The organism is Kitasatospora cinereorecta, assembly GCF_024172095.1.
GTDB classification, from domain to species: domain Bacteria; phylum Actinomycetota; class Actinomycetes; order Streptomycetales; family Streptomycetaceae; genus Kitasatospora; species Kitasatospora cinereorecta.
On sequence record NZ_JAMZDX010000001.1, the window covers coordinates 90001 to 146338 of the forward strand.

Annotated in this window: 53 protein-coding genes and 2 rRNA genes (1 of these 55 cut by a window edge); 40 read left to right on the forward strand and 15 right to left on the reverse strand. The window is 70.8% G+C overall.

Annotated features, from left to right (window positions below):
• Positions 1-113: 113 nt before the first annotated feature.
• The 10 genes from FHR36_RS00470 (at position 114) to pstB (ending at position 13085) form a co-directional block, all read left to right on the forward strand.
• A 23S ribosomal RNA gene (locus FHR36_RS00470) occupies positions 114-3221 on the forward strand.
• 71 nt (positions 3222-3292) lie between these two features.
• Positions 3293-3409: ribosomal RNA gene (gene rrf, locus FHR36_RS00475) — 5S ribosomal RNA — on the forward strand.
• A 115-nt stretch (positions 3410-3524) separates the two neighbouring features.
• A complete protein-coding gene (gene mshD, locus FHR36_RS00480; RefSeq protein WP_253792719.1) occupies positions 3525-4457 on the forward strand; it encodes a mycothiol synthase in 933 nt (310 codons plus the stop codon).
• 271 nt (positions 4458-4728) lie between these two features.
• Positions 4729-7140, forward strand: a complete 2412-nt coding sequence (locus FHR36_RS00485; RefSeq protein WP_253792720.1) for an RNA degradosome polyphosphate kinase — start codon at positions 4729-4731, stop codon at positions 7138-7140.
• Between the two features lie 151 nt (positions 7141-7291).
• Entirely contained in the window at positions 7292-8308 is a 1017-nt protein-coding gene (locus tag FHR36_RS00490; RefSeq protein WP_253792721.1) for a CHAD domain-containing protein, read from the forward strand.
• A gap of 2 nt (positions 8309-8310) precedes the next feature.
• Entirely contained in the window at positions 8311-8754 is a 444-nt protein-coding gene (locus FHR36_RS00495; RefSeq protein ID WP_407660770.1) for an NUDIX hydrolase, read from the forward strand.
• Positions 8755-8937: 183 nt separating this feature from the next.
• A complete protein-coding gene (pstS, locus tag FHR36_RS00500; RefSeq protein ID WP_253792722.1) occupies positions 8938-10068 on the forward strand; it encodes a phosphate ABC transporter substrate-binding protein PstS in 1131 nt (376 codons plus the stop codon).
• Between the two features lie 148 nt (positions 10069-10216).
• Positions 10217-11200, forward strand: coding sequence for a phosphate ABC transporter permease subunit PstC (gene pstC, locus FHR36_RS00505; protein WP_253792723.1), 984 nt, complete (start codon positions 10217-10219; stop codon positions 11198-11200).
• Positions 11197-12267, forward strand: a complete 1071-nt coding sequence (pstA, locus tag FHR36_RS00510; RefSeq protein WP_253792724.1) for a phosphate ABC transporter permease PstA — start codon at positions 11197-11199, stop codon at positions 12265-12267. The genes pstC and pstA overlap by 4 nt, the downstream gene beginning before the upstream one ends.
• A gap of 41 nt (positions 12268-12308) precedes the next feature.
• Entirely contained in the window at positions 12309-13085 is a 777-nt protein-coding gene (gene pstB / locus FHR36_RS00515; RefSeq protein ID WP_253792725.1) for a phosphate ABC transporter ATP-binding protein PstB, read from the forward strand.
• A 134-nt stretch (positions 13086-13219) separates the two neighbouring features.
• Here pstB and FHR36_RS00520 read toward each other — a convergent pair whose 3' ends face one another.
• Positions 13220-14218 (reverse strand): inorganic phosphate transporter, encoded by a 999-nt coding sequence (locus tag FHR36_RS00520; protein ID WP_253792726.1) that lies wholly within the window; start codon positions 14216-14218, stop codon positions 13220-13222.
• Between the two features lie 5 nt (positions 14219-14223).
• Positions 14224-14844 carry a DUF47 domain-containing protein gene (locus tag FHR36_RS00525; RefSeq protein ID WP_253792727.1) on the reverse strand — a complete coding sequence of 207 codons (621 nt, stop codon included), beginning with the start codon at positions 14842-14844 and terminating at the stop codon, positions 14224-14226.
• 232 nt (positions 14845-15076) lie between these two features.
• On the opposite strand from FHR36_RS00525, the gene FHR36_RS00530 reads away from it, so the two are divergent.
• Positions 15077-15412, forward strand: coding sequence for a metal-sensitive transcriptional regulator (locus FHR36_RS00530; protein ID WP_253792728.1), 336 nt, complete (start codon positions 15077-15079; stop codon positions 15410-15412).
• A gap of 64 nt (positions 15413-15476) precedes the next feature.
• Here FHR36_RS00530 and FHR36_RS00535 read toward each other — a convergent pair whose 3' ends face one another.
• Entirely contained in the window at positions 15477-15665 is a 189-nt protein-coding gene (locus tag FHR36_RS00535) for a hypothetical protein (RefSeq protein WP_253792729.1), read from the reverse strand.
• Positions 15666-15813: 148 nt separating this feature from the next.
• Positions 15814-16659, reverse strand: a complete 846-nt coding sequence (locus FHR36_RS00540; protein WP_253792730.1) for an SCO4651 family lipoprotein — start codon at positions 16657-16659, stop codon at positions 15814-15816.
• A gap of 168 nt (positions 16660-16827) precedes the next feature.
• Between FHR36_RS00540 and FHR36_RS00545 the strand changes: the two genes are divergently transcribed.
• Positions 16828-17016 carry a hypothetical protein gene (locus FHR36_RS00545; RefSeq protein WP_253794820.1) on the forward strand — a complete coding sequence of 63 codons (189 nt, stop codon included), beginning with the start codon at positions 16828-16830 and terminating at the stop codon, positions 17014-17016.
• A 90-nt stretch (positions 17017-17106) separates the two neighbouring features.
• Here the strand turns inward: FHR36_RS00545 and FHR36_RS00550 are convergent, their stop codons facing one another.
• Both FHR36_RS00550 and FHR36_RS00555 read right to left on the reverse strand, forming a co-directional pair.
• The gene (locus tag FHR36_RS00550; protein ID WP_253792731.1) at positions 17107-17826 is read right to left on the reverse strand and encodes a phosphatase PAP2 family protein; all 720 of its coding nucleotides are present in this window, start codon (positions 17824-17826) and stop codon (positions 17107-17109) included.
• 144 nt (positions 17827-17970) lie between these two features.
• The gene (locus FHR36_RS00555; protein ID WP_253792732.1) at positions 17971-19080 is read right to left on the reverse strand and encodes a C40 family peptidase; all 1110 of its coding nucleotides are present in this window, start codon (positions 19078-19080) and stop codon (positions 17971-17973) included.
• A 247-nt stretch (positions 19081-19327) separates the two neighbouring features.
• Here FHR36_RS00555 and FHR36_RS00560 point away from each other — a divergent pair, with 247 nt between their 5' ends.
• From FHR36_RS00560 to FHR36_RS00585, 6 genes are all read left to right on the forward strand, one after another.
• Positions 19328-19678: a DUF8827 family protein gene (locus FHR36_RS00560; protein ID WP_253792733.1), complete on the forward strand. Its 351-nt coding sequence runs from the start codon at positions 19328-19330 to the stop codon at positions 19676-19678.
• Positions 19679-19766: 88 nt separating this feature from the next.
• Positions 19767-20591, forward strand: a complete 825-nt coding sequence (locus FHR36_RS00565) for a hypothetical protein (RefSeq protein WP_253792734.1) — start codon at positions 19767-19769, stop codon at positions 20589-20591.
• On the forward strand, positions 20581-21879 hold the full coding sequence (locus tag FHR36_RS00570; RefSeq protein WP_253792735.1) for a hypothetical protein: 1299 nt from the start codon (positions 20581-20583) through the stop codon (positions 21877-21879). Before FHR36_RS00565 ends, FHR36_RS00570 begins: the two co-directional genes overlap by 11 nt.
• 7 nt (positions 21880-21886) lie before the next feature.
• Positions 21887-23461 (forward strand): SCO6880 family protein, encoded by a 1575-nt coding sequence (locus tag FHR36_RS00575; protein WP_253792736.1) that lies wholly within the window; start codon positions 21887-21889, stop codon positions 23459-23461.
• Positions 23462-23477: 16 nt separating this feature from the next.
• The gene (locus FHR36_RS00580) at positions 23478-24824 is read left to right on the forward strand and encodes an ATP-binding protein (RefSeq protein WP_253792737.1); all 1347 of its coding nucleotides are present in this window, start codon (positions 23478-23480) and stop codon (positions 24822-24824) included.
• Between the two features lie 149 nt (positions 24825-24973).
• Complete coding sequence (locus FHR36_RS00585; RefSeq protein ID WP_407660771.1) at positions 24974-26776, forward strand: bifunctional metallophosphatase/5'-nucleotidase; 1803 nt, start codon at positions 24974-24976, stop codon at positions 26774-26776.
• Positions 26777-26831: 55 nt separating this feature from the next.
• Here FHR36_RS00585 and FHR36_RS00590 read toward each other — a convergent pair whose 3' ends face one another.
• The 5 genes from FHR36_RS00590 to FHR36_RS00610 form a co-directional block, all read right to left on the reverse strand.
• Positions 26832-28286 (reverse strand): sensor histidine kinase, encoded by a 1455-nt coding sequence (locus tag FHR36_RS00590; RefSeq protein ID WP_253792738.1) that lies wholly within the window; start codon positions 28284-28286, stop codon positions 26832-26834.
• The gene (locus FHR36_RS00595) at positions 28283-29056 is read right to left on the reverse strand and encodes a response regulator transcription factor (protein ID WP_253792739.1); all 774 of its coding nucleotides are present in this window, start codon (positions 29054-29056) and stop codon (positions 28283-28285) included. The genes FHR36_RS00590 and FHR36_RS00595 overlap by 4 nt, the downstream gene beginning before the upstream one ends.
• Positions 29057-29129: 73 nt before the next feature.
• Positions 29130-30272 carry a S1C family serine protease gene (locus FHR36_RS00600; protein ID WP_301329668.1) on the reverse strand — a complete coding sequence of 381 codons (1143 nt, stop codon included), beginning with the start codon at positions 30270-30272 and terminating at the stop codon, positions 29130-29132.
• 89 nt (positions 30273-30361) lie between these two features.
• A complete protein-coding gene (locus FHR36_RS00605; protein WP_253792740.1) occupies positions 30362-31402 on the reverse strand; it encodes a LacI family DNA-binding transcriptional regulator in 1041 nt (346 codons plus the stop codon).
• 122 nt (positions 31403-31524) lie between these two features.
• On the reverse strand, positions 31525-32259 hold the full coding sequence (locus FHR36_RS00610) for a response regulator transcription factor (protein ID WP_253792741.1): 735 nt from the start codon (positions 32257-32259) through the stop codon (positions 31525-31527).
• A 592-nt stretch (positions 32260-32851) separates the two neighbouring features.
• Here FHR36_RS00610 and FHR36_RS00615 point away from each other — a divergent pair.
• The 5 genes from FHR36_RS00615 to FHR36_RS00635 all read left to right on the forward strand — a co-directional run bounded on the left by FHR36_RS00615 (position 32852) and on the right by FHR36_RS00635 (position 35958).
• On the forward strand, positions 32852-33157 hold the full coding sequence (locus FHR36_RS00615) for a MoaD/ThiS family protein (RefSeq protein ID WP_253792742.1): 306 nt from the start codon (positions 32852-32854) through the stop codon (positions 33155-33157).
• A 111-nt stretch (positions 33158-33268) separates the two neighbouring features.
• On the forward strand, positions 33269-33937 hold the full coding sequence (locus FHR36_RS00620) for an LmeA family phospholipid-binding protein (protein ID WP_253792743.1): 669 nt from the start codon (positions 33269-33271) through the stop codon (positions 33935-33937).
• Between the two features lie 478 nt (positions 33938-34415).
• Positions 34416-35252 (forward strand): sulfurtransferase, encoded by an 837-nt coding sequence (locus FHR36_RS00625; protein ID WP_253792744.1) that lies wholly within the window; start codon positions 34416-34418, stop codon positions 35250-35252.
• A 36-nt stretch (positions 35253-35288) separates the two neighbouring features.
• A complete protein-coding gene (locus tag FHR36_RS00630) occupies positions 35289-35579 on the forward strand; it encodes a DUF1416 domain-containing protein (protein WP_253792745.1) in 291 nt (96 codons plus the stop codon).
• A 64-nt stretch (positions 35580-35643) separates the two neighbouring features.
• Positions 35644-35958: a DUF3099 domain-containing protein gene (locus tag FHR36_RS00635; RefSeq protein WP_253792746.1), complete on the forward strand. Its 315-nt coding sequence runs from the start codon at positions 35644-35646 to the stop codon at positions 35956-35958.
• Positions 35959-35984: 26 nt separating this feature from the next.
• Here FHR36_RS00635 and FHR36_RS00640 read toward each other — a convergent pair whose 3' ends face one another.
• Positions 35985-36347 carry a DsrE family protein gene (locus tag FHR36_RS00640; protein ID WP_253792747.1) on the reverse strand — a complete coding sequence of 121 codons (363 nt, stop codon included), beginning with the start codon at positions 36345-36347 and terminating at the stop codon, positions 35985-35987.
• A gap of 242 nt (positions 36348-36589) precedes the next feature.
• Between FHR36_RS00640 and FHR36_RS00645 the strand changes: the two genes are divergently transcribed.
• From FHR36_RS00645 to ygfZ, 3 genes are read left to right on the forward strand one after another with little or no spacing between them, the layout of a single operon-like run.
• A complete protein-coding gene (locus FHR36_RS00645; RefSeq protein ID WP_253792748.1) occupies positions 36590-37174 on the forward strand; it encodes a heme-binding beta-barrel domain-containing protein in 585 nt (194 codons plus the stop codon).
• 54 nt (positions 37175-37228) lie between these two features.
• The gene (locus tag FHR36_RS00650) at positions 37229-37675 is read left to right on the forward strand and encodes a Fur family transcriptional regulator (protein ID WP_253792749.1); all 447 of its coding nucleotides are present in this window, start codon (positions 37229-37231) and stop codon (positions 37673-37675) included.
• Positions 37676-37685: 10 nt separating this feature from the next.
• Complete coding sequence (ygfZ, locus tag FHR36_RS00655; RefSeq protein ID WP_253792750.1) at positions 37686-38642, forward strand: CAF17-like 4Fe-4S cluster assembly/insertion protein YgfZ; 957 nt, start codon at positions 37686-37688, stop codon at positions 38640-38642.
• Between the two features lie 28 nt (positions 38643-38670).
• Here ygfZ and dtd read toward each other — a convergent pair whose 3' ends face one another.
• A complete protein-coding gene (dtd, locus tag FHR36_RS00660; protein WP_253792751.1) occupies positions 38671-39102 on the reverse strand; it encodes a D-aminoacyl-tRNA deacylase in 432 nt (143 codons plus the stop codon).
• 301 nt (positions 39103-39403) lie between these two features.
• On the opposite strand from dtd, the gene FHR36_RS00665 reads away from it, so the two are divergent.
• From FHR36_RS00665 to FHR36_RS00680, 4 genes are all read left to right on the forward strand, one after another.
• Complete coding sequence (locus FHR36_RS00665; protein ID WP_253792752.1) at positions 39404-39934, forward strand: RsiG family protein; 531 nt, start codon at positions 39404-39406, stop codon at positions 39932-39934.
• 58 nt (positions 39935-39992) lie between these two features.
• Entirely contained in the window at positions 39993-40946 is a 954-nt protein-coding gene (locus FHR36_RS00670; RefSeq protein ID WP_253792753.1) for an asparaginase, read from the forward strand.
• A 100-nt stretch (positions 40947-41046) separates the two neighbouring features.
• On the forward strand, positions 41047-41262 hold the full coding sequence (locus tag FHR36_RS00675; protein WP_253792754.1) for a dodecin: 216 nt from the start codon (positions 41047-41049) through the stop codon (positions 41260-41262).
• A gap of 136 nt (positions 41263-41398) precedes the next feature.
• A complete protein-coding gene (locus FHR36_RS00680; protein ID WP_253792755.1) occupies positions 41399-42538 on the forward strand; it encodes an LPXTG cell wall anchor domain-containing protein in 1140 nt (379 codons plus the stop codon).
• A gap of 121 nt (positions 42539-42659) precedes the next feature.
• Here FHR36_RS00680 and FHR36_RS00685 read toward each other — a convergent pair whose 3' ends face one another.
• Positions 42660-43151, reverse strand: a complete 492-nt coding sequence (locus FHR36_RS00685; protein ID WP_253792756.1) for an inorganic diphosphatase — start codon at positions 43149-43151, stop codon at positions 42660-42662.
• 135 nt (positions 43152-43286) lie between these two features.
• Here FHR36_RS00685 and dacB point away from each other — a divergent pair, with 135 nt between their 5' ends.
• The 6 genes from dacB to folE all read left to right on the forward strand — a co-directional run bounded on the left by dacB (position 43287) and on the right by folE (position 50936).
• Positions 43287-44810 carry a D-alanyl-D-alanine carboxypeptidase/D-alanyl-D-alanine endopeptidase gene (gene dacB / locus FHR36_RS00690; protein WP_253792758.1) on the forward strand — a complete coding sequence of 508 codons (1524 nt, stop codon included), beginning with the start codon at positions 43287-43289 and terminating at the stop codon, positions 44808-44810.
• A 47-nt stretch (positions 44811-44857) separates the two neighbouring features.
• On the forward strand, positions 44858-46018 hold the full coding sequence (locus tag FHR36_RS00695; RefSeq protein ID WP_253792760.1) for a zinc-dependent metalloprotease: 1161 nt from the start codon (positions 44858-44860) through the stop codon (positions 46016-46018).
• A 200-nt stretch (positions 46019-46218) separates the two neighbouring features.
• Positions 46219-47337, forward strand: a complete 1119-nt coding sequence (tilS, locus tag FHR36_RS00700) for a tRNA lysidine(34) synthetase TilS (RefSeq protein WP_253792762.1) — start codon at positions 46219-46221, stop codon at positions 47335-47337.
• Positions 47338-47415: 78 nt separating this feature from the next.
• Entirely contained in the window at positions 47416-47955 is a 540-nt protein-coding gene (gene hpt, locus FHR36_RS00705; protein ID WP_253792764.1) for a hypoxanthine phosphoribosyltransferase, read from the forward strand.
• A gap of 229 nt (positions 47956-48184) precedes the next feature.
• Complete coding sequence (gene ftsH, locus FHR36_RS00710; RefSeq protein ID WP_253792766.1) at positions 48185-50224, forward strand: ATP-dependent zinc metalloprotease FtsH; 2040 nt, start codon at positions 48185-48187, stop codon at positions 50222-50224.
• 106 nt (positions 50225-50330) lie between these two features.
• Positions 50331-50936, forward strand: a complete 606-nt coding sequence (folE, locus tag FHR36_RS00715) for a GTP cyclohydrolase I FolE (protein ID WP_253792768.1) — start codon at positions 50331-50333, stop codon at positions 50934-50936.
• A gap of 12 nt (positions 50937-50948) precedes the next feature.
• On the opposite strand, the gene FHR36_RS00720 is transcribed toward folE, so the two are convergent.
• Positions 50949-52136 (reverse strand): alpha/beta hydrolase, encoded by a 1188-nt coding sequence (locus FHR36_RS00720; RefSeq protein WP_253792770.1) that lies wholly within the window; start codon positions 52134-52136, stop codon positions 50949-50951.
• Positions 52137-52516: 380 nt separating this feature from the next.
• On the opposite strand from FHR36_RS00720, the gene FHR36_RS00725 reads away from it, so the two are divergent.
• From FHR36_RS00725 to folB, 4 genes are all read left to right on the forward strand, one after another.
• Positions 52517-54358, forward strand: coding sequence for a phosphatidylglycerol lysyltransferase domain-containing protein (locus FHR36_RS00725; RefSeq protein WP_253792772.1), 1842 nt, complete (start codon positions 52517-52519; stop codon positions 54356-54358).
• A gap of 107 nt (positions 54359-54465) precedes the next feature.
• Positions 54466-55323 (forward strand): dihydropteroate synthase, encoded by an 858-nt coding sequence (gene folP, locus FHR36_RS00730; RefSeq protein ID WP_253792774.1) that lies wholly within the window; start codon positions 54466-54468, stop codon positions 55321-55323.
• Between the two features lie 3 nt (positions 55324-55326).
• Positions 55327-55821, forward strand: a complete 495-nt coding sequence (locus FHR36_RS00735; protein WP_253792776.1) for a nuclear transport factor 2 family protein — start codon at positions 55327-55329, stop codon at positions 55819-55821.
• A 165-nt stretch (positions 55822-55986) separates the two neighbouring features.
• On the forward strand, positions 55987-56338 hold the 5' portion of the coding sequence (gene folB, locus FHR36_RS00740) for a dihydroneopterin aldolase (RefSeq protein ID WP_253794633.1). The gene runs 8 nt beyond the window's last position; only the first 352 of its 360 coding nucleotides appear in the window; its start codon is at positions 55987-55989; its stop codon lies off the right edge, out of view.

Below are 56338 nucleotides of genomic sequence, written 5' to 3' on the forward strand. Positions count from 1 at the left end.
CGTTGTTGGGTCCTGAGGGAACGGAAGTTGCCTCATGGAGTGCCGGTCCCATGCCTGTTCGGGTGGGTGTCTGGTCGTTGTTTGAGAACTGCACAGTGGACGCGAGCATCTGTGGCCAAGTTTTTAAGGGCGCACGGTGGATGCCTTGGCACCAGGAACCGATGAAGGACGTGGGAGGCCGCGATAGGCCCCGGGGAGCTGTCAACCGAGCTTTGATCCGGGGGTGTCCGAATGGGGAAACCCGGCAGTCGTCATGGGCTGTCACCCATACCTGAACACATAGGGTATGTGGAGGGAACGCGGGGAAGTGAAACATCTCAGTACCCGCAGGAAGAGAAAACAACCGTGATTCCGGGAGTAGTGGCGAGCGAAACCGGATGAGGCTAAACCCGAGTGGTGTGAGACCCGGCAGGGGTTGCCACTTGGGGGTCGTGGGAGTGAGCTTGATCGGTCTGCCGGCCGGTCGGCGAGTCAGAAACCGTATGGATAGTCGAAGGACATGCGAAAGGTCCGGCGTAGAGGGTAAGACCCCCGTAGACGAAATCTGTACGGCTTGCTTGCTCATTTCCCAAGTAGCACGGGGCCCGAGAAATCCCGTGTGAATCTGGCGGGACCACCCGCTAAGCCTAAATATTCCCTGGTGACCGATAGCGGATAGTACCGTGAGGGAATGGTGAAAAGTACCGCGGGAGCGGAGTGAAATAGTACCTGAAACCGTGTGCCTACAAGCCGTGGGGGCAGTCCTTCGGGGCTGTGACTGCGTGCCTTTTGAAGAATGAGCCTGCGAGTTTGCGGTGTGTAGCGAGGTTAACCCGTGTGGGGTAGCCGTAGCGAAAGCGAGTCCGAATAGGGCGTTTGAGTTGCATGCCCAAGACCCGAAGCGGAGTGATCTAGCCATGGGCAGGTTGAAGCGCGGGTAAGACCGCGTGGAGGACCGAACCCACCAGGGTTGAAAACCTGGGGGATGACCTGTGGTTAGGGGTGAAAGGCCAATCAAACTCCGTGATAGCTGGTTCTCCCCGAAATGCATTTAGGTGCAGCGTCGCGTGTTTCTTGCCGGAGGTAGAGCACTGGATAGGCGATGGGCCTCACCGGGTTACTGACCTTAGCCAAACTCCGAATGCCGGTAAGTGAGAGCGCGGCAGTGAGACTGTGGGGGATAAGCTCCATGGTCGAGAGGGAAACAGCCCAGAACACCGACTAAGGTCCCCAAGCGTGTGCTAAGTGGGAAAGGATGTGGAGTCGCAGAGACAACCAGGAGGTTGGCTTAGAAGCAGCCACCCTTGAAAGAGTGCGTAATAGCTCACTGGTCAAGTGATTCCGCGCCGACAATGTAGCGGGGCTCAAGCACATCACCGAAGTCGTGTCATTGCAGCAATAGGGCCAACGCCCGCTGTGATGGGTAGGGGAGCGTCGTGTGCCGGGTGAAGCAGCCGAGGAATCGAGTTGTGGACGGTTCACGAGTGAGAATGCAGGCATGAGTAGCGATACAAGAGTGGGAAACTCTTGCGCCGATTGACCAAGGGTTCCTGGGTCAAGCTGATCTGCCCAGGGTAAGTCGGGACCTAAGGCGAGGCCGACAGGCGTAGTCGATGGACAACGGGTTGATATTCCCGTACCCGCTTTGAAGCGCCAACGCTGAACCCTCTGATGCTAAGCCCGTGAAGCCGGCCCGGAGTCTTCGGACAAAGGGACGTGGTGGAGCCGGTGACCCAACGGGGTATTAGGTGAGCGATGGGGTGACGCAGGAAGGTAGTCCAGCCCGGGCGGTGGTAGTCCCGGGGTAAGGGTGTAGGACGAACGGTAGGCAAATCCGCCGTTCACATAGTCTGAGACCTGATGCCGAGCCGATTGTGGTGAAGTGGATGATCCTATGCTGTCGAGAAAAGCCTCTAGCGAGTTTCATGGCGGCCCGTACCCCAAACCGACTCAGGTGGTCAGGTAGAGAATACCGAGGCGTTCGGGTGAACTGTGGTTAAGGAACTCGGCAAAATGCCCCCGTAACTTCGGGAGAAGGGGGGCCATTGCTGGTGACGGGACTTGCTCCCCGAGCTGGTGGTGGCCGCAGAGACCAGCGAGAAGCGACTGTTTACTAAAAACACAGGTCCGTGCGAAGCCGTAAGGCGATGTATACGGACTGACGCCTGCCCGGTGCTGGAACGTTAAGGGGACCGGTTAGTCACGATTCGTCGTGGCGAAGCTGAGAACTTAAGCGCCAGTAAACGGCGGTGGTAACTATAACCATCCTAAGGTAGCGAAATTCCTTGTCGGGTAAGTTCCGACCTGCACGAATGGCGTAACGACTTCTCGACTGTCTCAACCACAGGCCCGGTGAAATTGCATTACGAGTAAAGATGCTCGTTTCGCGCAGCAGGACGGAAAGACCCCGGGACCTTTACTATAGCTTGATATTGGTGTTCGGTTCGGCTTGTGTAGGATAGGTGGGAGACTGTGAAGCGGCAACGCCAGTTGTCGTGGAGTCGACGTTGAAATACCACTCTGGTCGTGCTGGATGTCTAACCTGGGTCCGTGATCCGGATCAGGGACAGTGTCTGGTGGGTAGTTTAACTGGGGCGGTTGCCTCCTAAAGAGTAACGGAGGCGCCCAAAGGTTCCCTCAGCCTGGTTGGCAATCAGGTGTTGAGTGTAAGTGCACAAGGGAGCTTGACTGTGAGACTGACGGGTCGAGCAGGTACGAAAGTAGGGACTAGTGATCCGGCGGTGGCTTGTGGAAGCGCCGTCGCTCAACGGATAAAAGGTACCCCGGGGATAACAGGCTGATCTTCCCCAAGAGTCCATATCGACGGGATGGTTTGGCACCTCGATGTCGGCTCGTCGCATCCTGGGGCTGGAGTAGGTCCCAAGGGTTGGGCTGTTCGCCCATTAAAGCGGTACGCGAGCTGGGTTTAGAACGTCGTGAGACAGTTCGGTCCCTATCCGCTGTGCGCGTAGGAGTGTTGAGAAGGGCTGTCCCTAGTACGAGAGGACCGGGACGGACGAACCTCTGGTGTGCCAGTTGTTCTGCCAAGGGCATGGCTGGTTGGCTACGTTCGGGAGGGATAACCGCTGAAAGCATCTAAGCGGGAAGCCTGCTTCGAGATGAGCACTCCCACCTCCTTGAGAGGGTAAGGCTCCCAGTAGACGACTGGGTTGATAGGCCGGATATGGAAGCCTCGTGAGGGGTGGAGTTGACCGGTACTAATAGGCCGAGGGCTTGTCCTCAGTTGCTCGCGTCCACTGTGTTGTTCTGAAACAACGACCGCCCTGCCGGCGGGTCGACAGTTTCATAGTGTTTCGGTGGTCATAGCGTGAGGGAAACGCCCGGTTACATTCCGAACCCGGAAGCTAAGCCTCACAGCGCCGATGGTACTGCAGGGGGGACCCTGTGGGAGAGTAGGACGCCGCCGAACAATTCTTCAGAAATAGCCCCTCCCGGGGAGACCGGGAGGGGCTTTTCGCATTTCCGGGCCCGGTTACAGGTGGGCGGCCTCCGCAAGCCGCGGGCTTCGGCATAGGGTCGGCGTCATGGACATCTCTGAGACTGTGTCAGCGGACGCCCCCAGCGGGATCGACGTCACCGACAGCCTGAGCGCCGAGCAGTTGGCGGCGGCCCGGGCGGTTCTCGCCGCCGCGGTGGAGGCGGACGGCCGGGAGGCGGTGTCGGAGGCGGGTCGGCTCCGGCTGCGGGCGGACGACCCGCGGGCCGGGGTCCGGCACCTGATCCAGACTGCGACGGGCAGCCCGCTCGGGTACGCGCAGATCGAAGCCGGCGAGAGCGAGGGCGGAGGCAGGAGCACGGTCGAGCTCACCGTCCACCCCGCCCACCGCGGTGCCGGTCACGGCCGTGCGCTGGTGGATGCGGTCCTCCGCGAGGCGGGCGGCGCCGTGGACTTCTGGTCGCACGGCGGTCACCCTGCGGCGCGGCACCTGGCGCAGTCGTACGGGGCGGAGCTGGTCCGGGAGCTGCGGCAGATGCGGCGAACGGCGGACGCTCCCGAGGAGCAGCCGTTGCCGGCCGGTGTGACGCTGCGGACCTTCCGGCCGGGGGAGGACGACGAGGCGTGGCTGGCGCTGAACGCTGCGGCGTTCGCGCACCACCCGGAGCAGGGCTCGTGGACGCGGGCGGACCTGGCGGACCGGCTCGCGGAGCCGTGGTTCGATCCGGCGGGGTTCTTCCTGGCGGACCGGGACGGGCAGCTGGTGGGCTTCCACTGGACGAAGGTCCACCCGGAGGGCCTGGGCGAGGTGTACGTGGTGGGGGTGGCGCCGTCGGAGCAGGGCAGCGGGCTGGGGCGGGCGCTGACCGCGACGGGTCTGCGGCACCTGATCCTGGACCGGAAGCTGGCGACCGTACTTCTCTATGTCGATGCCGACAATCCGGCCGCGGTGCGGGTATATGAACGGTTGGGATTCACCATCCACGAGGTGGACCTGATGTACCGGGTCCAGGTGGTGTGAGCCGGACGGAAGCCCTGTCCGCATTCAGCCACAGGGGTGACCGCGTCAGCTTTCCTCCTGGCCATGCGGTGTTTACCGTGGATTCAATTGACGCCGCGAAGATCACAGGATGACGTCCGTATTGCCCCGTCCCCGGGCTCCTCGCCTCGTGGCCGGCCTGGCGCCGACCGCGCCGGGCGGGTTCGCTTGGGGGTGGGGCGACGAGGACGCGGCGGACGGTCCGCGACCTTCGCCCCGCCCGGACCGTGCCCCGCAGGAGGAGCTGGAACCGATGAGCATCCCGCGCCCCGTCTCCGAGTCGGCCGAGAAGGCCGATGCGAAGTCCGGCCGCGCCGGCGGCACGCCGCGCGCCGGCGGTACCAAGGCCAGGTCGTCCACCCGTTCGGCCGCCAAGCCGGCGGTGAAGTCGCCGGCGAAGTCCGCCGTGAAGCCGGCGGCCGGGACCGAGGCCGCGGTCGAGGGCGCTCCGGAGGGCACCGGTACGGCCGCCCCCGCCGCGGCCACCACCGCCCTGCCGGCCGCCGTGTCGGCAGCTCTCGGGCTGGCTGCCGCGGACGGTCAGCCGGCCGCCGGGTCGGGAGCCCAGGGCGGCGCCCAGGCGGCCGAGGCGGAGCTGCCGCAGGGCCGGTTCCTGGACCGCGAGCGCAGCTGGCTGGCGTTCAACGAGCGGGTGCTGGAGCTGGCGGAGGACCCGGAGATCCCGCTGCTGGAGCGGGCCAAGTTCCTGGCGATCTTCGCGTCCAACCTGGACGAGTTCTTCATGGTCCGGGTGGCCGGGCTGAAGCGGCGGATCGCCACCGGGGTGGCCCAGCGCAGCGCGTCCGGCCTGCAGCCGCGCGAGGTGCTGGACCTGATCTGGCGCCGTTCGCGGGAGCTGATGGCGCGGCACGCGGCGACCTTCCAACAGGAGGTGCTGCCGGACCTGGCGGCCGAGGGGATCGAGCTGGTCCGCTGGCCGGAGTTGGCGGAGAAGGAGCAGGTGCGCCTGCACACGCTGTTCCGCCAGCAGATCTTCCCGGTGCTGACGCCGTTGGCGGTCGATCCGGCGCACCCGTTCCCGTACATATCGGGTCTGTCGTTGAACCTCGCCGTGGTGGTGCGCAACCCGGTCTCCGGGCACAAGCACTTCGCCCGGGTGAAGGTTCCGCAGTCGCTGTCCCGGTTCCTGGAGGCGTCGCCGCAGCGGTACGTGCCGCTGGAGGACGTGATGGGGGCGCACCTGGAGGAGCTCTTCCCGGGGATGGAGGTGCTCGCCCACCACGCCTTCCGGGTCACCCGCAACGAGGACCTGGAGGTGGAGGAGGACGACACCGAGAACATCCTCAAGGCGCTGGAGAAGGAGCTCATGCGGCGCCGGTTCGGCCCGCCGGTGCGGCTCGAGGTGGAGGAGTCGATCGACCCCTACATCCTCGACCTGCTGGTGCGCGAGCTGAACATCACCGAGGCTGAGGTCTTCCCGCTGCCGGGGCCGCTGGACCTGACCGGTCTGTTCGGGATCGCGGACCTGGACCGGCCGGAGCTGAAGTACCCGAAGTTCGTGGCGGGCACCGCGCGCGGGCTGACCGACGTCGAGTCGGCGTCCCAGCCGGACATCTTCGCGGCGATGCGCGAGCGGGACGTGCTGCTGCACCACCCGTACGACTCCTTCTCGACCTCGGTGCAGGCCTTCCTGGAGCAGGCGGCGGCCGACCCGCACGTGCTGGCGATCAAGCAGACGCTGTACCGGACCTCGGGCGACTCGCCGATCGTGGACGCGCTGATCGACGCGGCCGAGTCCGGCAAGCAGGTGCTGGTGCTGGTCGAGATCAAGGCGCGCTTCGACGAGCAGGCCAACATCAAGTGGGCCCGCAAGCTGGAGGAGGCCGGCTGCCACGTGGTCTACGGCCTGATCGGGCTGAAGACGCACTGCAAGCTGTCGCTGGTGGTCCGGCAGGAGGGCGAGACACTGCGGCGGTACTCGCACGTCGGCACCGGCAACTACCACCCGAAGACGGCGCGGCTGTACGAGGACCTGGGGCTGCTGACCAGCGACCCGCAGGTGGGGGCGGACCTGAGCGACCTGTTCAACCGGCTGTCCGGCTACAGCCGCCGGGAGTCCTACCGCCGGCTGCTGACCGCGCCGCGCGGGCTGCGGGACGGGCTGCTGTCGCGGATCAACGGGGAGATCGCGCACCACCGGGCGGGCCGTCCGGCGTACGTGAAGCTCAAGGTCAACTCGATCGTCGACGAGGTCGTCATCGACGCGCTGTACCGGGCCTCGCAGGCCGGGGTGCCGGTGGACGTGTGGGTGCGCGGCATCTGTGCGATCCGGCCGGGGGTGCAGGGACTGAGCGAGAACATCCGGGTGCGCTCGATCCTGGGCCGCTTCCTGGAGCACTCGCGGGTGTTCGTGTTCGGCAACGGCGGCGATCCGGAGGTGTGGATCGGCAGCGCCGACATGATGCACCGCAACCTGGACCGGCGGATCGAGGCGCTGGTACGGGTGGCCGATCCGGCGCAGCGGGCGGAGCTGTCCGGCCTGCTGGACCTGGGGGTGTCGGACGAGACCGACTCCTGGCACCTGGGGCCGGACGGTTCGTGGACCCGGCACTCGCAGGACGCCGAGGGCCGCCCGCTGCGGCACGTCCAGGACCTGCTGATCGATTCGCGTCGCCGCAACCGCATCGCGTCGGCCGCCCGCTAGGCGGGGTGACGCGCAGCCCGCGCCGGCGTGCGACCGGCGCGGGCCTTCAGGCCCGGGGCAGTGGGGTCCCGGGACGAAATCGGGGAGAGCCACAGCCATGACCGATGCGCCGACGACGGCACCGGTGGCGCCTGCAGAGTCTGCGACCTCCGTGGGGGAGGTGCTGGCCGGGTACCTGACCGCCCAGGCGGGCGCGTTCCTGCGCGCGCTGCCCCAGGCAGTGGGCGAGGCGGGGTCCAGACCGGGTGCGCTTCCGGCGTCGGCGGCGGCCGCGGACGACCTGCTGCGGTCGGTGCGCCGGGTGGGCGGTGCGCTGCACACCTTCGGGGCGGCGTTCGACCCGGCGTGGGCGCAGGAGTCGCGGACGGAGCTGCGCTGGCTGCTCAACCTGCTCGCCCAGGAGCCGGCGTACCAGCGGCGGTCGACGCGGCTGCTGGCGGCGCTGGACTCGCTGGCGGACACCGATCCGGCGGGGCCGGGGATGCTGGCCGGGCACGCGGGGGCGCCGAAGGCGCGGGCGCTGCTGGACCGGCAGCTGACCCTGGCTCGGACCCGGGTGCACACGGTGTTGCTGCAGGAGTTGCGCTCGGCCCGGCTGCACGCGCTGGCCGACCGGATGACGCTGCTGTCGGGCGACGTGCCGCTGCTGGACGGGGAGGCGTCGGCGCCGGCCGAGGCGCTGCTGCCCCGGGCGGGGGCGGCTCTGGCGGCGCTGTCGGCGGGGGCGGAGCGGCTGCCGCTGCAGCGGGCGGCGGTGCCGTACGGCGGGGGCGGGCTGCACCGGCTGGGGACGGCGGCGGACGTCCGGGGGCCGGTGGCGGACGCGGAGACGGCGGTGGCGGCGGACGACGCGCCGTGGCTGCGGGCCCGGATCCTGCTGAAGCGGGCCCGGTACGCGCTGGAGGTGTGCGGTGCGCCGGTGCCGGAGCTGGACGGTCTCGACCGGGTGCTGGGGCGGCACCAGGAGGCGGCGGACGCGGCGGTGACGGCGGCGACGGCGGCGCGGACGCCGCGGATCACCCCGGCGACGGCGTACGTGCTCGGCGTGGTGCATGCTGATCAACGACTCGAGGTGGAGGCGGCGAGGTACGCCTTCGGGCAGCAGTGGCCCGGCCTCGCCCCCGGCCTGGGCGGTTGGGAGGGTCCGCCGGCACCACGGAAGGCTTGATCTTGGGAGAGCGTCTGCACCTCGGGCCGACCGTGCTGGCGGCCGGGGCGGTGCTGTGGGTGCCGGGGCCGCCGAAGAAGAACGGCCGGGGGTGGAAGAAGCCCAGGATCGCGCTGATCCACCGGCCGAAGTACGACGACTGGAGCCTGCCGAAGGGCAAGTTGGAGCCCGGGGAGGGCTGGCGGGCGGCGGCGGTGCGCGAGGTCCGCGAGGAGACCGGGATGAACTGCGTGCTGGGGGCGGAGCTGCCGGCCCAGCACTACCTCGCGCAGGGGCGGCCGAAGGAGGTCCGGTACTGGTCGGCGGTGCCGGTCGGCGGGGCGTTCCGGCCGAACCGGGAGGTGGACCTGCTGGAGTGGCTGCCGCCGCGGAAGGCGAGGGAGCGGCTGTCGCACGTGCGCGACCGGGTGCTGGTGGACGCGCTGTTGGAGCAGTTGGGGCGCTGAGCCGGGCCGTTGATCGCTCCGCGCCCTTGCCGTGACGCAACCGTTACTACCGTCCCGGGATTCCTGACATCCGTCCGAGGTTCACTGTCCGTTCACTTGCGTCCGCCTGATGCGTCACCTGCCGTGCCTAACTTCGGGACTACCGGAGGGCCGGAAGGGCCCCGCTCAGAAAGGGACAACCCTGTGAAGCTCCAGCGGAACGGCCGCTCCAAGGCCCTCGCCATCGGTGCCGTGGCGCTCGTCAGCACGCTGTCGCTCGCCGCGTGCGGCACCGACGACAACTCGTCCGGTGGCACCGGTGGCGCCTCCGCCTCCGCCTCCAAGGCCGCCATCGCCTGTGCCAAGGGCGGCCAGCTCCTCGCTGCCGGTTCCACCGCGCAGGCCAACGCGATCGACGTCTGGAAGGCCGCCTACAGCGCCGCCTGCAACGGCACCACCATCACCTACGGCGGTGGCGGCTCCGGCGCCGGTGTCCAGCAGTTCAACCAGGGCAAGGTCGCCTTCGCCGGCTCCGACTCGGCCCTCAAGCCGGCCGAGGTCGACGCCTCGAAGCAGGTCTGCACCGGCGGCCAGGGCATCAACGTCCCGATGGTCGGCGGCCTGATCTCGATCGTCTTCAACGTCGACGGCGTGGACAAGCTGGTCCTCGACGCCCCGACCCTGGCGAAGATCTTCGACTCGCAGATCACCAAGTGGAACGACCCGGCCATCGCCGCCCTGAACCCGGGCGTGACCCTGCCGGCCGCCGACATCCAGGCGATCCACCGCTCGGACGACTCCGGCACCACCGACAACCTGACCAAGTACCTGTCCAAGGCCGGCAACGGCGCCTGGAAGTACCCGTCCGCCAAGACCTGGGCCGGCCAGGGCGGCCAGTCCGCGAACGGCTCCGCCGGTGTCGCGGCCCAGGTGAAGCAGGTCAAGAACTCGATCAGCTACGTCGAGCTCTCCTTCGCCCAGACCAACAAGCTGAACAGCGCCTCCATCGCGACCGGCGCCTCCAAGCCGGTCGAGGCGACCGCCGCCAACGCCGCCACCACCCTGGCCACCGCCAAGCCGGCCGGTACCGGTGCCGACCTGGCGCTGACCATCGACTACACGACCAAGGAAGAGGGCGCCTACCCGCTCACCCTGGTCACCTACGAGATCGTCTGCGACAAGGGCAACAAGGCGGACGGCCTGGAGCTGCTGAAGTCCTTCCTGGCCTACACCGCCAGCGACGCCGGCCAGCAGGCCATCGGCGCCACGGGCTACGTCCCGCTGCCGAAGGACCTGGCCGCCAAGGTCCAGAGCACGGTCGCCGCGCTCGCCTGACCCTGAGCCCGGCCGGGCGGCCCCCGAAGGAGGGGGGCGGGGCCGCCCGGCCGCACGTCTCACCGACATCAGAACAACGACCGTCCGGGGCACCGCCGCCAGGTGCCGCCCTCCACGGGGCTGCGCCGCCAGACCGGAGTAAACGATCATGACTTCATCACCCCCTGCCACCTCCGAGGGCAGGGTCCGCCGACGCCGGGGCGACAGCCGCCTCGGTGACGCCGTGTTCTTCAACCTCTCCCGGGGCTCGGGCATCCTGCTGCTGGCCGTCATGGCCGCCATCGCGGGCTTCCTGGCCTACCGTTCCGGGATCGCCCTGTCCAAGAACCAGGGCAACTTCCTCACCACCTTCGAGTGGACACCGGACGCCGCCCATCCCAAGTTCGGCATCGCCGTGCTGGCCTTCGGCACCCTGGTCTCCGCGCTGATCGCGATGATCATCGCGGTGCCGGTCGCGGTCGGCATCGCCCTGTTCATCTCGCACTACGCGCCGCGCCGGATCGCCCAGCCCTTCGCCTACCTGGTGGACCTGCTGGCCGCGGTCCCGTCCATCGTCTACGGCCTGTGGGGCGTGCTCTTCCTGGTCCCGCACATGGACGGTCTGACCCGCTGGATGGACCAGTACCTGGGCTGGACGTACATCTTCGACCAGAGCAAGTCGGGGGTCCCGCCGCGCACCCTGTTCACCGTCGGCGTGCTGCTGGCGATCATGGTCCTGCCGATCATCACCGCGGTCACCCGCGAGGTCTTCCGCCAGGTCCCGCGGATGCACGAGGAAGCGGCCCTCGCCCTCGGCGCCACCCGCTGGGAGATGGTCCGCACCGCCGTGCTGCCCTTCGGCCGCCCCGGCATCATCTCGGCCTCGATGCTCGGCCTCGGCCGCGCCCTCGGCGAGACCATCGCCGTGGCCACCGTGCTCTCCACCAACAGCGTCCTGTCGCTGCACCTGCTCGACCCGGGCGGCGGCACCTTCGCCCAGAACATCGCCCTGAAGTTCAACGAGGCGCAGCCCTTCGGCCGCGACGCCCTGATGGCCTCCGGCCTCGTCCTGTTCGTGATCACCCTGGTGGTGAACGGCGTGGCCCGACTGATCATCGCCCGCCGCAAGGAGTACTCGGGGGCCAACGCATGAGCACCATGACCACCGCTCCGGCCCCGCAGCTGCGGCAGTCGCTGACCAACGGCCGACTGCCCAAGTGGGCCCCGGTCGCCGTCACCGTGCTGTCGATCGCGCTCGGCTGCGGCATCGGCGCCGCAGCCGGCCTGAAGAGCCACCTCCAGTGGGGCCTGATCTCCGCGCTGCTGTTCGTGGCCGTCAGCTACGCCGTGGCCGCCAAGGTCGAGGGCCGCCGACAGGCCAAGGACCGCTTCGCCACCTCGCTGGTGTGGGTCGCCTTCATCCTGGCCGTCGTCCCGCTCGCCGCGCTGACCTTCTACACGGTCCAGCAGGGCATCGCCGCGATCAACGGCAACTTCCTGACCCACTCGATGAAGGGCGTGGTCGCCTCCACCACTCCGGACGGCGGCATCTACCACGCGATCATCGGCACCCTGCAGCAGGTTCTGCTGGCGACCTTGATCGCCGCCCCGATCGGCCTGCTCACCGCCGTCTACCTGGTGGAGTACGGCCGCGGCCGGCTCGCCAAGGCGGTCACCTTCTTCGTCGACGTCATGACGGGCATCCCGTCCGTCGTCGCCGGTCTGTTCATCCTCTCGCTCTGGAACATCGTCCTGGGCTTCGGCTACTCCGGCTTCTCCGGCAGCCTCGCGCTGGCCATCCTGATGATGCCGGTCGTGGTCCGCTCCACCGAGGAGATGCTCAAGCTCGTCCCGAACGAGCTCCGTGAGGCCTCGTACGCGCTCGGTGTGCCGAAGTGGAAGACCATCCTGCGGATCGTCCTCCCGACGGCCGTCGGCGGTATCACCACCGGTGTGATGCTGGCGGTCGCCCGCATCACCGGTGAGACCGCCCCGGTGATGATGCTGGTGTTCGGCTCCGACGTCATCAACAACGACCCGTTCAACAACCCTCAGCAGTCGCTGCCGCTCTACATCTGGCAGCAGTACTCGATGGTCAACAACGACTTCGGCTACCAGCGGGCCTGGGGTGCCGCGCTGGTCCTGATCGCCTTCGTGATGGCGCTCAACCTCGTGGCACGAGGGATCGCCCGCTGGCGCTCGCCCAAGTCCGGGCACTGACACCGACTGACGTACGAACAGACGAGAGAAGACGAAAGATCATGGCCAAGCGCATCGACGTCAGCGGACTGTCGGCCTACTACGGCACCACCAAGGCCATCGAGGACATCTCGATGACCGTCGAGCCCCGCTCGGTGACCGCCTTCATCGGCCCCTCCGGCTGCGGCAAGTCCACCTTCCTGCGCACCCTCAACCGGATGCACGAGGTGATCCCCGGCGCCCGGGTCGAGGGCAAGGTGATGCTGGACGACGAGAACCTGTACGGCTCCGGCGTCGACCCGGTCGCGGTCCGCCGCGCGGTCGGCATGGTGTTCCAGCGCCCCAACCCCTTCCCGACCATGTCGATCTACGACAACGTGGTCGCCGGCCTGCGGCTCGCGGGCGTGAAGAAGAAGTCCGTGCTGGACGGCGTGGTGGAGAAGTCCCTCAAGGGCGCCAACCTGTGGAACGAGGTCAAGGACCGGCTGAGCAAGCCCGGCGCGGGCCTCTCCGGCGGCCAGCAGCAGCGTCTGTGCATCGCCCGCGCGATCGCGGTCGAGCCCCAGGTGCTGCTGATGGACGAGCCCTGCTCCGCCCTCGACCCGATCTCCACCCTCGCCATCGAGGACCTGATCGGCGAGCTGAAGTCCCAGTACACGATCGTGATCGTGACCCACAACATGCAGCAGGCGGCCCGCGTCTCCGACCGCACCGCCTTCTTCAACCTGGCCGGCGTCGGCCAGCCGGGCCGGCTGATCGAGCTGGACGACACCCAGCGGATCTTCTCCAACCCGTCCGTCCAGGCGACCGAGGACTACATCTCCGGCCGCTTCGGCTAAACCCCTGTACTGCTCCGCGGCGCTGCATGGCGGTGCCGCCGCGGAGCCAGAAAGGGCCCGCCCCCCGTGCTGTGGGGGGCGGGCCCTTGCCTTTTGGGACCGACGGGCGCCCGCGGTCAGGCGGGCGCCTGCGGTCAGAGGCCGAAGATCAGCGCGATGATCCAGTACATGATCGCGGCGACGATCGCCGCGGCCGGCATGGTGATGAACCAGCCGAGCACGATGTTCTTGGCCACGCCCCAACGGACCGCGCGGACCCGCTTGGTGGCGCCCACACCCATGATCGCCGAGGTGATCACGTGGGTGGTGGAGATCGGCGCCGCGTAGACGAACGACGTGATGTACATGACCGTCGAGGCGGTGGCCTCGGCGGCGAAGCCCTGCGGCGGGTCCAACTCGATGATCTTGCGGCCGAGCGTCCGCATGATCCGCCAGCCGCCCGCGTAGGTGCCCAGCGACAGCATGGCCGCGCAGGAGACCTTCACCCAGATCGGGATGTCGTAGGTGGCCTGGGTGCCGGAGATCACCAGCGCCATCACCACGATGCCCATCGTCTTCTGCGCGTCCTGCAGACCGTGCGCCAGTGCCATCGCCGCCGCCGAGGCGGTCTGGGCGACCCGGAAGTTGCGCTTGGCCCGGTGCGGGTTGGCCCGCCGGAAGATCCACAGGATCGCCAGCATCACCAGGAAACCGCCGATCAGGCCGACCACCGGCGAGACCACCATCGGGATGATGATCTTGTCGATGACGCCGCTCCAGATCACCTCGGTGCCCCCGGCCAGCGCCGCGCCCACCAGGCCGCCGAACAGGGCGTGCGAGGAGGAGGACGGCAGGCCGAAGTACCAGGTGACCAGGTTCCAGGTGATCGCGCCGGTCAGCGCCGCGAACAGGATCCCCATGCCCTGCGACCCGGAGGGCGTCTCGATGATGCCCTGGGAGACGGTCTTGGCCACCCCGCTGCCGAGGAAGGCGCCGGCCAGGTTCATCACCGCGGCCATCGCCAGCGCCGCCCGCGGGGTGAGCGCCCGGGTGGAGACCGAGGTGGCGATCGCGTTCGCCGAGTCGTGGAAACCGTTGGTGTACGTGAAGAAAAAGGCCACGCCGATGACGGCGATCAGTGCTGCGGTGTCCACTGAGGTCAGGACTCCTTGACCGCGATGGTCTCCACCGTGTTCGCAACGTGCTCGAACGCGTCCGCCGCCTCCTCGAGGACGTCGACGACCTGCTTCAGCTTGAGCACCTCGATCGCGTCGTACTGTCCGGAGAACAGGTGCGCCAGCAGCTTGCGGTGGATCTGGTCGGCCTGGTTCTCCAGCCGGTTGACCTCGATCCAGTACTCGGTCAGGTTCTCCATCGACCGCAGGTGCGGCATCGCCTCGGCGGTCAGCTCGGCGGCCCGCGCCAGCACCTCGATCTGCTGCTCGATGCCCTTCGGGAGGGTCTCGATGTCGTAGAGGACGACCAGGTCGACGGCCTCCTCCATGAAGTCCATGATGTCGTCCAGCGACGACGCGAGGGAGTAGATGTCCTCGCGGTCGAACGGCGTGATGAAGGACGAGTTCAGCTGATGGAAGATCGCATGGGTGGTGTCGTCACCGGCGTGCTCGGCGGCGCGCATGCGCTCGACGATCTCCGCACGGGTCGACACGTCCGATCCCAGCAGCTCCAGCAGGAGCTTCGATCCGACGACCAGGTTCTCCGCCGCGGCGGCGAACATGTCGTAGAAGCTGGTCTCCTTCGGGGTCAGGCTAAAACGCACGGATGTCTCCGATGTGCGGGGTAAGGACTGAACGATGCTAGGCGCAAGCTGTTCGAACTGCCCAAACGGGGTGAGGGCGCGGTGCACCAGTCTGGCCCAAGGTCCCGCGGTTTGCTCCCCCCGTGCACGGGGATCCATCACCTGACGCCCGGAAGGGGGAACAGCCCGGCGGGCACGCGTGTTGGAAAATGAGGTCGAGCAGGGGCGAGCACCGAGACACGAGGCGGGCCGGATGACCACGATCGACACCCAGGACAGCCCGGACACCCGGAGCACCCAGGCAGGCCCGCACGGTTACAGCTCGGAGAAGGAGGCGCACCTCAAGCGCCTGCGCCGGATCGAGGGCCAGATCCGCGGACTCCAGCGGATGGTCGACGAGGACGTCTACTGCATCGACATCCTGACCCAGGTCTCCGCCTCCACCAAGGCCCTTCAGGCCTTCGCGCTGTCCCTGCTCGAGGAGCACCTGCGGCACTGCGTGGCGGCTGCCGCCGAGGAGGGCGGCGCCGAACTGGACGCCAAGGTGGCCGAGGCCACCGCCGCCATCGGCAGACTCTTGCGCTCCTGAGCGGGACCACCGCGCTCCTGTGAGGGACCGCCACGCTCCTGAGGACCGCTCAGCGCCAGTCCGCTCAGCTCCAGTCCGCTCGGCCGCGGTCCGCCTCGCGGCGGTCGAGCAGCACCTCGTCGATCTCCTCGGCCCCGAGCCGCTCGTCACTGCTGGCGGAGGCGGCGATCATCAGCTCGCCCGCCAGCTCGATCTCGTCGAGCGCGGTCTCGTCGTGGCCGCCTGCACCTGCACGGCTCTCCCCGGACGCCACCTGCACCACCCCTTCAGCGCCACCTGCCGGCCAGGACGGCAGCCCCGCCCGTCCAGCCTAGGCAGCGGCGAGCCCGGCCACATGGCACGGACGGGTCATCTCTGCCCGGCCAAACGGGTGGGGCCGCCGCCGCCGAGAGTCCCGCGCGCTACTTGGCGGGGGCCGAGGCCTTCATCGCGTAGATGTCCGCGGCGGCCGGCTCCGCGGCGTCCACCGGCTTGCCGAAGTCGGCCAGCGAGGTCACCGAGACCACCTTCACCTGGTCCTTGGCCGCCTTCGAACCGGCCACCCCGGCGAAGCTGAAGGTCTCCACCACCTTGTGCAGCCGCCCCTGGGCGTCCAGCCAGGCCTCGTACGGGACCTCCTTGACCGTGAAGGTCTGGGCGCCCATCCGCAGGCTGTCGGCCCCGCGGCCGCCGGTGGCGTCGGCGGCCTTCGCCAGGTCGAGGGTGCCCTTGTAGTGCTTGAGCTCCACACCGTCGACGGTCTCCGAGCCGATCAGCTCGGCGCTCTGCACACCGCGCAGCGCGCCCGCGGCGGAGGCCGGGTCGGTGGCGCCGCTGGAGACCAGGTTGCCGTCGGGCAGTTGGCGGACGTCCAGCTTCACCCACTTGCCCTCGGGGATCTTGGCACCGCTGTTCTGCAGGTAGACGGTGCCGGGCAGGACCACCTCGGTGATCTTGCCCGTGGTGGCGGCACCGGGCGGCACGTCGATCTCCAGCCGGCCCAGCCGCTTCACGTAGTCGTACCCGCCGCTGCCGTTGAAGACCGCCTTCTTGTCGGCGGACTCCGTGGTCAGCTCGGTCCTGGCGTGCACCGAGCCGGTCCGCCCGGTGATGTCGGCGGCGTTGCGGACCGCGGTCACCGGATCGGCGGCCAGTTGGTCCGCGGAGGCGCCCTGCGCCGTGTGGCCTCCGCCCGAGCAGCCGGTCAGCGCGAAACTCAGCGCGGCGGCGAGCACGGTGACGGCGGCGGCCTGATTCAGCTTCTTCACTTCTCGACAAACCCCCTCGGGCCCCGGTGCCCGGCAAGCAGCCACCCCGGATGGGCAGAGCTCTTGTCAGCCCAACGAGCCGGGGCCGGGGAGGTTACGCCGGGGTAGGGCCGAGCGGGCGCGCGGACGGCGTTTCGCGCCCGCACCCGAACGGGCTACCGTGAGGGGGTGTACACCGAGCCGCCGGCCCGCGCCGGTGCCGCGTCGCCGACCGTCCACCGGGTGGTCGTGGAGGAGCGCGGCTCGTTCTGCTTCGCGGGCTGCAGTTGCGGCTGGTTCGCGCCCGGCCGCCGCTCCCGGGACCGCGCCCGCCGGGACGCCGAGGAGCATCTCGCCGACCCGGGCCCCTTCGACTGAGCTCTCGTCAGCCCGCGGGCCGGTGCGTCCAGTCGGCCGGGTCCGCCAGGACCGCAGGGACCGCCGCTCCGCCGGGAACCGCAGGGAGCGTCAGGCGGCCAGGTCGCGTTCGGCGGCCGGCTCCTCGGGCGCCGGGGCGGGGGCGGCCGTACCGCGTCGGCGGCGGCGGGTCTCGGCGCGTCCGGACCGGCTCCCCCGGGCGACCACCAGCGGCGCCAGCGCCGTCCGGGTCAGCGCGTGGCAGAAGGGCACCAGCACGGCCATCGCGATCGGGGCCAGCAGCAGCACCACGGCGGTGGCCAGCGCATAACCGCCGATCACATCGGTCGGGTAGTGCACGCCCATGAACATCCGACAGAAACCCTGCAGCAGCGCCAGGACGCCGGCCAGCAGGCCGAGCCGCCGGTTCACCAGCAGCAGGCCGACCGCGATGCCCATCGACATCGTGGAGTGGTCGCTGACGAAGGAGAGGGTGCCCTCCTTGCCCTCCACCAGCACCACCAGCTCGGGGTGGTCGACGAAGGGGCGCGGCCGGTCGACGATCGCCGAGATCGGCAGGTTGGCCAGCTCGGCCAGGGCCACCGCCACCGGGGCCCAGATCAGCCCGGCCACCGCCACCGGCGCGTCGGGTCTGCGCCGGGCCTGCAGCCAGGCGGTCAGGCAGAGCGCGGCCAGGCCCAGCAGGATGCCGTACTCGCCCACCCAGGAGACCAGCGAGTCCACCCAGTGCGGGGCGCCCGCAGCCAGGCCGTTCACGGCCTGGAGCAGACCGAGGTCGGGGTTGCCCGTGTCGGCGAGCAGCGTCGACACGCCGCACCTCCCTGTCAGTCCTGCGGTGTCCGTTCGTCACCGGACACAACGTCATCGGCGCAGCTCAGGGTTCCACGGAAGAGCCCTGTTATGGAAACTTGACTGGGCATCCACGCGGCATGCACACGTCGAGCCGACGGGCGGTCAGCTCTTTGCCGGGCCTTGACCGGAGGGCGCGGTCGGGCTCGCCCCGGCCGCCGCCTGGCCGGCCCCGGTCGGGACCTGTCCAGCGGTGATCGAACCGTCCGTGCCGCGCACCGGCAGCGCCTCGGCCCCGTCCGGGGTCACCCGGGTGGCGCCGATGTAGTCCCGCTGGTCGATCGTGTCGTACCGGATCTTCGCCCCGGTGTGCGGGGCGTCGATCATGTACCCGCCGCCCACGTAGATGCCCACGTGGTGGATCGACCGCGGATCGTTCAGGTCGGTGGCGAAGAACACCAGGTCGCCCGGGCGGAGCTGGTCCCGGGAGGGGTGCTCGCCCGCGTACCACTGGTCGTTGGCCACCCGGGGCAGCTTGATGCCCACGCTGTCGTACGCGGCCTGGGTGAGGCCCGAGCAGTCGAACCGCCCGTTCTGCGAGGGCAGGCCCTCGCCGCCCCACAGGTAGTCGGTGCCCAGCTTGGTCTGGGCGTAGTAGATCGCCCCGGCGGCCTGCCGCGACAGCCCGATCACCACCCCGGTGCTCGGCGCGGTGAAGCTCCGGGCGAGCGCCTGGATGTTCTTCACGTACCCCTGGGTCTCCCGGTACGGCGGCACCCCGTGGTTGTCGATCACCGCGTACGGCCCGGCGTTGTAGGCGGCCAGCATGTTGGCCTGCCGGTCGCCGGGCACCTGGGCGACGTCCCGGGCCAGCGCGCAGTCGTAGGTCGCGGCCGAGGCGATGGCGTCCGACGGGTCCCAGATGTCCCGCTTGCCGTCGCCGTTGCCGTCCGTCCCGTATTTCGCCCAGGTGGCCTCCAGGAACTGCGCCATCCCGTAGGCCTCCGCCGGGCTCTTCGCCTGCGGGTCGAACCCGCTCTCCTGGTACAGCTGCGCGGCCAGCATCGGCGCCGAGATCTCGGGGCACAGTGCGCCCCACTTCTCGATCAGCGGGCGGTACGCGGCCGGCACCGTCCCGCCGGACAGCCCCGGGTGGTTGCCCGACTGTCGCGGGACCCCGCTCGCCGCATAGGTGCCGAGCGCGATCAGGGCGGTGAACCCGACCGTCACAACCGCCGCCGCACCCGCGGCGGCCGCCCTCCTGCGGAGTACCATCAGCACCATCCCGACGAAGCGTCAGCGCCAGTGTTCAGTACGGCGTCGCCCAGTGCAATGATCAGAGATACAGAGAGTGACCAGTATCCTTCGTTCCGTGGACATCCTGTCGTACGTGCCCCTTTCCTCACGACCAATCCGCGAGAAGTAGCCAAGTCGACATCAGATCTGGCCAAGAATAGGACCTGCCCCTTCGCTCGACCGTGCTCCGGGGCCTTGAATTTGCCTGATCGGGCGGTGAGATGAAATGAAGCTGAGCAGCGTGGACAGCAGGGTCGTCGGGTACCTCGCCGAGGACCCGCCCAAGAAGGCCAACATCGACACCATCATCGGTGGAATCGCCCCGGACTGGGGGCCGTTCGCCAGCCTCGGCTCCGAGGCCCGGGTGATGGTCGAGGTCATCATGGCCGTCGCCATCCTCGGGTGTCTGGCGATCGCGGTGTGGGGCGCGGCCAAGCAGCGGATCGGTGCCACCGCCATGCGGGACACCTTCAGCGCGGAGCAGGGCAAGGGACTGATCATCGCGGGACTGACCGGCGTGTTCATCATCGGATCCCTGGGCACCCTGTTCACCATTGTGTACGGCATGGCGATCTGACGATCCGATGATCCGACGGCCGTCCCAGGCCGTCCCAGACCTGTCCCCACCCGGGCCCGCCAGGGCTCCCCGCACCAGGAGGGCCGCCGTGCCGTTGTCCGACGACCAGCCGCACACCCGCACGCGGCTACCGGTCGCCGAACAGTCCACCCACCCCGTGAATGGCCGTCAGGCCCGCCCGCTCCGGACCCTCCTCACCGTCATCGGCGTCGTCACCCTCCTCGTCCTCGCCATCTCCATCGCCAACCGCGGCAAGCCCGACCCCGCCAAGGCCGGCAGCGCCACCGGCAGCGACCACGCGAGCGCGGCGGGGGAACCCGCCCCCGCCAACACCGCCGCCACCGGCCAGCAGCCCGTCACCACCACCGCCAACGGCATCGCGAACGGCTTCCCGCACAGCGACCAGGGCGCGCAGTCCGCCGCCGCCAACTACGCCGTCGCCCTCGGCTCCGCCGACATGTTCCGCACCGACACCCGCCACACCATCGTCACCACCCTCGCCGACCCCACCGTCCTCCCCCAACTCCAATCCCGCCTCGACCAGGCCTTCACCCCGGAGACGATCGCCCACTTCGGGCTGGACGCCCAGGGGAAGGCGCCGAAGGGGCAGACCTTCGTGAGCCGGATCGTCCCGGTGGGGACCAGGACGACCAACCAGGCGGACACCGCGACGAGGGTCGAGGTCTGGTGCACCGGCCTCTACGGCCTGGCGGGCGAGACGTCCACCAACCCGGTGTCCCAGGACTGGTACACGCTCACCCTCACCATGCGCTGGACCGGCAGCGACTGGAAGCTCACCGACTTCACCCGCAAGGCCGGCCCGGCCCCCGTCCCGGGGGACCAGCAGGCGGCCACCGCCAAGGAGATCACTGACGCCGTGCAGCAGTTCGGGGGGTTCCGCTATGCCCGGTGACGACGCATCCCGCTTCCTCCGCCGGGCGGGCACCCTCGGTGCCGCGCTGGCGACCTTCCAGCTCTCGGCGCTGATGGTGGCCCAGCGGGTGTTCGCCGATCCCACGCCGAGTCCGACACCATCCAAATGCGCGGGCCAGGACGCGACCGTCCTGGGGGCCGACAAGCTCTGCGCACCCCCCGGCACCACCGTCATCCCCGGTACCGACAGCGTCGGGAGTGTCACCGACCCCCTGGGCTCGCTGGCGAAGGGCTGTGCGCAGGCGGCGGCGTGGGTGGTGCGCAAGCTGTCGGCGGGGATCGACGGGACGACGCAGGTGGACTTCACCAATGCGGCGTTCCTGCAGCAGTACGCGGTGGTGTTCGCGGGTTCGACGATCATCACGCTGGTGCTGTGGCTGCTGGCGGTGACCAAGCGCGCGGTGCGCGGTGCGCCGCTGACGCAGGCGTTCTCGGAGGCGATCGGCTTCCTGTGGCTGACGGTGGTGGCCTCGGCGTTCACGCCGTTGATCCTGTACACCGTGGTGAGCGCGACGGACGGTCTGACGGCGGCGATCGCGGCCGGGACGAAGTCGGACACCGGGACGTACCTGGGTGGTTTCGCGGACACCCTGGAGAAGGGCAGCATCGGCGGCGGCCCGCTGATCCTGATCATCGTCTCGCTGGTGGCGGTGCTGGCCGCCGCGGTGCTGTGGCTGGAGCTGCTGATCCGGGCGGCGATGCTGTACGTGGGTGCGCTGCTGGGCACCGCCGTGTACGCGGGCCTGGTGGACAAGCAGTTGTGGAAGCACGTGCGCCGCTGGGCGGGTGTGATGCTGGCGGTGGACCTGGCGAAGCCGATCGTGGTGATCATCCTGGGGCTGGCCGGCGCGGTGGCGACCGGGGCCGGGGCGGACGACGACTTCGCCCGGGTGCTGTCGGGTCTGGCGATCCTGTTCCTGTCGATCTTCGCGAGTGCGTCGGTGTACCGCTTCGTGCCGGGCTTCGGTGACGAGGTGCTGGCGATGCGCGGGGCGCGGGCGAGTGCGGTGCAGGCCGGCAGTGCGATGATCAACGGTCCGGCGAACCTGGTGAAGCAGGGCATCTCGGCCCACGGTTCCCGCGGCGGCCCGCAGGCCGCCAACGCCTCGCCGGGCGCCGGTGGCGCCGGTGGCGGCGGCGGTGTGGCGCCGGGGATCGCGGCGCACGCGGGCCGCGGCCCGGCGGCCCCGCCGCGTCCGTCCACGCCGGCCGGTCCCCCTCCGCAGTCGGTCCAGGCCCCCGTGAACAATCCAACGAAGGGAGGGTGACGGGCAGGTGAGCAGCGAACCGCTCGGCCAGTACGGCACCCAGTACGCCCAGCCGTACGTGCACCAGCGCCGGACGTACCTGATCGGCAAGTCCCGCCCCAACGCGCCGATCGGCCGCAACCGGGAGACCGGTGAGATCGTGCTGATCATCTTCGGTGCGTTCCTCGGCATGATGTGGGGCCTGCTGATGCCCGTGCTGCCGTTGCGGATCGCCGGTCTGGTCGGGTTGCCGCTGCTCGCCATCATGGCCGTGTACGTGCCGTACCGTCGCCGGACCTTCTACAAGTGGGTGGAGATCAACCGGACCTACCGGCGGACGCTGCGCAGCGGCCGCGGGCTGTGGAAGCCGGATGTGCACGAGGCCGGCACGCGGCTGGACGGGCGCGAGGTGGAGGTCGGGCCGCCGCCCGGGGTGGGCCGGCTGCGCTGGCTGAGCTCGCCGTTCGGCCCGGACGAGATCGCGGTGCTGATGCACCTGGAGCGCCGGACGGTCACCGCCGCGATCGAGATCGAGGGCCCGGGCGTGGGTCTGCGCGACTCGGAGGACCAGGAGGCGCTGGTCGACCGGTTCGGCACGCTGCTCAAGCACGTGGCCAACGGGGACGGCTTCGTGACCCGGCTGCAGATGCTGGCCCGCACCCTGCCGGCCGACCCGGACGCGCACGCCAAGGACGTGGAGCGGCGCGGCGACCACAGCGCCCCGCGCTGGCTGAAGGACAGCTACGACGCGCTGCAGTCGATGGTGTCGACCTCCTCGGAGCAGCACCGGGCGTACCTGGTGGCCTGCATGCACTACACCCGCGACCTGGCGGCCGAGGCGCACGCCATGGGCCGTACCGCGGACGGCCGGCGGGCCCGGGACGACGACGGGCTGGCCACCGTGATGGCCCGTGAGCTGACCGACATCTGCGCCCGGCTGGCGGAGGCCGACATCCGGGTCCGGCAGCCGCTGGGCCAGGCCCGGCTGGCCTCGCTGATCCACTCGATGTACGACCCGGACCACCCGATCGACCACATCCAGGCGATGTCCCGGCGCAACGCCTGGCCGGCCGAGCTGGACGCCACCCACCCGCAGTACCTGACCGCGAAGACCCGCGAGTCGGCGACCCGCGCGCCGTGGTGCCACGCCACCGCCTGGGTGAAGGAGTGGCCGCTCACCCCGGTGGGCGTGAACTTCCTGGCGCCGCTGCTGGTGCACACCCCGGACGTGATCCGCACGGTCGCGGTGACGATGGACCTGGAGCCGACCGACGTCGCGATCGAGCGGATGCTCACCGAGAAGACCAACGACGAGGCCGAGGCCAACCGCTCCGCCAAGATGAACCGGACCGTCGACCCGCGCGACCTGGCCCACACGGGCCGGGTGGACCAGCGCGGCGACGACCTGGCCTCCGGCGCGGCCGGCGTCAACCTGGTCGGCTACCTGACCGTCTCCTCCCGCAACCCGGAGGCGCTGGCCCGCGACAAGCGGACCATCCGGGCCTCGGCCGGCAAGAGCTACCTCAAGCTGGAGTGGTGCGACCGGGAGCACCACCGGGCATTCGCCAACACCCTGCCGTTCGCCACCGGCATCCGCCGCTGACCCCTGGAGGCCGCAGATGCTCGGCAGACTCACCGACGCCTTCACCAGCCTGATGTTCGGCAAGGTGGAGACCACCAGGCTGCCGGTGCGCACCTCCACCGGGCAGGCGCAGGCGGTCTACCTGCCGACCGCGGCGCCCGGCCTGGGCGACTCGGGGGTGATCATCGGCCGCGAGGTGTACAGCGGCAAGGGCTACGTCTACGACCCCTTCCAGCTGTACGGCCAGCAGCTGCCGGCCCCGCACTGGCTGGTGCTGGGCGAGTCCGGCAACGGCAAGTCGGCGCTGGAGAAGACGTACGTGCTGCGCCAGCTGCGCTTCCGCGACCGGCAGGTCGTGGTGCTGGACGCGCAGGGCGAGGACGGGGTCGGCGAGTGGAACCTGATCGCCGAGGCGCTGGGCATAAAGTCGATCCGGCTGGACCCGCTGGCCGCCCGGGACGGCGGGGTGAAGCTCAACCCGCTGGACCCGGCGATCACCACCACCGGGCAGCTGTCGCTGCTGCGGACCATCATCGAGGTGGCGATGGGCCGCCCCCTGGAGGAGCGGGCGGGCTTCGCGCTGAAGGCCGCGCACGCCTACGTGCACACCACGGTGAAGGACCGCCAGCCGGTGCTGGACGACATCATCACCACCCTGCGCAGCCCCGACCTGTCGGCGGTGGAGTCGCTCGGGGTGGAGGTCGGCGAGGTGCAGTCCTGGGGCCTGGACGTGGCGCTGGTGCTCGACCGGCTGGTCGACGGCGACCTGCGCGGCATGTTCGACGGCCCGACCTCGGTCGGCATCGACCTGGACGCGCCGCTGATCGTCTTCGACCTCTCGCACATCGACCGCAACTCCATCGCGATGCCGATCCTGATGGCGATCGTCGGCGTCTGGCTGGAGCACACCTGGCTGCGGCCGGACCGGGTGAAGCGCATCTTCCTGGTCGAGGAGGCCTGGCACATCATCAACAGCCCCTTCGTGGCCCAGCTGTTCCAGCGGCTGCTGAAGTTCGGCCGACGCCTGGGCCTGTCCTTCGTCGCGGTGGTCCACCACCTGTCCGACGTGGTCGACGGCGCCGCCGCGAAGGAGGCCTCCGCCATCCTCAAGATGGCCTCCACCCGCACCATCTACATGCAGAAGGCCGAGGAGGCGAGAGCCACCGGCCGGGTGCTGGGCCTGCCCCGCTGGGCGGTGGAGATCATCCCCACGCTGTCGCCCGGCATCGCGGTGTGGGACGTCAACGGCAATGTCCAGGTGGTCAAACACATCATCACCGAGTCCGAGCGGCCGCTGGTCTACACCGACCGCGCGATGACCGAGGACGCCGTCGCCGAACGGGAACGGGCCGAGCAGCTGCTCGCCGCCGAACCTCGGCGGTAGCAAAGGATTCTGGCGGTTCGTCTGCACGAAACCCTCTTGTTACGCCGGATGTCCTGACAGCTACGCGCGTTGACCCTAGGCTTCGTGAAACATTCACACCACCCTGGCCCCCGGTGCGCGCGGGGCCCTGACGGTGCAGGGGATTCCGCATGCTCGTTTCCGGTCAGAGCGGCCGCCGCAGAGCGGCGATGGCCGTGGCTGCCGCCGCCGCACTCTTCGGCACGATGGCCATGCCGGCCGTCGCCCAGGCCCACGACCACGGCAAGCCCAAGGTCGAGGACCTGCAACTGCTGGCGATCAACGACTTCCACGGCAACCTGGAGCCCCCGGCCGGCTCCTCCGGCACCGTCAAGGAGATCGACCCGGCCACCGGCCAGGTGGTCTCCACCCCGGCCGGCGGTGTCGAGTACCTGGCCACCGCCCTGCGGCAGGCCCGCGAGGGCCACCGCAACTCCGTCACCGTCGCCGCCGGCGACATCGTCGGGGCCAGCCCGCTGCTGTCCGGCCTGTTCCACGACGAGCCGACCATCGAGGCGATGAACAAGCTCGGCCTGGACGTCACCAGCGTCGGCAACCACGAGTTCGACGAGGGCTCGGCCGAGCTGCTGCGCATGCAGCGCGGCGGCTGCCACCCGACCGACGGCTGCTACGTCGAGGGCCGCGAGTTCGGGGGCGCCGACTTCCAGTACCTGGCCGCCAATGTGACCAGCGAGAAGACCGGCAGGCCGATCCTCAGGCCGTACTGGGTCAAGAACGTCCGCGGCGTGAAGGTCGGCTTCATCGGCGTCACCCTGGAGGGCACGCCGAACATCGTCACCGCCGAGGGCGTCAAGGGCCTGAAGTTCGGCAACGAGGTCGCGACGATCAACAAGTACACCGCCGAACTCAAGCGCCAGGGCGTCAACTCGATCGTCGCCCTGATCCACGAGGGCGGGTACCCGGCCAGCCCGGTCTACAACTACGACTGCGGCGCGGCCGGTGCCGGCATCTCCGGCCCGATCGTCGACATCGCGAAGAGGATCGACCCGGCGGTCGGCGCCATCGTCACCGGCCACACCCATAACGCGTACGCCTGCTCCATCCCGGACCCCAACGGCGTCCCGCGCTCGGTCACCAGCGCCGCCTCCTTCGGCCGCCTGTACACCGAGATCGACCTCAAGCTCGACAAGCGCAGCGGCACGATCGTCCGGCCGTCGGTGACCGCCGCCAACCACGTGGTCCGCCGCGACGTGCCCAAGGCGCCGGACATGACCGCGCTGATCGCGTACTACAACAAGATCGCCGCCCCGATCGCCAACCGCCCGGTGGGCTACATCGGCGCCGACATCAACGGCCGCGGCTCCACCGACTTCGAGAAGCCGCTCGGTGACGTGATCGCCGACGCCCAGCTCGCCGGCCTCTCGCCGGCCGACAAGGGCGGCGCGCAGGTCGCCTTCATGAACCCCGGCGGCATCCGCTCCGACCTCGTCTACAAGGCCTCCGGCAGCGAGGGCGACGGCGTGGTGACCTACGGCGAGGCGTTCACCGTCCAGCCGTTCACCAACATGATGCAGGTCAAGACGCTCACCGGCGCCCAGCTGATCCAGGTGCTCCAGCAGCAGGTCAGCGGGCTGAACGAGGCCGCGCCGAAGATCCTGCAGTCCTCCAAGGGCCTGACCTACACCCTCGACATGACCAAGGCCGGCGCAGCCCGGATCGTGGTCGACTCGGTGCGGCTGAACGGCGCCGCGATCGACCCGGCCGCCACCTACCGGGTCGCCGCCAACGAGTTCCTGGCCGGCGGCGGCGACGGCTTCCCGGCCTTCTCGGCCGGCACCGACAAGCTGGTCGGCGCCTCCGACCTGGACATCTTCACCGCCTACCTGGCCTCCCACAGCTCGGCGGGCGCCCCGCTCGCCGTCCCGGCCCAGGACCGCATCAAGGTGATCGGCGGCGGCGCCGACCAGGACTGACCCGACACCTGTGAGCGAGGGGCGGGGTGCCTGCGGGCACCCCGCCCCTCGGCGTTCACTGCGGCCGGTCGGGCTGCCCTGGCAGCCGGACGGACGCCTGCGCCCCCGGCCCGCCGTCCAGCGCCGGCCCGAGCGCCACCTCGCCGCCGGTCTCCTGCACCGTCTGCGCCACGATCGACAGGCCGAGACCGGACCCGGGCAGCTGCCGCGACGACGGCGAACGCCAGAACCGGTCGAAGACGTACGGCAGTTCGTCCGGCGGAATGCCGGGACCGCGGTCGCGGACCGTCAGCCGGCCGCCCTGCAGCACCACGTCGATCGCCCCGGCCGGCGGCGAGTACTTGACCGCGTTGTCCAGCAGGTTGATCACCGCCCGCTCCAGCGCCGCGGCGTCCCCGTGCACGTACCACGGGTCGACGGCCACCCGGAACTCCAGCCCCGGACCGCGCAGCTTGCCCCGCTCGATCGCCCGCTGGACGATCCCGTGGAACTCCACGACGGTCGGGTTGGAGCCCGGCTTGGGCGAATCGGGGCGGGAGAGCTGGAGCAGATCACCGATCAGCAGGGTGAGCTCCTGCATCTGCGCCTTCATGTTGCCGAGCATCTTCGCCCGGGTGGCGGCCGGCAGCGCCCGTCCGGTCTCGTCGCTGCGGATCAGCAGGTCGACGTTGGTCCGCAGCGAGGTCAGCGGCGTGCGCAGCTCGTGCCCGGCGTCGGCGATCAGCCGGGTCTGCCGCTCCCGGGAGTTCGCCAGCGCGGTGGACATCGAGTTGAACGAGGTGGACAGCCGCGCGATCTCGTCACTCCCGTTGACCGGAATGGTGGTGCCCACCTCCTCGGTCCGCGCGATGTGCTCGACCACGTCCGTCAGCTGGTCCACCGGCCGCAGCGCGGACCGCGCCACCAGCCGCCCGGTCACCCCGGCCCCGACGACACCCAGCCCGGCCACACCGGCCATCAGCAGGGCCAGCTTCTGCAGCGAGTCCTCGACCCCGGTCGTCGGCACCGCGGTCAGCATGACGGCGGGCTTGGTGTTGCCCTGGCCGTCCCTGCCGAACGCGGCCATCCGGCGGATCAGCGCCGGCGTGCCGTCCGCGTAGTGGCCGTCGCGGTAGGTGGCGGTGCTCGCCGAGGTCAGGATCGAGTAGTCCGAGGGGTCGCTCTGGATCGCCTTGACCGAGCCGCGGGGGAAGCACACCGTCCCGTCGGTGGTGACGTACTGGATGTCCCACCGGGGCTGGGGGAAGTGCTCGTCGAGCCGCGCGCCGGCCAGCGCCACCGCGGTCGAGGTGTCGCAGGACAGGTTGCTGGCCTGGGGACCGCTGCCCGGCCGGGGCGCGTCCGCCAGGTTCTGCCTGGTCTGGGCGTACAGGCTGTTGCGCACCAGCAGCCAGCAGGCCATCGCCGCGACGGCGATCGCCACCGCCACGGCGGCCGCGGTGAGGATGGCCAGCCTGGTCCGCAGCGGTCTCCCGCGGAACCACCCCGTGAGCCGGCCGAGCGGCTTCACGCCGCTGCGCCGGTGGCGGCGCGCAGGGCGTAGCCGACGCCGCGGACGGTCTGGATGAGCCGCGGCATGCCGCCCTGCTCGGTCTTGCGGCGCAGGTACATCACGTACACGTCGAGGGAGTTGGACGAGGGTTCGAAGTCGAAGCCCCAGACCGCCTTGAGGATCTGCTCGCGGGTGAGCACCTGGCGGGGGTGGGACAGGAACATCTCCAGCAGCATGAACTCGGTGCGGGTGAGTTCGATCGGCTTGCCCTCGCGGGTGACCTCCCGGGTGGCGGTGTTCATCCGCAGGTCGGCGAAGGCGAGCACCTCGCTCTCGTCGTCCTCGACCGCGACCCGGGCGGCGGCCTCGGCGGCGAGGGCGTTGCGGCGGAGCAGGGCGCGGACCCGGGCGAGCAGTTCGTCGAGCTCGAAGGGCTTGGCGAGGTAGTCGTCGGCGCCGACGTCGAGGCCGGTGACGCGGTCGCCGACGGCGTCGCGGGCGGTGAGCATCAGCACCGGGACGGCGTCGCCGCGTGAGCGCATCCGGCGGACGGCGGTGAGGCCGTCCATGCGGGGCATCATGATGTCGAGCAGCACCAGGTCGGGGCGCTCGCGCTCGACGGCCTCCAGGGCCTCGTAGCCGTCGGTCGCCGTGGTGACGTGGTAGCCCTCGAAGGCGAGGCTGCTCTCCAGGGCGTCCCGGAGTGCGGGTTCGTCGTCGACCACCAGGACGCGGGCGCCGGCGCCCGGGGCCTCGGCAGGGGTGCGGTCGTCGGCGGGGGGATTCATCGGCTCGGGCCCTTTCTGAGTCCGTTGACGTGTGGCCATTGTCCTGCGGACGGCGGCCGACAGGGAGTTCGACCTACTGGACGTTCTGGCCGGCCTGCATCTGGGGCAGGACCTGCTTGATGCTGTCGATCGGGATGGCGAAGCCGAGGCCGACGCTGCCCGCGGTGCTCGATCCGGCGGTGGAGCTGGATCCGCTGGCCGAGTACATCGCCGAGTTGATGCCGATCACCTGGCCGTTGGCGTTGATCAGCGGCCCGCCGGAGTTGCCGGGGTTGAGCGCGGCGTCGGTCTGCAGCGCCTGGTAGGTGGCGGTGTCGGCGCTGTTGTTGTTCTGGGTGGAGCCGCGCATGCCGGGCAGGTTGGGGAAGCCGAAGCCGCCGTTCCCGCTGGTGGTGCCCTCGTCGACCTGGACGCTGACCTGGCGGTTCTTGGCGCTGATGATGCCGGAGGTGACGGTGCCGGTCAGGCCTTCGGGGTTGCCGATGGCGACCACGGAGTCGCCGACCTGGACGGTGCCGGAGTCGCCGAGGGTGGCGGGGGTGAGGCCGCTGACCCCGGAGGCGGTGATCACGGCGGCGTCCAGCGCCTTGTCGGTGCCGGTGACGGTTGCGTCGGCGGTCTTCCCGTTCTGGAAGGTGACGGTGGCCTGCCCGCCGTCGCCGACCGCGCCGGAGATCACGTGGTAGTTGGTGAGGATCTGGCCGCCGGAGGTGAGGACGACGCCGGTGCCGGTCGCGGTGCCCCCGGAGGTCTTCACGGTGATCTGGACGACGCTGGGGGAGACGGCGGAGGCGATGGCGGCCACGTCGGCGGTGCCGTCGGACCTGGCGGCGACCGGGCTGACCAGCGTCGCGGCGGCGGCGGAGTGCTGGTCGGCCTGGGCGATGACGCCGCCGGCCACCCCGCCGAGCAGCGCGGCGACCGCGGCGACGGCGGAGGCCAGCGCGATCCGGCTGCGCAGCACGCCCTTGCGGGCGGGCCCGGCGTGCTTGGGCTCGCCCGGCCCCGGATCGGTCGGTCCCCATCCGGCGGTGCCCGGCTCGGGCGGCTCCGGCGGTTCGGGTCCGTCGCCCGGCACCTGGTACTCGCTGTGCAGGACGGTGCCCTCGACGATGTGCGCGGTCGGCGCGTCGGCGGGCTGCGGCGGGGCCCAGTCCGGGTGGACCTGGGCGTACGGGTCGGGCTGCTGGTCGTTGCTGCGGTGCTGGTCGCTCATGGCAACCAACGTCCGCCTGTTTCATGAGAACCCGATGAGAGTGCGGTCAGAGCCGGGCGAGAAGCCCGTCAGGTTCTCATAAAGCCAGGTCAGGCCCCGGGTGCGCCGCAGCCGCAGGAACGCCGCACGACCAGCCGCGATTCGAATTTCCGGACCCGTTCGGTGTCGCTGCCGGGCACCATCAGCGAGTCGTCCAGCACCAGGTCGACGGCGGCGCGGGCCATCGCGTCGCGGTCGGAGGCGACGGTGGTCAGCGGCGGGTCGGCGAGGGCGGCCTCGGGCACGTCGTCGAAGCCGGCCACCGCGAGGTCCTCGGGGACGCGCAGGCCGACCTCGCGGGCGGCCCGCAGCACGCCGATGGCCTGGTCGTCGGTGGAGCAGAAGATCGCCGGCGGGCGCCGGTCGGAGCGCAGCAGCTCGACGGCCACCTCGTAGGCGCCGTAGCGGTGGAACGGGGCGTCCACCAGGTGGGGCTCGGTGGGCAGGCCGTGCTCGGTCATGGCCCGCTCCCAGCCCTCGACGTGGTCGATGACCGGGTCGCCGGGGGCGGGGGACTCGACCGGGCCGCCGAAGCAGACCACGTACGGGTGGCCGTGGACCTCCAGCAGGTGGCGGACGGCGGCCTCGGCGCCGCCGACGTCGTCGGTGACCACCGCGACGTCGTCGATCGCCTCGGGCCGGCGGTGCAGCAGCACCACCTTGGCGCCCTCCATCGCGGCGAACTCCTCGGCGGCGCGCTGGGACGGGCCCTGGCTGACCAGGATCAGGCCGGAGACCCGCATGCCGAGGAAGGCGCGGACGTAGTGCACCTCGCGGTCGTCCACGTAGTCGGAGTTGCCGATCAGCACCAGCTTGCCGCGCTCGGAGGCGGCCCGTTCGACGGCGTGCGCCATCTCGGCGAAGAAGGGCTGGCGGGCGTCGGGCACCACCATGCCGATGAGGTTGGTGCGGCGGGAGGCCATCGCCTGCGCGACGCTGTTCGGCCGGTAGCCGAGCTGCTCGATCGCGGCGAGGACCTTCTCCCTGGTCGCGGGCGCGACCGGCCGCGGCCCGTTGTTGATGACGTAGCTGACGACCGCGGTCGAGGTCCCAGCCAGTCGGGCTACATCGTCGCGCGTCACCTTGGCCACGCAGGGAGTCTACGCGGGTGGTTCACCCGCCGGATGCGGGGTTGCTCACACCTTGGCAACAATCGGGCCCGAAACCGGACAATCTGGACGGCCCGTATGCGAAGCGGCCGTCCAGCATCCGGTCAGACCTCCTGCGCCGCCCCGGCCCGGGCCTGCTCCGCCGCGGGGCGCTCGCCCTTCTCCGCCTTCTCCGGCACCACGAAGCGGTAGCCGACGTTGCGCACGGTGCCGATCAGCTGCTCGTGCTCGACGCCGAGCTTGGCGCGCAGCCGCCGCACGTGCACGTCCACCGTGCGGGTGCCGCCGAAGTAGTCGTAGCCCCAGACCTCCTGCAGCAGCTGCGCCCGGGTGAAGACCCGGCCGGGGTGCTGGGCGAGGTACTTGAGCAGCTCGAACTCCTTGAAGGTCAGGTCCAGGACCCGGCCCTTGAGCTTCGCGGAGTAGGTGGCCTCGTCGACCGAGAGGTCGCCGTTGCGGATCTCCATCGGGCTGTCGTCGGCGACCACCTGCAGCCGGCCCATGGCCAGGCGCAGCCGGGCCTCGACCTCGGCCGGTCCGGCGGTGTCGAGCAGTACGTCGTCGATGCCCCAGTCGGCGGTGACGGCGGCCAGGCCGCCCTCGGTGACCACCAGGACGAGCGGGCAGCCGATGCCGGTGGACCGCAGCAGCTGGCACAGGCTGCGGATCTGCGGCAGGTCGCGCCGGCCGTCGACCAGGATCACGTCGGCGCTGGGGGTGTCGACCAGCGCGGACCCCTCGGCCGGTGCGACCCGCACGTTGTGCAGCAGCAGGCCGAGCGCGGGCAGTACCTCGGCGGAGGGCTGGAGCGCGTTGGTGAGCAGGAGGAGAGAACTCATACCCGGTTAGTCCCCTTTCCGGGTCGTCGCGGTCGCGGGGGCGCCGGGTGTGCGGCGCCTCCGCGGGGCAGGGTGGGGGAACGCCCGCAGCCCCGGCCGAGTCGTCGGCGTGCACGGCGGCCGTCGGCGCGCGCGTGGGTCCCGCAACCCCGCACTCCCCGCTGCTGCCCTGCCCATCCGCGAACCTTCCGGTCTGTCCGCCGGAGGCACTCCGTCGTGCCTCGCGTGCGGGGGCGTCCTCGCTGCCGGGCGCGGGTGGGGCGCCGTTTCGCAAGGACGTCCTACTGGCGTCCTGAAAGCACAAAAGGACCCGGGGGCGACTCTGCCCGGATCCCTCACGCCACGAGCTTAGCCGACCACGCCCCGCTCCGGGAGGGGCGCGCGGGCGCAGTACGGCCCGCCGGGCGGGTTTCGGACCGTGACACTGGACACCTGGCGGGACGCCGGTGGCCTGGGGTATTGCCGCTCGGGCGGGGTAGCGGTCCATCATGGGAGCCGCACCGGCCGCACGGTACGTGTACACCTTTCGCGTGGGTGGCCCGGCACAGGAGCCGACCACTGCACCGGGCGAGGACGACTGGAAGGGGTTGCCATGACCGCGACCGCCGATGCCCACGCCACGCCGACCTCACCCGTACGGGTGAGCGGGACCATCCGCTACTGGGCCGCGGCCAAGGCGGCGGCCGGGCTGCCCGAGGAGCGGTACCGGGCGGCCACGCTGGCCGAGCTGCTGGCCGAGGTCCGGCTCCGGCACGCCGAGCGGCCCCAGCTGCTCCGGGTGCTCGGCGTCTGCTCGTACCTGGTGGACGGCGACCCGGTGGGCGGCCGCGACCACGCGGCGGTGGAGCTCGCCGAGGGCTGGACGGTCGAGGCGCTGCCGCCCTTCGCGGGCGGCTGAGCCGCAGTCGCACGGGTCGGCCGGTCGCCGGTCGACCCGCGGCCGAAGGAACCACCGCAAGGTCGTACTCGTCGTACGTCCGTATGCCGGAACTCGTCCTTGGGGAGCACGATGCGTGGCGCGGTCAAGCTGCTGATCGGTCTGGGTGTGATCGCCGGGCTGCTGGCCGGGGCGGACCGGCTGGCCGTCGGCGTGGCCGAGGACGAGGCCGCGGACAAGCTGGTCAGCAGCGGACGGATGAGCGCCCGGCCGAACGTGTCGATCGAGGGCTTCCCCTTCCTCACCCAGGCCGTGTCCGGCGAGTTCGACGGGGTCCGGCTCACCGGGGACGGGGTGACGGTCAGCGACGGGCACGAGCATGTCGCGCTGCGCTCCTTCGAGGCCCGGCTGTCCGGGGTGGCGGTGAGCGACTCCTACCGCAGCGCGACCGTCCGCAGCGGTTCGGGCAGCGGCCTGGTCTCCTACCCGGACGTCTCCAAGCTGATCGCCGGCAACGGGCTGCTCGGTCTCCAGTACGCCGGGCCGGGCCGGGTGAAGTCCTCGGTGCCGGGCGGCGCGATCGAGGGCCGGCTGCACAGCGAGGGCAACAGCATCATCGTGGACGACCTCCGACTCACCGGCACCGCAACGCTGTTGAAGGGTGCTCTGGCGGACCGGCTGAAGCCGCAGAAGTTCACCCTGACCAGCCTGCCGGCCGGTCTGAGCCTGGCCTCGGCGACCCCGCGCGACGACGGACTGCTGCTGGACTTCACCGGCAAGGACCTCAAGCTGATCGGCTGAGCGCCCGCGGCGTCGTCCCGCTCTGCGAGACGCGCTGTCCAGCGCAGGCCGCTGCGGGCCGCCGGCCGGATGCCCCGGGGCGCCTCCCGGGGCCGGGTGCGCCGCCCGTACGGGTGCGGAAATCATGGAATCTCACCATTCGACCGATCAGGTCTCACTATTCGACACGATGGTGACAGCGGGCCCGGGGTGTCCCTAGCATCGTCGTCATGAAGCGACAGGCAGACCTCACGAAGCGGCGGGCGGTAGACCACTGCCGCGTGTCGAGCTGCCTCTGTCGAATGCGCTGACCGGGCAGTTCTGACCGGTAGTTCCGGCCTGTCCGATTCCCCTGTGGCGATCCGCCTCCCACACTGACTCAGCCGCGTCACCCGCACTCCGCCCTGTCTCGTCATTCGGACAGATGCCCGGACGGCTGACGCGTACCCCGAAGCAGCGAGCACCTTCCGCCAACCGCCCCCGGATGGAGAACATCACCATGAGCCGCAGCGACGTCCTGGTCGACGCCGACTGGGTCCAGGCCCGCCTGGACGACCCGAAGGTCGTCATCGTCGAGGTCGACGAGGACACCACCGCCTACGAGAAGAACCACATCCGCAACGCGGTCCGGATCGACTGGAAGAAGGACCTCCAGGACCCGGTCCGCCGCGACTTCATCGACCAGGCCGGCTTCGAGGCGCTGCTCAGCGCCAAGGGCATCGCCAACGACGACACCGTGGTGCTCTACGGCGGCAACAACAACTGGTTCGCGTCGTACGCCTACTGGTACTTCAAGCTGTACGGCCACGGTGACGTCCGCCTGCTGGACGGCGGCCGCAAGAAGTGGGAGCTGGACTCCCGCGAGCTGGTCGTCGAGGTGCCCGAGCGCGCCGCCACCCAGTACACCGCGCAGGCCGCCGACTCCTCGATCCGCGCCTTCCGTGACGACGTGGTCGACGCGATCGGCACCCTGAACCTGGTCGACGTCCGCTCGCCCGACGAGTTCTCCGGCAAGCTGCTGGCCCCGGCCCACCTCCCGCAGGAGCAGTCGCAGCGCCCGGGCCACGTCCCGACCGCCAAGAACATCCCGTGGGCGAAGAACGCCAACGACGACGGCACCTTCAAGAGCGACGACGAGCTGCGCGCGCTCTACCAGACCGAGGGCGTCGACCTGGCGGTCGACACCATCGCCTACTGCCGGATCGGCGAGCGCTCCGCGCTCACCTGGTTCGTCCTGCACGAGCTGCTGGGCCAGGAGAACGTCAAGAACTACGACGGTTCCTGGACCGAGTACGGCAGCCTCGTCGGCGTGCCGATCGAGCTCGGCTCCAACTGAGCCTCCGGCTCGAAGCACAACGAAGGGAAGTACGACATGTGCGGCGCGAAGGCCGGCGGCCCGGATCTGGCAGGAGTTGACGTGGCGAGCGAGACGATCATCCAGGGTTCGGTGACCCGCGACGACGAGCCGGTCAACGGCTACGTGCGGCTGCTGGACGAGAACGGCGAGTTCACGGCCGAGGTGCCCACCTCGGCGACCGGACAGTTCCGGTTCTTCGCCCGTCCGGGCAAGTGGACCCTGCGTGCGCTGGTGCCCGGCGCCACCGTCGACCGCCAGGTCGTCGGCACCCAGGGCGAGATCACCGAGGTCGCGATCGCGGTCTGATCCGCGCGACCGGTACGATCGTGGCCCCCTGCCGCAGCGGGGGCCACGGTCATACCCTGAAGACGTGCAGGCACACCGGCGTCATGTGCGCTACTTCGTGATGATGGGCGTGTGCGTGGGCATCTTCGCCCTGGCCGGGGCCGTGGTGCGCTTCTACTCGGTCGGTGCCGCGATCGCCATGTGCGTGGTGGCCATGGTCATCCCGCCGCTCGCCGCCATCCTGGCCAACCGGCGCGACCCCGACGACGACTGGTGGAACGACCCGCGCTGGGACGACCCGCAGTGGGACCGCCCCGGCCACTCCCGCGACCACCCCGACCACGAGGGGGGCCGGGGCCCGGGCGACGCGCCCGACGACGACCACCCCTGGCGCGTCTAGGCCTGCTCGTTCGGAGCAGCGACCGCTCAGTAGACGAGCGCCTGGACGCCGTCCGCCATGATCTCGCTCAGGAAGACCTGCGCGCCCGCGATCCGGACACCCTCGACGGTGTCCTTCTCCTCGATGCCGCGGCGCGCCGCGCACTGGGTGCAGAGCGTGACCGTACCGGCGGCGAGCACCGATTCCAGCAGGTCGGGCAGGGGTGCGGCGTGCGGCAGCTCGAATTCGGCCGCCTTCCCCGGGAGGGCGAACCAGGAGGACTCCCCGGTCAGCCAGAGCGAGACCTCCACCCCGCTCGCCACGGCGACCGCCGCCACCGTGAACGCCTGCGAGCAGCGCTCCGGCGCGTCCGCCCCGGTGGTGACCTTGATGACCAGCTTCTTCGACATGACCCAGAGACTACGCGGCAAAGGGGCGCCCGATAGACTCGCGCCGTCGCACCACCCTTCATCGCCGTCAACTGGGAGCGCCCCGTGTCCGGTCTCGAGATCTTCTTCGACAGCCTGCTTGCCCTGATGGCCGTCCTGATCACCTGGTTCGCCATCTTCTCGGTGATGAAGCTGTACCAGGGCCAGCGCTGATCACTGCCGTACCGTTGATGGGGAAACCGTCCGACGACAGCAGCAGGAAAATGATCGAGATCCCTTCTGACCTCCACAAGGACGTCGTCTCACTGGCCTTCCTCCTGGGTACCTGGGAAGGCGCGGGCGTCTATGACTTCCCGGGCACGGAGAAGTGCAACTTCGGCCAGGAAGTCGTGTTCCGCCACGACGGCCGGCCGTTCATCGAGTACCGCTCCCGCACCTGGGTGCTGGACGAGGCGGGCGAGAAGATCCGTCCGCTGGAGAACGAGCACGCGTTCTGGCGGGTGACCACCAACCAGCACGGCGCCGGCGGCGAGCGCGAGATCGAGGTCTCCTCGGTCCGTGACGACGGCACCGTCGAGATCTGGTACGGCAAGCTGCACGACGGCAAGCCGCAGATCGACATCGCCACCGACGCGGTGGCCCGGATCGAGGGCGCCCCGGCCTACTCCGGCGGCAAGCGGCTGTTCGGCCTGGTCAACGAGGACCTGCTGTGGGTCGGCGAGAAGGCCGCCCCCGAGGTCCCGCTGCGGCCGTACATGTCGGCCCAGCTGAAGAAGGTGCTGAACCCCGCGCAGCTGGTCCGCGACGTCAACGACCTGCCGGACGACGGCATCGCCTTCTTCCGCTGATCGCACGATCCCTGGTAGGGGCCGGCCGGGCGGCCGGTCCCTACACTTGTCTGCGTGGCGAACACCGAGACGACCGACTGGAAGGCCGACCTGCGGCAGCGCGGGTACCGGCTCACCCCGCAGCGGCAGCTCGTCCTGGAGGCCGTCGACGTGCTCGACCACGCGACCCCGGACGAGATCCTGGTGCAGGTCCGCAAGACCGCCAGCGGCGTCAACATCTCCACCGTCTACCGCACCCTCGAACTGCTCGAGGAGCTGGGCCTGGTCTCGCACGCCCACCTCGGGCACGGCGCCCCGACCTACCACCTGGCCGACCGGCACACCCACCTCCACCTGGTCTGCCGGGACTGCGACAAGGTCACCGAGACCGGCACCGAGATCGCCGCGCCGCTGGTCGAGAGCCTGCGCGCCGAGCACGGCTTCGACACCGACCTGAAGCACTTCGCGATCTTCGGCCGGTGCGCCGACTGCACCGCCAAGCTGGCGCAGGCGCAGTCGTAAGCTGGCCGGTATGAAGAGCCCGCTGCTTGCCCTGCCAGGTGCCGTGCCCGCCGAAGGACCCGACGAGGGCGTCGCCGCCCACTACGGCGACCTCTTCCGCGAGCAGCGCGAACTCGCCGCCGGCCGCGGCTGGGTCGACCTCTCGCACCGCGGCGTGGTCACCGTGACCGGTCCGGACCGGCTCTCCTGGCTGCACCTGCTGCTCACCCAGCACGTCAGCGACCTGCGCCCGCAGCAGGCCACCGAGGCGCTGATCCTCTCCCCGAACGGGCACGTGGAGCACGCGCTCTACCTGGTCGACGACGGCGAGACGGTCTGGATCCACGTCGAGCCGGGCGGCCAGCAGGCGCTGATCGCGTACCTGGAGTCGATGAAGTTCTGGAACCGGGTCGAGGTCGCCGACGCCACCGCCGACTACGCCGTGGTGTTCCTCCCCGCGGGCTCCACCGCCGACCCGGACGGCGCCGCCGCGATCCGCGAACTGCCGTACGGCCGCGACCTGTTCCTGCCCCGCGCCGGCCTGGAGCAGGCCGTCGCTGGCTTCGGCCCGGCCGCCGGCGTCTGGGCGTACGAGGCGCTGCGGATCGAGGGCCACCGGCCGCGCCTGGGCTTCGAGACCGACCACCGGACCATCCCGCACGAGGTGGACTGGCTGGCCACCGCCGTCCACCTGCAGAAGGGCTGCTACCGCGGCCAGGAGACGGTCGCCCGGGTGCACAACCTGGGCCGGCCGCCGCGCCGGCTGGTCTTCCTGCACCTGGACGGCACCGAGGAGAAGCTGCCCGCGCACGGCGCCGAGGTGCGCCTCGACGGGCAGGAGCGGGCGGTCGGCTTTGTGACCTCCTCGGCCCGCCACCACGAGCTCGGCCCGATCGCCCTGGCCCTGGTCAAGCGGAACGTGCCGGTGGAGGCGGTGCTGCTGGCCGACGGCGTCCCGGGCAGCCAGGACGTCATCGTCCCGGCCTGACCGCCGCCCGGGGCGGCCCGAGGGCCGGTCAGACCTCCAGCAGCACGGTGAACGGGCCGTCGTTCACCAGCGACACCTTCATGTCGGCGCCGAACCGCCCGGTCTCCACCTTGGCGCCCAGCGCCCGCAGCTCGGCCACCACGGCGTCGACCAGCGGTTCGGCGACCGGGCCGGGCGCGGCGGCGTTCCAGGTGGGCCGGCGGCCCTTGCGGGCGTCGCCGTAGAGGGTGAACTGGCTGATCACCAGCAGCGGGGCGCCCAGCTCGGAGCAGGACAGCTCCGGGGACCCCTCGAACAGCCGCAGCGTCCACAGTTTGCGGGCCAGCTGGGCGGCCTGCGCCGGGGTGTCCTCGTGGGTCACCCCCACCAGTACGCACAGCCCGGGGCCCTCGATCGCCCCGACCGTCTCGCCGTCCACCACCACGGCCGCCTCGGCGACCCGCTGAACCACTGCTCGCATGCCGCCCATTGTGCCAAGCGCGGACGGGCGGCCGGGGGCGCGTACGGGATCGGCGCACGCCGGTGAACGCGCGCGTGCGCCGCCAACGGTGCAGGTGAACCCCTGGCGCGGATCCGTAGTACTAGCCATGCCTGTTCGCCACGGGGCCGTTCGGGTGCTCGGGCGTGCACACGTCGATCCCCGGGTGGCACGCTGTCGGACGGTGTCACCCGGGCGGGTGGCGACGGCCCGGCCGGGGAACCATCCGGGGGTGTGCGGCGTGCACAGGACGGGCACAGGGACGACGGCAGGTGAGTGGTTGATGGACGCGAGCGGCACGACCCACCCGGAGGCGGGGCTGGCCGGGCTCGGCCTGGAGCAGCTGCGCACCCTCCGCAGGGACGCGCAGGAGCAGGAGGCCGACCTCTCGTACCTGCGCCGCCTGCTGCACGGCCGGCTGGACATCCTGCGGGCGGAGCTGGACCGCCGCCGCGTCGAGCCGGACGACACCGCGGTGGGCGAGCCCGCCCTGCTGGACCGCCTGCCGGCGATCCTCGCCGACGCCCCGTCCTCGGTCCGTCGCCCCGCCCGGCACGTCACCCTCGGCCCGCCGCGCGGCGAGGGCTACCAGCGCGAGGCGGACGCGCTGATGGGCGACGTCCAGCTGGCCGACCTGGCCGCCCACCCCACCGCCGACCTGCTGGCCGCCGTGGAGCGGCTCACCGGGCACGAGCGCGAGGTCTCCGACCGGCGCCATCGGCTGCAGCGGACGGCGGACGACTGCAGCGCCGAAATCACCCGCAGGTACCGTGAAGGGGAAGCACGGGTCGACGACCTGCTCAGCGGGGGCTGAGCAGCGGCGGCGGGCCCGGGCCCCCACCCTCACCTGCTCAACCCGGAGTACCCCCTTGATGTCGCAGTCCGCCGTCCTGCCCGCGCTCGCCGAGGTCATACGTTCCGGTTTCACCGAGGGAAGCCACCGCGGCTCCCTGGTGCTGCTGGCCGCCGACGGGTCCGTGGAGTTCACCCTCGGCGCCCCGGACGAGCCGGTCTTCCCCCGCTCCACCGCCAAGCCCTTCCAGGCCGTCGCCACCCTGCGGGCCGGCCTGCCGCTGCGCGGCGAACAGCTGGCGCTGGCCGCCTCCAGCCACTCTGCGGAAACGTTCCACCGCGAGGCCGTACGGCAGATCCTCGGCGACGCCGGCCTCACCGAGGCCGCCCTGCGCACCCCGGCCGAGCTCCCCATGGACACCGTCGAGGCCGAGCAGCTGCTGCGCGACGGCGGCGAGCCCGAGCCGATCATGATGGACTGCTCCGGCAAGCACGCCGGCTGGCTGGCCGCCTGCGCCGCCAACGGCTGGGACCTGGACGCCTACCTCGACACCGAGCACCCGATCCAGCTGCTCGCCCGCGAGGCGCTGGAGGAGTTCACCGGCGAGCGCGCCGCCCACGTCGGCACGGACGGCTGCGGCGCCCCGCTGCTCGCCGTCAGCCTCACCGGCCTGGCCCGCGGCTACCGCGCCCTGGTGCTGGCCGAGCCCGGCACTCCGCAGCGGCTGGTCGCCGACGCGATGCGGGCCCATCCGGAGTACGTGGCGGGCACCCGGCGCGCCGACACCTGGCTGATGCGGGAGGTGCCGGGTGCGCTCTCCAAGATGGGCGCCGAGGCCGTCCAGGTGGTCGCCCTGGCGGACGGCCGCGCCCTCGCCTTCAAGATCGACGACGGTGCGGAGCGCGCCCGCGGGCCGGTCCTCGCGGCCGCCCTGCGACGCCTGGGCCTCGACGCGCCGGTGCTGGCCCGGATCGGCGCCGCGCCGCTGCACGGCGGCGGACGCGTCGTCGGAGAGGTCCGCGCGGCCTTCTGACGCGGACGCCCGCGGCGCTCGTTCCTGTGGTTGCCCGCCCGGGTGAGCTGTTGCACGGTGGATCGGGGGGTTCGCCCGGCTCACATCCCAGGAGAGTGCCATGACGGACCACATCTACCGTGTCACCGAAATCGTCGGTTCCTCGTCGGAAGGAGTCGACGCGGCCATCAAGAACGGCATCACCCGGGCCGCCCAGACGCTGCGCAACCTGGACTGGTTCGAGGTGGTCCAGGTGCGCGGGCACATCGTGGACGGCCGGATCGAGCACTACCAGGTCGGCCTGAAGGTGGGGTTCCGGCTGGACGACGCGGACTGACGTGCCGACAGATTCGTGTACGGCCAGGGGTGTTAATCGCCTGGTCCGATGAGGTGACTCCGGTGCGGCGCGCCACGTCGCGGCTCCCGATGAAACGTAAACAGAAGGTCCGCTTTACGGATCATCTGGGAGAGAAATGCAAACGCGTGCCATTGGTCTGGTCGTTGCCGGACTTTGCTCAGTCGCCCTTGCCGTCGGTACCGGCGGTACGGCGCAAGCCAACACCTTCCCCAAGTCCGCCTCGGCGCAGGCCTTCGACAACGCCGGCGCCGAGCGGACCCAGTCGGTCGCCGACCTCATGAAGGCGGCGTTCGGCGAGAGCGGGTCCATGGGGACCTCGCGGTCCGACTCGTCGTCCGCCACCGACCAGCGTGAGGAGTCGAGCCGCCCCGCGGCCGCCAAGCCCGCTCAGAACGCGCCGAACGCGCAGCCCGTCGCGGCCAAGCCCGCCGACGCCAAGCCCGCCGACGCCAAGCCCGCCGACGCCAAGCCTGTCGCGGCGAAGCCTGCCGACGCCAAGCCTGTCGCGGCGAAGCCCGCCGACGCCAAGCCCGTGGCGGCCAAGCCCGCCGACGCCAAGCCCGTCGCCGAGCACGGCGAGCACGGCAAGCCGGAGTCGCACGGCGAGCACGCCAAGCCGGAGGAGCACGGCAAGCCGGCCGAGCAGGGCAAGCCGGAGGCCCAGGGCAAGCCGGAGGCCCAGGGCAAGCCGGAGGCGCACGGCGAGCACAGCAAGCCGGAGGAGCACGGCAAGCCCGCCGAGGAGGGCAAGTCGGAGGAGCACGGCAAGCCGGCCGGCAACAACCAGGACCAGGACCAGGACCAGGGTCAGGGTCAGGGCCAGGGTCAGGCGCAGGGTCAGGACCAGGACCAGGACCAGGCGCAGGCGCAGGGTCAGGACCAGGGCCAGGCGCAGGGCCAGAACCAGAACGTCGTGGTCACGGTCGTGATCGAGAACAAGGTCGAGAACAAGCAGGAGAACAAGCAGAACGTCCACACCGACAGCAAGAGCGACAGCAAGGCCAACGCCGCCATCGTGGGGAAGCACTCGGGCGGCGAGCACGGCAAGAAGGAGCACGGGAAGTCGCACGACTCGGCCAAGGGCCACTCCGACGAGCACGGTGCGGCCGCGAGCGACCCGGCGGCGGCCTCGGCGGCCGCTGAGCTCGCGCACACCGGTTCCGCGGCGGCCCCGGTGCCGATGGCCATGGGCGGCGCTGCTCTGATCGGCGCGGGCGGGCTGCTGGTGGCCCTCCGCCGCCGCCGGGCGCACTGACCCACGGTGACGTTCCCCGGGTGACGTCCCCGACGTCACCCGGAAACGCCGCAGGGGCGCGAGTGACCGTACGGTCGCTCGCGCCCCTGCGCGTGCCTGCGCGCCCCTGACGGGTGGCCGGTCAGTGGCCGCCCTGGTCCTCGAGGCGCTTGACGGAGGCCTTGATCTCGGCCTCGGCCTCGGTGCGGCCGACCCAGTTGGCGCCCTCGACGGACTTGCCGGGCTCCAGGTCCTTGTAGACCTCGAAGAAGTGCTGGATCTCCAGGCGGTCGAACTCCGACACGTGGTGGATGTCGCGCAGGTGCTCCCAGCGCGGGTCGGTCGCCGGGACGCACAGCAGCTTGTCGTCGCCGCCGGCCTCGTCGGTCATGTGGAACATGCCGATGGCGCGGCACTTGATCAGGCAGCCCGGGAAGGTCGGCTCGTCCAGGATGACCAGGGCGTCCAGCGGGTCGCCGTCCTCGCCCAGGGTCCCCTCGACGTAGCCGTAGTCGGCCGGGTAGCGGGTCGAGGTGAAGAGCATCCGGTCGAGCCGCAGGCGGCCGGTCTCATGATCGACCTCGTACTTGTTGCGCGAGCCCTTCGGGATCTCGATCAGGACGTCGAACTCCAACGCTTCCTCCAAGGTAGGGACTGACAGAATCAAGTGTCTCCTACGGCAGGGTGTGCTCTTGAAAGGGGCCGGTCGGTGAATGGTGGTAGCGGGGCGGGGCGCGGTCGGAGAGCCGCGGTCGCGGGTGTGCTGGGGGTGGCCCTGGCGACGGGCGGGCTGACGGTCGGGGTGGACCCGGCGGCGGCGCAGCCCTCGCCGAGCTCCGGCCACCAGAGCGGCCAGAGCCAGAGTGGCCAGCCCGGCCAGCAGGGTTCCTCCTCGCCGAGCGGTCCGAGCGGTCGGCCGCACAGCGGCGACCAGAAGCGCCCAGGCGGGGCGTCCACCTCCCCCGACCCGAAGGGGAGCCGCCCCGGCCAGTCCGGGCACGACCGGCACGTCCACCGCTCCGTCCCGGTGCAGGGCCCGGTGCTGGCGGCCAGTGGGGCGGCCGGTCACGCGCCGAGCAACCAGGGCCTGCAGCAGTCGCTCGCGGCGCCGCTGCAGGACAAGTCGCTGGGCGTGCTCAGCTTCGCGGTCGCCGACGCGGCCACCGGCCAGTTCCTGTTCGGCTCCGGGGAGAACACCCCGGCCACCCCGGCCTCCACCACCAAGCTGGCCACCTCGGTGGCCGCGCTCTCGCTGCTGCCCGCCGACTTCCGGATCTCCACCCGGGTGGTGAAGGGTGCCAACCCCGGCGAGATCGTCCTGGTCGGCGGCGGCGACCCCACCCTGACCGCCCTGCCCGCCGACCAGATCAGGGTCGGCGGCGCCGGCGTCGACGCGGACAGCGCCCCCGCCTCGATGGCCGACCTGGCCCACCGCACCGCCGTCGCGCTCAAGGCGGCCGGCACCACCACGGTCAAGCTCGGCTTCGACACTTCGCTGTACTCGGGACCGCTGCTCCACAAGGAGCACGACGCGATGAACATCGCGGCGGTCACCCCGCTGATGGTCGACGAGGGCAGGATCGACCCCCGTTCGACCGACGAGGCCCCGGCCCGGGTCTTCGACCCCACCGGGCAGGCCGTCGACTCCTTCACCGCCTTCCTGAAGGCGGAGGGCATCACCGTCCAGGGCAAGGCCGCCCAGACCACCGCGGCGGCCGGCGCCGAGGTGCTCGGCCAGGTCGACTCGCCGACCGTCCCGCGTCTGGTCGAGCGGCTGCTGACCATGTCGGACAACACCCTGGCCGAGGCGATAGCCCGGCAGGTCGCGCTCGCCGCCAAGCAGCCGGCCAGCTTCGCGGGCGGGGTGCAGGCGGTCACCCAGGCGCTGACCAAGCTCGGCGTACCGCTGACCGGCGTGGTGCTGAACGACGGCAGCGGGCTCAGCAAGGAGAACCTGATCCCGCCGATCACCCTGGTGAAGCTGCTGTCCACGGCTGCCTCGCCCGACCACCCGGAGCTGCGCCCGGTCATCACCGGTCTGCCGATCGCCGGCTTCACCGGCACCCTGGTGAACCGCTTCGGTGCCAAGTCCGGCGCCGCCGAGGCGGCCGGCATCGTCCGCGCCAAGACCGGCAGCCTCGCCGGGATCAACACGCTGGCGGGCACCGTGGTCGACGCCGACGGCCGGGTGCTGGCCTTCGCCCTGATGACCCGGACCAGCGCCGGCGCCGACGTGGCGCGGGCCGCGGTGGACCGGATCGTCGCGAAGATCGCGGCCTGCGGCTGCCAGTAGCGCCACGTTCCCTCCCCCCGGAGGGCCGCAGCACGTACCGTGAGGGCATGACGAGCGCGAGCGGCGGTGCCGACATGGTCGACTGGGATCTCGCGGTCGCGACCGCGACCAGACTGGCCAGGCCCGGACCGGAGGTCAGCCGGGAGGAGGCGCGGACGGTCGTCGCCGAGCTGCGCCGGCACGCCCTGGAGGCCGAGGAGCACGTCCGGGAGTACACCGGGATGCTCTCCAGCAGCCTCGCCGACGCGCCGGCCACCCCGGTGCTGGTGGTCGACCGTCCGGGCTGGGTGCGGGCCAACGTGGCGGGCTTCCGCACCGTCGTCCAGCCGCTGGTGGACAAGCTGCAGGCCCGCCGCACCGACACCCCCGGTGCGGCGGTCTTCGGCTCGCTCGGCGAGAAGGCCACCGGCGTCGAGGTCGGCGCCGTGCTGGCCTTCCTCTCCGCCAAGGTGCTCGGCCAGTACGAGACCTTCGCCCCGGCCGAGCTGCCGTCCGCCCCGGACTCCCCGGAGAGCCTCTTCGACAAGCCCCGCCGCGGCCTGGTGCCGCAGCCCGGCCGGCTGCTGCTGGTGGCGCCCAACATCGTCCAGGTGGAGCGCGAGCTGGACGTGGAGCCGCACGACTTCCGGCTCTGGGTGTGCCTGCACGAGGAGACCCACCGGACCCAGTTCACCGCCGTGCCCTGGCTGCGCGACCACATCCAGTCCGAGGTGCAGGACTTCCTGGTCCAGACCGACGTGGACCCCGGCGCGTTCGTGGAGCGGCTGCGCGACGCCTTCGGCGGCGTCCCCGGTCTCGGCGGCCGCGGCAACGGCTCCGCCGGCGGCAGCCTGATGGAGGTCGTCCAGACCCCGCTGCAGCGGGAGATCCTGGGCCGGCTGACCGCCGTGATGTCGCTGCTGGAGGGCCACGCGGACGTGGTGATGGACGGCGTCGGCCCGGCCGTGGTGCCGAGCGTGGCCGAGATCCGGGAGAAGTTCCAGCAACGCCGCGACAAGGGCGCCGGCCGGCTCGACCTGGTGCTGCGCCGGCTGCTCGGGATGGACGCCAAGCTGCGCCAGTACCAGGACGGCGCGGTGTTCGTCCGGGGCGTGGTGGAGCGCGTCGGGATGAGCGGCTTCAACCGGGTCTGGACCTCGCCCAACACGCTGCCCACCAAGGAGGAGATCCACGACCCGGCCGCCTGGGTCACCCGGGTGATCGGCTGAGCGGACCGCGTGTCGGGCGTCCGGTCGTCCACGCGGCGGATGGATGAACGTTTCCGCATTCACCCGTACGTGGGACCGTGGTCGTACCGGTGGCGCGGGTGGCGTAGCCGGTGGCTGCTTTCTGCGACCATCTGTGAGCGCCTGGTGACCGAGAGCCGCAGGCGGCCCCGATTCCCCCCTCCGTCGAGGAGTGCTTCCCCATGGGCCCACACCCCGCAGTCGCGGCGATACGCCTCGCCGTCCGCCGTACCCTCGCCGAGCTCGCCGCCGAGGCCGGCGTGGTCTCCGTCGCGCCCGCCCGGGCCGCGCAGGACCGACCCGCCCCCGCCCTGGCCGGCGCCGGCACCACGCTGATCGGCAACGCCCACCGCCACCCGTCCGGGCTGCCGCGCACCCCCGCCGCACCGGGCTCCCCGCTGGTGCTGGTCGCCGTCAGCGGCGGCGCCGACTCCATGGCGCTGGCCACCGCGACCGCCTTCGAGGCGCCCAAGCTCGGCCTGCGGGTCGGCGCCGTCACCGTCGACCACGGCCTGCAGTCCGGCTCCCTCGAGCGCGCCCAGCAGGTCGCCGAGCGGCTGGGCGAACTCGGCCTCGACCCGGTCGAGGCGGTCGGCGTCCGGGTCGGCCACCAGGGCGGACCGGAGAACGCCGCCCGCGAGGCCCGCTACGCCGCCCTCGACGCCGCCGCCGAGCGCCACGGCGCTGTCGCCGTCCTGCTCGGCCACACCCGGGACGACCAGGCGGAGACCGTGCTGCTGGGCCTGGCCCGCGGCTCCGGTGCCCGCTCGCTGGCCGGGATGCCCGCCCACAAGGGCCGCTACCGCCGCCCGCTGCTGGAGCTGGACCGCTCCGCCACCCGCGAGGCCTGCACCGCCCAGTCCATCCCGGTCTGGGACGACCCGCACAACTGCGACCCCGCCTACACCCGCTCCCGGGTCCGCCACGAGGTGCTGCCGGTGCTGGAGAAGCACCTCGGCGGCGGCGTGGTGGAGGCCCTGGCCCGCACCGCCCGGCTGTTCCGCGACGACGCCGACGCCCTGGACCAGTGGGCCGCCCTCGCCGAGCGCGACCTGCGGACGGTCGAGGGCGACCTGGACGTCGGCCGGCTGGCCGAACTGCCCTCCGCGGTCCGCCGCCGGGTGCTGCGCCGGGCCGCGCTGCGGGCCGGCTGCCCGGCGGGCGACCTGTTCGCCCGGCACCTGGAGACGGTCGACCTGCTGGTGACCGGCTGGCGGGGCCAGGGGCCGCTGCACCTACCCGGGGGAGTCGAAGCCGTCCGAAGGTGTGGCACGCTGGTCTTTCGGCGACAGGGCGACTGAGCACAGCAGGTCGCAGGGCTCGCCGCCGACACAGGACCCCGAAGGTTTGAGGACGTATCCCCGGTGGATCAGAACGACATGGGCGCAGACCTCGCGAAGGTGCTCATCAGCAAGGACGAGATCGACGCCAAACTGGCGGAGCTGGCCGCGCGGATCGACCAGGACTACGCCGGGCGGGACCTGCTGCTCGTCGGGGTGCTCAAGGGCGCCGTCATGGTGATGGCCGACCTGGCCCGGGCCCTGCACACCCAGGTGACCATGGACTGGATGGCGGTCTCCTCGTACGGCATGGGCACCAAGTCCTCCGGCGTGGTGCGGATCCTCAAGGACCTGGACACCGACATCGCCGGCAAGGACGTCCTGATCGTCGAGGACATCATCGACTCCGGCCTGACCCTGTCCTGGCTGCTCGGCAACCTGGGCTCGCGCGGCCCGGCGTCGCTGAAGGTGTGCACCCTGCTGCGCAAGCCGGACGCCGCCAAGGTCGAGATCGACGTCGAGTACGTCGGCTTCGACATCCCCAACGAGTTCGTGGTCGGCTACGGCCTCGACTACGCGGAGAAGCTGCGCAACCTGCCGTTCATCGGCACCCTGGCGCCGCACGTCTACGGCGGCTGACGACTTCGCCCGCCGTTCGGGCGACGGGTGGGAACAGCGCACTGTTCCCACCCGTTGAGCCGAGGTAGGAAAATACGTCGTGTCGTTGTGCTCCCGCCGTCGGTGGGCGGCACTGCGGTACGGTCCAATTAACCGCTCTTGTGACGAGCGGTACCCGGATGCGCCGAGGCCCACAGCCATACAGCGCCGTTGAGTGGCAGGAGGGACGGGGCGGCGACGCCCCGCATGGATGGACGTCAAGCGATACTTCCGTGCGCCGATCATGTGGATCGTGCTGGCCGCCGTCGCCGTTGTTGTGCTGATGCAGGTCGTCTCGGACACCAGCGGATACAAGACGGTCGACACCGGTCAGGTCATCAGCGCGATCGACAGCAACCAGGTGAAGTCGGCGCAGCTCACCACAGGTGACTCGAACCTCATCAAGATCCAGCTGCAGGACGGCCAGAAGCTCAAGGCCGGCAGCTCCGGCAAGGTGCCCTCGGGCACCAAGTTCCAGGCCTCCTACACGGGCGACCAGCAGGCGGCCGACCTCGCCAAGAACCTGCAGGACAAGTACCAGAGCGGCCAGATCCCCGACGGTTACACCGTCAGCCCCGAGAAGCAGTCGACCTTCGTCAGCCTGCTGCTGTCGATGCTGCCGATCGTGATCATCGTGCTGGTCTTCCTGTTCCTGATGAACCAGATGCAGGGTGGCGGCTCGCGGGTCATGCAGTTCGGCAAGTCCAAGGCCAAGCTGCTCACCAAGGACACCCCGAAGACCACCTTCGCCGATGTGGCCGGTGCGGACGAGGCGGTGGAGGAGCTCCACGAGATCAAGGAGTTCCTGCAGGAGCCGTCCAAGTTCCAGGCCGTCGGCGCCAAGATCCCCAAGGGCGTGCTGCTGTACGGCCCGCCCGGCACCGGCAAGACCCTGCTGGCGCGTGCCGTCGCCGGCGAGGCCGGGGTGCCGTTCTACTCGATCTCCGGTTCCGACTTCGTCGAGATGTTCGTCGGTGTCGGTGCCTCCCGGGTCCGCGACCTGTTCGAGCAGGCCAAGGCCAACGCCCCGGCGATCATCTTCGTCGACGAGATCGACGCCGTCGGCCGGCACCGCGGTGCGGGCCTCGGCGGCGGCCACGACGAGCGCGAGCAGACCCTCAACCAGCTGCTGGTCGAGATGGACGGCTTCGACGTCAAGGGCGGCGTCATCCTGATCGCCGCCACCAACCGCCCCGACATCCTGGACCCGGCGCTGCTGCGCCCGGGCCGGTTCGACCGGCAGATCGCCGTCGACCGCCCCGACCTCCAGGGCCGGCTGGACATCCTCAAGGTCCACCAGAAGGGCAAGCCGATCGCGCCCGACGTCGACCTGTCGGCCGTCGCCAAGCGCACCCCCGGCTTCACCGGTGCGGACCTGTCGAACGTCCTCAACGAGGCGGCGCTGCTGACCGCCCGTTCGGACCGCAAGCTGATCGACAACAACATGCTGGACGAGGCGATCGACCGCGTCGTGGCCGGTCCGCAGAAGCGCTCGCGGATCATGTCCGACAAGGAGAAGAAGATCACCGCGTACCACGAGGGCGGTCACGCCCTGGTCGCGGCGGCCTGCAACTACTCCGACCCGGTGCACAAGATCACCATCCTGTCCCGCGGCCGCGCACTGGGCTACACCATGGTCCTGCCGGACGAGGACAAGTACTCGACCACCCGCAACGAGATGCTCGACCAGCTCGCCTACATGCTGGGCGGCCGGGCGGCGGAGGAACTGGTCTTCCACGACCCGACCACCGGCGCCTCGAACGACATCGAGAAGGCCACCGCCACCGCGCGGGCCATGGTCACCCAGTACGGCATGAGCGAGCGCCTCGGCGCGATCAAGTTCGGCTCCGGCGACGCCGAGCCGTTCCTGGGCCGCGAGATGGCCCACCAGCGCGACTACTCCGAGGAGGTCGCCGGGCTGGTGGACGAGGAGGTCAAGAAGCTCATCGAGACGGCGCACAACGAGGCCTGGGAGATCCTGGTCGAGAACCGCGACGTGCTCGACAACCTGGTGCTGGAGCTCCTCGAGAAGGAGACCCTGAACAAGGAGCAGATCGCCGAGGTCTTCGCCCCGGTGATCAAGCGTCCGACGCGTCCCGCGTGGACCGGTTCGGCCCGCCGCACCCCATCCACCCGCCCGCCGGTGCAGTCCCCGAAGGAGCTGGCGCTGACCAACGGCGCCGCCGCCTCCGTCGAGGCCGGCCCGGTGGACATTGTGAAGCTCCCGCCGGAGTCCTCCTCCGAGAGCTGAGCCGGTCACCGATCGGAATGGATGCCGCGTTTCCGGGGTTTGTACCCTGGAGGCGCGGCATCCGTGCTGTTCCCCCGTCCCACCCCAGTAAGCGAGCGAGGCGCGCATGATCGACCCGGTGACTCTCGAGGGCGATTCCCCCATCGGGCACTTCGACCAGAAGCGTGCCGAGAACGCCGTCCGCGAGCTGCTGATCGCCGTGGGCGAGGACCCGGACCGCGAGGGGCTGCTGGAGACCCCGGCCCGGGTGGCGCGGGCGTACAAGGAGATATTCGCCGGGCTCTGGCAGGAGCCGGAGGACGTGCTGACCACCACCTTCGACCTCGGCCACGACGAGATGGTGCTGGTCAAGGACATCGAGGTGTTCTCCACCTGCGAGCACCACCTGGTGCCGTTCCAGGGCGTCGCCCACGTCGGCTACATCCCCTCCAGCAGCGGCAAGATCACCGGCCTGTCCAAGCTGGCCCGGCTGGTTGACGTGTACGCGCGGCGGCCGCAGGTGCAGGAGCGGCTCACCAGCCAGGTCGCCGACTCGCTGATGCGGATCCTGGAGCCGCGGGGGGCGATCGTGGTGATCGAGTGCGAGCACATGTGCATGTCGATGCGGGGCATCCGCAAGCCCGGCGCCAAGACGCTGACCTCCGCCGTCCGCGGGCAGCTCCGTGATCCCGCGACGCGGGCCGAGGCGATGAGCCTCATCATCGGGCGGTAACCACCGGGGGCGTCAATCGCTACGGGGTTCGCGGTCCTGGGGTGGGGCGAGGTGATCGCTCATCCACTCCAGGGCCGCCGGCAGCTCGCGGCGCCAGGTCTCGAAGCTGTGGCCGCCGTCCGGCAGGAAGATCGAGTCGACCTGGAACTCGGGGTGGGCGTCGGCGACGGCCTTGGCGGTGGCGAGGAACTGCTGGGTGGCCGGGTAGTCGTCCTCGGTGCGGGTGGAGACCACCAGCAGGGAGGCCTTGGGCGGGGCCAGGTTGTGCAGCCGCCAGTTGAGGTCGGACTCGGCGGCGGCCTTGGCGTCGCCGCGGAACAGGTCGCCGTCGGTCCACCGGTCGTTGGGCACCTGGTAGTCGGCGTGCAGCCCGGCGGCGCTGGGGAAGGCGCCGGGGTTGCGCATCGACAGCCGCAGCGCGCAGCTGCCGCCGGTGGAGTAGCCGAGCACCCCCCAGGAGGCGGCGGACCGGCTGACCCGGTACGCGGAGCGCAGCGCGTTCGGCAGGTCCTTGGCGAACCAGGTCTCGGTGCGCGGGCCGCCCGGGACGTCCACGCACTCGGTGTTGCGCGGCGGGGCGACGGTGGGCCGGGCCATCACGATCACGGTGGGCGCCATCCGGCCGGAGCGCTGGAGGTCGGCGGCGGTCTGCGGCAGCCGTAGGCCCTCGACCAGGTGCAGGGAGGGGCCGGGGTAGCCGGCCAGGGCGAGGATCACCGGGAATCGTTCGCGGGCGTACCGGGGGATGAAGTACTCGGGCGGCAGGTAGACGAACACCTGGTCGGAGAGGCCGGACTCGGTGCCGGTGACCTTGACCGAGTCGACCCGGCCGACCTCCTCGGGCTTGCCCTGCGGCAGCAGGTCGCGGACGGTGTCCAGGCCGCCCTCGGTGGTGGGCTGCACCAGCTTCGCGGCGTCCGGGGCGGCGCCGGGGGCGCGGTCGCCGGCGGCCAGGGCGAGCGGGGTGCCGCCGGGGCGCAGCAGGTCGTTCCAGGACGTGTAGAAGCCGTACGTGTTGTTGACCGACAGCAGCAGGACGGCCAGGACCGAGAGCTGAGTGACCGCCAGCAGTCCGATCCGGCAGGAGATCGGGGCCACGGACTGGCGGGCGAGGCGGGGCCAGAGCCAGAGGGTGGCGGCGAGGGAGACGGCGGCCAGCGCGATCAGCGTGTACACCAGCGTGTCGCTGGTCAGTTCCATGCCGTCGTCCTCCCTCGGACCGGGGCGGGCCAGGGTTCATCGTGCGCATCGCCGGTCCCGGCGGCCACCGGGGCTAGCCTGACCGGGCGTCGGAAGCCCGTGCGCACCGGGCGCTGTGCGTGTTGCAACCGAGGCCCTAGAATGCGGCGTCCACCGTGTGTAGCACGCCGACTCCTGTCCCGTAGTGTCGGCGCGGCCGCGTCGGTTCCCTGCCACCCGTCCCCCGGCACCCGTACGGCCCTGGCGGCGCCCTCGTTTACCTTTCGATGGCGCTTGCTTGGCGTGCGGATTGCCATATCAAGGAATAGTCATGAAGGTCCATCACGGCTCCCCCGCGGGAGTGCCAGGACATGCCCACACTGGCCTTAGGCTGAGCTTCCATGAGCGTTCCCGTGTCCGCTGAGTCGACGAACGAGCAGCACCCCCGCCGCCGGGGTCTGCAGACGCTTCGTACCCAAGCCGCCGCCGTACCCCGGGCCTGGCTGCCGGGCGCGGTCGGCTACGCCTGTCTCGCCATCGGCGTGATCGACATCATCTGTGCGATCTTCCCCAAGCTGCGGCTGACGAAGATGCACACCTGGGCCGGACACCTGCCGGGCGGCACCACCACGCTGGCCGCCGCCGGCACCCTGATGGTCGGCATGCTGCTGGTGCTGCTCGCGCACGCCCTGCGGCGGCGCAAGCAGCGGGCGTGGCGTGCCGTCTGCGTGCTGCTGCCGATCAGCGCCGTGCTGCACCTGGTGCGCTGGCACCAGGTCGGGCAGGCGGCGATCTCGCTCGCGCTGCTGGCGGTGATGCTGGTGCACCGCCGCGAGTTCTACGCCAAGGCCGACCCGCGCACCCGCTGGCGCGCGGTGGCCAACCTGCTGGTGCTCGGCACCGTCAGCGTGGGCCTCGGCCTGGTGATCGTCAGCGTCCGGTGGAAGGCCGAGATCGGCGACCCCAGCTTCTTCGAGCGCCTGCAGCACGTCGGCTACGGCCTGCTCGGCTTCGAGGGCCCGATCAAGTACACCTCCGAGCGGATCTCCGACCTGGTCGCGTACTCGCTCGGCGGCCTCGGGCTGGTCACCGCCCTCACCACCGCCTACCTGGCGCTGCGCCCGGAGAAGCCGGAGCCGGAGCTCACCCCCGAGGACGAGGTCAAGGTCCGCGACCTGCTCGCCCGGCACGGTGCCCGCGACTCGCTCGGCTACTTCGCGCTCCGCCGGGACAAGAGCGTGCTCTTCTCGCCGTCCGGCAAGGCGGCCATCTCCTACCGCGTCGTCTCCGGCGTGATGCTCGCCTCCGGCGACCCGGTCGGCGACGTCGAGGCGTGGCCCGGCGCGATCAAGGTCTTCATGGCGGAGGCCCGTGAGCACGCCTGGGTGCCCGCGGTGATGGGCTGCAGCGAGGTCGGCGGCGAGGTCTGGACCCGCGAGGCCGGGCTGGACGCCCTGGAACTCGGCGACGAGGCGATCGTCGACACCACCACCTTCTCGCTCTCCGGCCGTGCCATGCGCAACGTCCGCCAGATGGTGAAGCGGATCGAGCGCAACGGCTACTCCTGCAAGGTCCGCCGGGTCGGCGACCTCACCCTGGAGGAGAAGCGGCAGATCGCCGACGCCGCCGCCCGCTGGCGCGGCACCGACACCGAGCGCGGCTTCTCGATGGCGCTCGGCCGCTTCGGCGACGTCGGCGACGACGAGTGCGTCGTGGTCACCGCCCACAAGGCGCCCGAGGAGGGCGCCGCCGACACCGGCGCGGACGACCTGAAGGCCGTACTGCACTTCGTCCCGTGGGGCGCGGACGGCATCTCGCTGGAGCTGATGCGACGCGACCGGGAGGCCGACCCCGGCCTCAACGAGCTGCTCATCGTCGCCGCGCTGCAGGAGGTCGGCGCGCTCGGCGTCCGCCGGGTCTCGCTGAACTTCGCGATGTTCCGCTCCGCGCTGGCGCGCGGCGAACGGATCGGCGCGGGACCGGTGCTGCGCGCCTGGCGCGGGCTGCTGGTCTTCCTCTCGCGCTGGTTCCAGATCGAGTCGCTTTACAAGTTCAACGCGAAGTTCCAGCCGGAGTGGGAGCCGCGGTTCCTGGTCTACCCGGCCACCCGCGACCTCCCGCGGATCGGCTTCGCCGCGATGCAGGCGGAGGCGTTCATCACGCTGGGCATGCCGCGGTTCGGGCGCAAGCGGCAGCGGCAGGGGCTGATGCCGGACGCTGCGACGCTCGATCGCGCGGCCTAGGTTCTCTCGGGGGCGCGGGGAACTGCGCGACCAGCCGACAGCTCGAGTGAGCGATGGCTGGGCGCGCAGTTCCCCGCGCCCCTGTTTGCTCGCCCGATAATGAGTGCATGAGTTCTTCCCTGCCTGGCCTGCCGACCCTCGACCGCTGTGCCGTGATGGGGGTGGTGAACGTCACGCCCGACTCGTTCTCGGACGGCGGGATGTGGCTGGACCCGGCGAAGGCGGTCGCGCACGGGCTGGACCTCACGGCGCGCGGCGCCGACCTGGTCGACGTCGGCGGGGAGTCCACCCGGCCGGGGGCGCAGCGGGTCACCGAGGAGGAGGAGCTGCGCCGGGTGATCCCGGTGGTCCGGGAGCTCGCCGCCGCCGGGGTGACGGTGTCGGTGGACACCATGCGCGCCGCAGTCGCGGAGCAGGCGGTCGCGGCCGGCGCCCGGCTGGTCAACGACGTCTCCGGCGGCCTGGCCGACCCGGCGATGGCCGAGGTGGTGGCCGCCACCGGCGCGCCGTTCGTGGTGATGCACTGGCGCGGCCAGTCCGCCGACATGGACAGCCTCGCGGTCTACGGGGACGTGGTCGCCGACGTGGTCGCCGAGCTCACCGACCGGATGACCGCGCTGCTGGCGGCCGGGGTCAAGGAGGAACAGCTGATCCTCGACCCGGGCCTGGGCTTCGCCAAGACCAGCGAGCACAACTGGGCCCTGCTCGGCCGCCTGGACGCGCTGACCGCGCTGGGCCGTCCGGTCCTGGTGGCGGCTTCGCGCAAGCGCTTCCTGGGTACGCTGCTCGCCAACCCGGAAACCGGGGAGCTGCGCCCGGCCCGGCAGCGCGACGACGCCACGGCGGCGGTCTCGGTGCTCTCGGCCCGGGCCGGCGCCTGGGCCGTCCGGGTGCACGACGTGGCCGGCACGGCGGACGCCGTCCGGGTTGTCGCGGCCTGGCAGCGGGCCGCACAGAGGGGGTAGGGCGTGGCAGAGGCAGTCAGCGGCAACGACCGGGCGGCCGGAGCGGAGACGGACCGCGAGGCCGTCGCGGCGGCCAACCGGGCCCTCTACGAGGCACTGGAGAACGGCGACCTGGAGGCGGTCGAGGCGATCTGGCTCGGCCCCGGCGAGGCCGACGACAAGGGCGGGGTGGTCTGCGTCCATCCGGGCTGGCCGGTGCTGCGCGGCCGGGCCCAGGTCACCCGCTCGTACATGCTGATCATGGCCAACACCGAGTACATCCAGTTCTTCCTCACCGATGTCGAGGTCGAGGTGCACGGGGATGTGGCGCTGGTCACCTGTACGGAGAACATCCTGTCCGGCGGCGAGCCGGAGGAGGAGGGCGAGCTGGGACCGCTGGTCGGCGGCAAGGTGGTCGCCAGCAACCTGTTCCGCCGCACCTCGCAGGGGTGGAAGCTGTGGTCGCACCACGGCTCGCCGGTGCTGACCAGCGGTGACGACGAGGACGACGACGAGTGACGTCAAGTGCCGAATCGGCGTGCGTCCGGGCCGCCGCGGTCGGGTAGGCGGTCTGGCGGTGTCCGTGACCGCGGGTAGATTCGAGGGGCGGCGGGCACCGGAGCCCGCCCTTCACCCTGCCCGAACGCGGGCGGGGGACGTCTTCTGGGAGCAGTGATTCGTTTGCTGGACCGCGTCGCCCTGAAGGGTCTGCGAGCCCGGGGCCACCACGGCGTCTTCGAGCGCGAGCGCATCGAGGGTCAGACCTTCGTGGTCGACCTGGTGCTCCACCTCGACACCCGGCCGGCCGCCGCGGGTGACGACCTCACCCGCACGGCGCACTACGGGATCATCGCCGAGGAGGTCACCGCGGTCATCGCCGGCGACCCGGTCGACCTGATCGAGACCCTGGCCCAGCGGATCGCCGACCAGTGCCTCAAGCACGAGGTGGTCGAGGAGGTCGAGGTCACCGTGCACAAGCCGGACGCCCCGATCACCGTCCCGTTCGACGACGTCACCATCACCATTCACCGGGGGC

Coding starts and splice junctions, on each gene's coding strand:
- FHR36_RS00555 (WP_253792732.1), bottom strand. CDS start 19,080: ATGGTACTCCGCAGGAGGGCGGCCGCCGCGGGTGCGGCGGCGGTTGTG.
- mshD (WP_253792719.1), top strand. CDS start 3,525: ATGGACATCTCTGAGACTGTGTCAGCGGACGCCCCCAGCGGGATCGAC.
- FHR36_RS00580 (WP_253792737.1), top strand. CDS start 23,478: ATGCTCGGCAGACTCACCGACGCCTTCACCAGCCTGATGTTCGGCAAG.
- FHR36_RS00600 (WP_301329668.1), bottom strand. CDS start 30,272: ATGAGCGACCAGCACCGCAGCAACGACCAGCAGCCCGACCCGTACGCC.
- FHR36_RS00725 (WP_253792772.1), top strand. CDS start 52,517: ATGAGCGTTCCCGTGTCCGCTGAGTCGACGAACGAGCAGCACCCCCGC.
- FHR36_RS00695 (WP_253792760.1), top strand. CDS start 44,858: ATGACGAGCGCGAGCGGCGGTGCCGACATGGTCGACTGGGATCTCGCG.
- pstB (WP_253792725.1), top strand. CDS start 12,309: ATGGCCAAGCGCATCGACGTCAGCGGACTGTCGGCCTACTACGGCACC.
- dtd (WP_253792751.1), bottom strand. CDS start 39,102: ATGCGAGCAGTGGTTCAGCGGGTCGCCGAGGCGGCCGTGGTGGTGGAC.
- FHR36_RS00560 (WP_253792733.1), top strand. CDS start 19,328: ATGAAGCTGAGCAGCGTGGACAGCAGGGTCGTCGGGTACCTCGCCGAG.
- FHR36_RS00610 (WP_253792741.1), bottom strand. CDS start 32,259: ATGAGTTCTCTCCTCCTGCTCACCAACGCGCTCCAGCCCTCCGCCGAG.
- FHR36_RS00625 (WP_253792744.1), top strand. CDS start 34,416: ATGAGCCGCAGCGACGTCCTGGTCGACGCCGACTGGGTCCAGGCCCGC.
- tilS (WP_253792762.1), top strand. CDS start 46,219: ATGGGCCCACACCCCGCAGTCGCGGCGATACGCCTCGCCGTCCGCCGT.
- FHR36_RS00620 (WP_253792743.1), top strand. CDS start 33,269: ATGCGTGGCGCGGTCAAGCTGCTGATCGGTCTGGGTGTGATCGCCGGG.
- FHR36_RS00585 (WP_407660771.1), top strand. CDS start 24,974: ATGCTCGTTTCCGGTCAGAGCGGCCGCCGCAGAGCGGCGATGGCCGTG.
- FHR36_RS00675 (WP_253792754.1), top strand. CDS start 41,047: ATGACGGACCACATCTACCGTGTCACCGAAATCGTCGGTTCCTCGTCG.
- hpt (WP_253792764.1), top strand. CDS start 47,416: ATGGGCGCAGACCTCGCGAAGGTGCTCATCAGCAAGGACGAGATCGAC.
- FHR36_RS00645 (WP_253792748.1), top strand. CDS start 36,590: ATGATCGAGATCCCTTCTGACCTCCACAAGGACGTCGTCTCACTGGCC.
- ygfZ (WP_253792750.1), top strand. CDS start 37,686: ATGAAGAGCCCGCTGCTTGCCCTGCCAGGTGCCGTGCCCGCCGAAGGA.
- FHR36_RS00615 (WP_253792742.1), top strand. CDS start 32,852: ATGACCGCGACCGCCGATGCCCACGCCACGCCGACCTCACCCGTACGG.
- ftsH (WP_253792766.1), top strand. CDS start 48,185: ATGGACGTCAAGCGATACTTCCGTGCGCCGATCATGTGGATCGTGCTG.
- FHR36_RS00595 (WP_253792739.1), bottom strand. CDS start 29,056: ATGAATCCCCCCGCCGACGACCGCACCCCTGCCGAGGCCCCGGGCGCC.
- FHR36_RS00570 (WP_253792735.1), top strand. CDS start 20,581: ATGCCCGGTGACGACGCATCCCGCTTCCTCCGCCGGGCGGGCACCCTC.
- FHR36_RS00630 (WP_253792745.1), top strand. CDS start 35,289: ATGTGCGGCGCGAAGGCCGGCGGCCCGGATCTGGCAGGAGTTGACGTG.
- FHR36_RS00640 (WP_253792747.1), bottom strand. CDS start 36,347: ATGTCGAAGAAGCTGGTCATCAAGGTCACCACCGGGGCGGACGCGCCG.
- FHR36_RS00680 (WP_253792755.1), top strand. CDS start 41,399: ATGCAAACGCGTGCCATTGGTCTGGTCGTTGCCGGACTTTGCTCAGTC.
- FHR36_RS00720 (WP_253792770.1), bottom strand. CDS start 52,136: ATGGAACTGACCAGCGACACGCTGGTGTACACGCTGATCGCGCTGGCC.
- FHR36_RS00530 (WP_253792728.1), top strand. CDS start 15,077: ATGACCACGATCGACACCCAGGACAGCCCGGACACCCGGAGCACCCAG.
- pstA (WP_253792724.1), top strand. CDS start 11,197: ATGAGCACCATGACCACCGCTCCGGCCCCGCAGCTGCGGCAGTCGCTG.
- folE (WP_253792768.1), top strand. CDS start 50,331: ATGATCGACCCGGTGACTCTCGAGGGCGATTCCCCCATCGGGCACTTC.
- pstC (WP_253792723.1), top strand. CDS start 10,217: ATGACTTCATCACCCCCTGCCACCTCCGAGGGCAGGGTCCGCCGACGC.
- FHR36_RS00485 (WP_253792720.1), top strand. CDS start 4,729: ATGAGCATCCCGCGCCCCGTCTCCGAGTCGGCCGAGAAGGCCGATGCG.
- FHR36_RS00665 (WP_253792752.1), top strand. CDS start 39,404: ATGGACGCGAGCGGCACGACCCACCCGGAGGCGGGGCTGGCCGGGCTC.
- FHR36_RS00670 (WP_253792753.1), top strand. CDS start 39,993: ATGTCGCAGTCCGCCGTCCTGCCCGCGCTCGCCGAGGTCATACGTTCC.
- folP (WP_253792774.1), top strand. CDS start 54,466: ATGAGTTCTTCCCTGCCTGGCCTGCCGACCCTCGACCGCTGTGCCGTG.